This is a genomic window from Desulforhabdus amnigena (assembly GCF_027925305.1).
GTDB classification, from domain to species: domain Bacteria; phylum Desulfobacterota; class Syntrophobacteria; order Syntrophobacterales; family Syntrophobacteraceae; genus Desulforhabdus; species Desulforhabdus amnigena.
This window is the reverse complement of the sequence record NZ_BSDR01000001.1, coordinates 4,071,541-4,128,602: the sequence shown is the minus strand read 5'-3', so window position 1 is coordinate 4,128,602 and position 57,062 is coordinate 4,071,541. Positions and strand designations below refer to the sequence as shown.

54 protein-coding genes, 3 tRNA genes and 3 pseudogenes (1 of these 60 running past the window's edge) are annotated in these 57,062 nt (G+C 50.9%); 42 read left to right on the top strand and 18 right to left on the bottom strand.

The genetic code is table 11. The features are described from left to right. Nucleotides 1-16 precede the first annotated feature (16 nt). The 3 genes from QMG16_RS17695 to QMG16_RS17685 all read left to right on the top strand — a co-directional run bounded on the left by QMG16_RS17695 (nt 17) and on the right by QMG16_RS17685 (nt 2,202). Nucleotides 17-604: a uracil-DNA glycosylase gene (locus tag QMG16_RS17695; protein WP_281796353.1), complete on the top strand. Its 588-nt coding sequence runs from the start codon at nt 17-19 to the stop codon at nt 602-604. A gap of 113 nt (nt 605-717) precedes the next feature. Continuing rightward, nucleotides 718-1,677 (top strand): protein kinase family protein, encoded by a 960-nt coding sequence (locus QMG16_RS17690; RefSeq protein WP_281796351.1) that lies wholly within the window; start codon nt 718-720, stop codon nt 1,675-1,677. Nucleotides 1,678-1,749: 72 nt separating this feature from the next. Then, nucleotides 1,750-2,202 (top strand): universal stress protein, encoded by a 453-nt coding sequence (locus tag QMG16_RS17685; protein ID WP_281796349.1) that lies wholly within the window; start codon nt 1,750-1,752, stop codon nt 2,200-2,202. A 270-nt stretch (nt 2,203-2,472) separates the two neighbouring features. On the opposite strand, the gene QMG16_RS17680 is transcribed toward QMG16_RS17685, so the two are convergent. Next, entirely contained in the window at nt 2,473-2,658 is a 186-nt protein-coding gene (locus QMG16_RS17680) for a hypothetical protein (protein WP_281796348.1), read from the bottom strand. 65 nt (nt 2,659-2,723) lie between these two features. Next, on the bottom strand, nt 2,724-3,794 hold the full coding sequence (locus QMG16_RS17675) for a lytic transglycosylase domain-containing protein (RefSeq protein ID WP_281796347.1): 1,071 nt from the start codon (nt 3,792-3,794) through the stop codon (nt 2,724-2,726). Nucleotides 3,795-4,591: 797 nt separating this feature from the next. Here QMG16_RS17675 and fusA point away from each other — a divergent pair. Continuing rightward, nucleotides 4,592-6,634, top strand: coding sequence for an elongation factor G (gene fusA / locus QMG16_RS17670; RefSeq protein WP_281796346.1), 2,043 nt, complete (start codon nt 4,592-4,594; stop codon nt 6,632-6,634). A gap of 656 nt (nt 6,635-7,290) precedes the next feature. Here the strand turns inward: fusA and QMG16_RS17665 are convergent. The 4 genes from QMG16_RS17665 to QMG16_RS17650 form a co-directional block, all read right to left on the bottom strand. Continuing rightward, nucleotides 7,291-8,439 carry an acyl-CoA dehydrogenase family protein gene (locus QMG16_RS17665; RefSeq protein WP_281796344.1) on the bottom strand — a complete coding sequence of 383 codons (1,149 nt, stop codon included), beginning with the start codon at nt 8,437-8,439 and terminating at the stop codon, nt 7,291-7,293. Nucleotides 8,440-8,557: 118 nt separating this feature from the next. After that, nucleotides 8,558-9,349, bottom strand: a complete 792-nt coding sequence (locus QMG16_RS17660; protein ID WP_281796342.1) for an enoyl-CoA hydratase-related protein — start codon at nt 9,347-9,349, stop codon at nt 8,558-8,560. A gap of 38 nt (nt 9,350-9,387) precedes the next feature. After that, complete coding sequence (locus tag QMG16_RS17655) at nt 9,388-10,569, bottom strand: acetyl-CoA C-acetyltransferase (protein WP_281796340.1); 1,182 nt, start codon at nt 10,567-10,569, stop codon at nt 9,388-9,390. Nucleotides 10,570-10,755: 186 nt separating this feature from the next. Next, on the bottom strand, nt 10,756-11,769 hold the full coding sequence (locus tag QMG16_RS17650; protein WP_281796338.1) for a potassium channel family protein: 1,014 nt from the start codon (nt 11,767-11,769) through the stop codon (nt 10,756-10,758). Nucleotides 11,770-11,797: 28 nt separating this feature from the next. On the opposite strand from QMG16_RS17650, the gene QMG16_RS17645 reads away from it, so the two are divergent. The 10 genes from QMG16_RS17645 (at nt 11,798) to QMG16_RS17600 (ending at nt 23,711) form a co-directional block, all read left to right on the top strand. Then, on the top strand, nt 11,798-11,989 hold the full coding sequence (locus QMG16_RS17645) for a hypothetical protein (protein ID WP_281796336.1): 192 nt from the start codon (nt 11,798-11,800) through the stop codon (nt 11,987-11,989). A 448-nt stretch (nt 11,990-12,437) separates the two neighbouring features. Next, nucleotides 12,438-13,631: a sulfate adenylyltransferase gene (gene sat / locus QMG16_RS17640; protein ID WP_281796334.1), complete on the top strand. Its 1,194-nt coding sequence runs from the start codon at nt 12,438-12,440 to the stop codon at nt 13,629-13,631. Between the two features lie 639 nt (nt 13,632-14,270). Beyond that, nucleotides 14,271-14,711, top strand: coding sequence for an adenylyl-sulfate reductase subunit beta (gene aprB, locus QMG16_RS17635; protein WP_281796333.1), 441 nt, complete (start codon nt 14,271-14,273; stop codon nt 14,709-14,711). A 26-nt stretch (nt 14,712-14,737) separates the two neighbouring features. Continuing rightward, a complete protein-coding gene (aprA, locus tag QMG16_RS17630) occupies nt 14,738-16,642 on the top strand; it encodes an adenylyl-sulfate reductase subunit alpha (RefSeq protein ID WP_281796331.1) in 1,905 nt (634 codons plus the stop codon). 276 nt (nt 16,643-16,918) lie between these two features. Further along, a complete protein-coding gene (locus QMG16_RS17625) occupies nt 16,919-18,187 on the top strand; it encodes a CoB--CoM heterodisulfide reductase iron-sulfur subunit A family protein (RefSeq protein ID WP_281796329.1) in 1,269 nt (422 codons plus the stop codon). Nucleotides 18,188-18,191: 4 nt separating this feature from the next. Beyond that, nucleotides 18,192-20,411, top strand: coding sequence for a hydrogenase iron-sulfur subunit (locus tag QMG16_RS17620; protein ID WP_281796327.1), 2,220 nt, complete (start codon nt 18,192-18,194; stop codon nt 20,409-20,411). 181 nt (nt 20,412-20,592) lie between these two features. Beyond that, nucleotides 20,593-21,756 (top strand): (Fe-S)-binding protein, encoded by a 1,164-nt coding sequence (locus QMG16_RS17615; protein ID WP_281796325.1) that lies wholly within the window; start codon nt 20,593-20,595, stop codon nt 21,754-21,756. A gap of 121 nt (nt 21,757-21,877) precedes the next feature. Then, the gene (locus QMG16_RS17610; protein ID WP_281796324.1) at nt 21,878-22,138 is read left to right on the top strand and encodes a hypothetical protein; all 261 of its coding nucleotides are present in this window, start codon (nt 21,878-21,880) and stop codon (nt 22,136-22,138) included. Between the two features lie 14 nt (nt 22,139-22,152). Then, the gene (locus QMG16_RS17605; RefSeq protein WP_281796322.1) at nt 22,153-22,875 is read left to right on the top strand and encodes a YkgJ family cysteine cluster protein; all 723 of its coding nucleotides are present in this window, start codon (nt 22,153-22,155) and stop codon (nt 22,873-22,875) included. Between the two features lie 44 nt (nt 22,876-22,919). Further along, the gene (locus QMG16_RS17600; RefSeq protein ID WP_281796320.1) at nt 22,920-23,711 is read left to right on the top strand and encodes a YkgJ family cysteine cluster protein; all 792 of its coding nucleotides are present in this window, start codon (nt 22,920-22,922) and stop codon (nt 23,709-23,711) included. 194 nt (nt 23,712-23,905) lie between these two features. Here QMG16_RS17600 and QMG16_RS17595 read toward each other — a convergent pair whose 3' ends face one another. From QMG16_RS17595 to QMG16_RS17585, 3 genes are all read right to left on the bottom strand, one after another. Next, nucleotides 23,906-24,172, bottom strand: a complete 267-nt coding sequence (locus QMG16_RS17595; RefSeq protein ID WP_281797113.1) for an ogr/Delta-like zinc finger family protein — start codon at nt 24,170-24,172, stop codon at nt 23,906-23,908. Nucleotides 24,173-24,358: 186 nt separating this feature from the next. Then, nucleotides 24,359-24,775, bottom strand: a complete 417-nt coding sequence (locus QMG16_RS17590; RefSeq protein ID WP_281796319.1) for a DUF5663 domain-containing protein — start codon at nt 24,773-24,775, stop codon at nt 24,359-24,361. 200 nt (nt 24,776-24,975) lie between these two features. Continuing rightward, a complete protein-coding gene (locus QMG16_RS17585) occupies nt 24,976-25,764 on the bottom strand; it encodes a carbon-nitrogen family hydrolase (protein WP_281796317.1) in 789 nt (262 codons plus the stop codon). Nucleotides 25,765-25,980: 216 nt separating this feature from the next. On the opposite strand from QMG16_RS17585, the gene QMG16_RS17580 reads away from it, so the two are divergent. The 5 genes from QMG16_RS17580 (at nt 25,981) to QMG16_RS17560 (ending at nt 30,816) form a co-directional block, all read left to right on the top strand. Further along, the gene (locus tag QMG16_RS17580; RefSeq protein WP_281796316.1) at nt 25,981-27,087 is read left to right on the top strand and encodes a 4Fe-4S binding protein; all 1,107 of its coding nucleotides are present in this window, start codon (nt 25,981-25,983) and stop codon (nt 27,085-27,087) included. A gap of 50 nt (nt 27,088-27,137) precedes the next feature. Beyond that, nucleotides 27,138-27,596 (top strand): acyl-CoA thioesterase, encoded by a 459-nt coding sequence (locus QMG16_RS17575; protein WP_281796315.1) that lies wholly within the window; start codon nt 27,138-27,140, stop codon nt 27,594-27,596. A 155-nt stretch (nt 27,597-27,751) separates the two neighbouring features. Then, nucleotides 27,752-28,960, top strand: coding sequence for a homocysteine biosynthesis protein (locus QMG16_RS17570; RefSeq protein ID WP_281796313.1), 1,209 nt, complete (start codon nt 27,752-27,754; stop codon nt 28,958-28,960). 14 nt (nt 28,961-28,974) lie between these two features. Further along, entirely contained in the window at nt 28,975-29,805 is an 831-nt protein-coding gene (larE, locus tag QMG16_RS17565; protein ID WP_281796311.1) for an ATP-dependent sacrificial sulfur transferase LarE, read from the top strand. Between the two features lie 18 nt (nt 29,806-29,823). Then, the gene (locus tag QMG16_RS17560; RefSeq protein WP_281796310.1) at nt 29,824-30,816 is read left to right on the top strand and encodes a tRNA 4-thiouridine(8) synthase ThiI; all 993 of its coding nucleotides are present in this window, start codon (nt 29,824-29,826) and stop codon (nt 30,814-30,816) included. Here the strand turns inward: QMG16_RS17560 and nth are convergent. Beyond that, on the bottom strand, nt 30,797-31,507 hold the full coding sequence (gene nth / locus QMG16_RS17555; RefSeq protein WP_281796309.1) for an endonuclease III: 711 nt from the start codon (nt 31,505-31,507) through the stop codon (nt 30,797-30,799). The genes QMG16_RS17560 and nth overlap by 20 nt on opposite strands. 428 nt (nt 31,508-31,935) lie before the next feature. On the opposite strand from nth, the gene QMG16_RS17550 reads away from it, so the two are divergent. Both QMG16_RS17550 and pyrR read left to right on the top strand, forming a co-directional pair. After that, nucleotides 31,936-32,277 carry a hypothetical protein gene (locus QMG16_RS17550; RefSeq protein WP_281796307.1) on the top strand — a complete coding sequence of 114 codons (342 nt, stop codon included), beginning with the start codon at nt 31,936-31,938 and terminating at the stop codon, nt 32,275-32,277. Between the two features lie 227 nt (nt 32,278-32,504). Further along, nucleotides 32,505-33,059, top strand: a complete 555-nt coding sequence (pyrR, locus tag QMG16_RS17545) for a bifunctional pyr operon transcriptional regulator/uracil phosphoribosyltransferase PyrR (protein ID WP_281796304.1) — start codon at nt 32,505-32,507, stop codon at nt 33,057-33,059. A gap of 43 nt (nt 33,060-33,102) precedes the next feature. Here the strand turns inward: pyrR and QMG16_RS17540 are convergent, their stop codons facing one another. Then, nucleotides 33,103-34,083, bottom strand: a complete 981-nt coding sequence (locus tag QMG16_RS17540; protein ID WP_281796302.1) for a threonine ammonia-lyase — start codon at nt 34,081-34,083, stop codon at nt 33,103-33,105. Between the two features lie 273 nt (nt 34,084-34,356). Between QMG16_RS17540 and QMG16_RS17535 the strand changes: the two genes are divergently transcribed. Both QMG16_RS17535 and QMG16_RS17530 read left to right on the top strand, forming a co-directional pair. After that, nucleotides 34,357-34,433: transfer RNA gene (locus tag QMG16_RS17535), tRNA-Gly, on the top strand. 256 nt (nt 34,434-34,689) lie between these two features. After that, nucleotides 34,690-35,055 (top strand): hypothetical protein, encoded by a 366-nt coding sequence (locus QMG16_RS17530; RefSeq protein WP_281796301.1) that lies wholly within the window; start codon nt 34,690-34,692, stop codon nt 35,053-35,055. A 71-nt stretch (nt 35,056-35,126) separates the two neighbouring features. Here the strand turns inward: QMG16_RS17530 and QMG16_RS17525 are convergent. Then, nucleotides 35,127-36,196: pseudogene (locus QMG16_RS17525) on the bottom strand (IS110 family RNA-guided transposase); the annotation flags it as partial. A gap of 122 nt (nt 36,197-36,318) precedes the next feature. Here QMG16_RS17525 and QMG16_RS17520 point away from each other — a divergent pair. Next, nucleotides 36,319-37,775 (top strand): annotated as a pseudogene (locus QMG16_RS17520) (IS3 family transposase). 24 nt (nt 37,776-37,799) lie between these two features. Here QMG16_RS17520 and QMG16_RS17515 read toward each other — a convergent pair. After that, complete coding sequence (locus tag QMG16_RS17515) at nt 37,800-37,955, bottom strand: hypothetical protein (protein WP_281796299.1); 156 nt, start codon at nt 37,953-37,955, stop codon at nt 37,800-37,802. A 461-nt stretch (nt 37,956-38,416) separates the two neighbouring features. Here QMG16_RS17515 and QMG16_RS19715 point away from each other — a divergent pair. The 5 genes and pseudogenes from QMG16_RS19715 to QMG16_RS17490 all read left to right on the top strand — a co-directional run bounded on the left by QMG16_RS19715 (nt 38,417) and on the right by QMG16_RS17490 (nt 41,283). Next, a pseudogene (locus QMG16_RS19715) lies at nt 38,417-39,330 on the top strand (ATP-binding protein). A 30-nt stretch (nt 39,331-39,360) separates the two neighbouring features. Next, a complete protein-coding gene (locus QMG16_RS17500; RefSeq protein WP_281796292.1) occupies nt 39,361-39,660 on the top strand; it encodes a hypothetical protein in 300 nt (99 codons plus the stop codon). A 165-nt stretch (nt 39,661-39,825) separates the two neighbouring features. Then, nucleotides 39,826-40,116 carry a DUF6915 family protein gene (locus QMG16_RS19710; RefSeq protein WP_373878689.1) on the top strand — a complete coding sequence of 97 codons (291 nt, stop codon included), beginning with the start codon at nt 39,826-39,828 and terminating at the stop codon, nt 40,114-40,116. Between the two features lie 142 nt (nt 40,117-40,258). Beyond that, nucleotides 40,259-40,885, top strand: coding sequence for a transposase family protein (locus QMG16_RS17495; RefSeq protein ID WP_281796291.1), 627 nt, complete (start codon nt 40,259-40,261; stop codon nt 40,883-40,885). Then, on the top strand, nt 40,801-41,283 hold the full coding sequence (locus QMG16_RS17490) for a transposase family protein (RefSeq protein WP_281797111.1): 483 nt from the start codon (nt 40,801-40,803) through the stop codon (nt 41,281-41,283). Before QMG16_RS17495 ends, QMG16_RS17490 begins: the two co-directional genes overlap by 85 nt. A 118-nt stretch (nt 41,284-41,401) precedes the next feature. Here QMG16_RS17490 and QMG16_RS17485 read toward each other — a convergent pair whose 3' ends face one another. The 3 genes from QMG16_RS17485 to QMG16_RS17475 all read right to left on the bottom strand — a co-directional run bounded on the left by QMG16_RS17485 (nt 41,402) and on the right by QMG16_RS17475 (nt 42,813). Continuing rightward, a complete protein-coding gene (locus QMG16_RS17485; RefSeq protein ID WP_281796289.1) occupies nt 41,402-41,944 on the bottom strand; it encodes an HPP family protein in 543 nt (180 codons plus the stop codon). Further along, nucleotides 41,917-42,558, bottom strand: a complete 642-nt coding sequence (locus QMG16_RS17480) for a CBS domain-containing protein (protein ID WP_281796286.1) — start codon at nt 42,556-42,558, stop codon at nt 41,917-41,919. The genes QMG16_RS17485 and QMG16_RS17480 overlap by 28 nt, the downstream gene beginning before the upstream one ends. Nucleotides 42,559-42,648: 90 nt before the next feature. Then, nucleotides 42,649-42,813 (bottom strand): rubredoxin, encoded by a 165-nt coding sequence (locus tag QMG16_RS17475; protein ID WP_281796284.1) that lies wholly within the window; start codon nt 42,811-42,813, stop codon nt 42,649-42,651. Nucleotides 42,814-43,379: 566 nt separating this feature from the next. On the opposite strand from QMG16_RS17475, the gene QMG16_RS17470 reads away from it, so the two are divergent. Then, nucleotides 43,380-44,909, top strand: coding sequence for a M3 family metallopeptidase (locus tag QMG16_RS17470; protein WP_281796282.1), 1,530 nt, complete (start codon nt 43,380-43,382; stop codon nt 44,907-44,909). Here the strand turns inward: QMG16_RS17470 and QMG16_RS17465 are convergent. Then, on the bottom strand, nt 44,854-45,774 hold the full coding sequence (locus tag QMG16_RS17465) for an SDR family oxidoreductase (protein WP_281796281.1): 921 nt from the start codon (nt 45,772-45,774) through the stop codon (nt 44,854-44,856). The genes QMG16_RS17470 and QMG16_RS17465 overlap by 56 nt on opposite strands. Before the next feature lie 189 nt (nt 45,775-45,963). Next, on the bottom strand, nt 45,964-46,686 hold the full coding sequence (locus tag QMG16_RS17460; RefSeq protein ID WP_281796280.1) for a transglutaminase-like domain-containing protein: 723 nt from the start codon (nt 46,684-46,686) through the stop codon (nt 45,964-45,966). Between the two features lie 457 nt (nt 46,687-47,143). Between QMG16_RS17460 and QMG16_RS17455 the strand changes: the two genes are divergently transcribed. The 12 genes from QMG16_RS17455 to rpoC all read left to right on the top strand — a co-directional run. Beyond that, nucleotides 47,144-47,228 (top strand) — tRNA-Tyr (locus tag QMG16_RS17455). Nucleotides 47,229-47,415: 187 nt separating this feature from the next. After that, nucleotides 47,416-47,492 (top strand) — tRNA-Thr (locus tag QMG16_RS17450). A 159-nt stretch (nt 47,493-47,651) separates the two neighbouring features. Then, nucleotides 47,652-48,845 carry an elongation factor Tu gene (tuf, locus tag QMG16_RS17445; protein WP_281796264.1) on the top strand — a complete coding sequence of 398 codons (1,194 nt, stop codon included), beginning with the start codon at nt 47,652-47,654 and terminating at the stop codon, nt 48,843-48,845. A gap of 24 nt (nt 48,846-48,869) precedes the next feature. Further along, nucleotides 48,870-49,019, top strand: coding sequence for a 50S ribosomal protein L33 (rpmG, locus tag QMG16_RS17440; protein WP_281796279.1), 150 nt, complete (start codon nt 48,870-48,872; stop codon nt 49,017-49,019). 187 nt (nt 49,020-49,206) lie between these two features. Next, a complete protein-coding gene (secE, locus tag QMG16_RS17435) occupies nt 49,207-49,560 on the top strand; it encodes a preprotein translocase subunit SecE (RefSeq protein ID WP_281796278.1) in 354 nt (117 codons plus the stop codon). 55 nt (nt 49,561-49,615) lie between these two features. Further along, nucleotides 49,616-50,146, top strand: a complete 531-nt coding sequence (gene nusG, locus QMG16_RS17430; protein ID WP_281796276.1) for a transcription termination/antitermination protein NusG — start codon at nt 49,616-49,618, stop codon at nt 50,144-50,146. A 41-nt stretch (nt 50,147-50,187) separates the two neighbouring features. After that, a complete protein-coding gene (rplK, locus tag QMG16_RS17425) occupies nt 50,188-50,610 on the top strand; it encodes a 50S ribosomal protein L11 (protein ID WP_281796275.1) in 423 nt (140 codons plus the stop codon). Nucleotides 50,611-50,659: 49 nt separating this feature from the next. Beyond that, entirely contained in the window at nt 50,660-51,364 is a 705-nt protein-coding gene (rplA, locus tag QMG16_RS17420) for a 50S ribosomal protein L1 (protein WP_281796274.1), read from the top strand. Nucleotides 51,365-51,640: 276 nt separating this feature from the next. After that, complete coding sequence (gene rplJ, locus QMG16_RS17415; RefSeq protein ID WP_281796273.1) at nt 51,641-52,162, top strand: 50S ribosomal protein L10; 522 nt, start codon at nt 51,641-51,643, stop codon at nt 52,160-52,162. 25 nt (nt 52,163-52,187) lie between these two features. Next, nucleotides 52,188-52,574 carry a 50S ribosomal protein L7/L12 gene (rplL, locus tag QMG16_RS17410; RefSeq protein ID WP_281796271.1) on the top strand — a complete coding sequence of 129 codons (387 nt, stop codon included), beginning with the start codon at nt 52,188-52,190 and terminating at the stop codon, nt 52,572-52,574. 187 nt (nt 52,575-52,761) lie between these two features. Beyond that, nucleotides 52,762-56,874, top strand: coding sequence for a DNA-directed RNA polymerase subunit beta (rpoB, locus tag QMG16_RS17405; RefSeq protein ID WP_281796270.1), 4,113 nt, complete (start codon nt 52,762-52,764; stop codon nt 56,872-56,874). A gap of 144 nt (nt 56,875-57,018) precedes the next feature. Beyond that, nucleotides 57,019-57,062, top strand: the beginning of a protein-coding gene (gene rpoC / locus QMG16_RS17400; RefSeq protein ID WP_281796269.1) for a DNA-directed RNA polymerase subunit beta'. The gene runs 4,012 nt beyond the window's last position; 44 of the gene's 4,056 nt are visible here — the first part of the coding sequence; the start codon lies at nt 57,019-57,021; its stop codon lies off the right edge, out of view.

The following is a 57,062-nucleotide window of genomic DNA, read 5'->3' as shown; positions in this document are numbered from 1 at the left end:
GGGGAGTGAATTCTGAATGACTGCAGCAGAGCAAAAGGCTCTGAAGTTGATGGATCTCTATGCTAGGATTATTCAGGATCCACAATACAGAAGTCGGAGTATGGGAGATATCTTTGTACCCGGAGTGGGTCTTTTTGAAGAAAATACCATCGTCTTTATAGGGGAAGCTCCTGGAAGGGAAGAAGAAAAAGAACGCCTGCCCTTTGTGGGGCCTGCAGGAAAAAATCTCGACATACTATTGGAAGAAATCGGATTATCGAGAAAAAGAGTCTTCATCACCAATTTGGTGAAATACAGACCTTTTACTCCAAAGGGGGAAAACAGAAGACCCACAGCCAGGGAAAGTCGCTATGCACTGCCTTATCTTCTTCAGGAACTGGAAATATTGGCACCTCCTTTGGTTGTATGTCTTGGACTTTCTGCTGCCAAAACACTTCTGATGGACGAGAACTTGAAGATGGAGAAAGCTAACGGCAATTTTTATACAATCCAGGCATTGAGGATTTTGGTCACATATCATCCCTCCCCTTTCAATTACAGGAATCCTCAAAAAAGAGACGCCCTGCACATGGCTTTCAGCAAAATCGTCCCTGCGGGCTTTTAACCAAGATCCGCCTCTTTTTTTGTGTTCTCCGCTCTCCCTGCGGTAAACGGTTGCAATCTATATCATAAAAAAACAGACAGCCTTTTTTCTCTCTCACCAAGCAGGTAAAAGAGATGAACGAATCCCAAATAAAAGAGAAAATTGAACACTACCTTCACCGCCCCATCCGCCAGAAACTCAACATCTTTCAAGATACTACGGAATACATGAAAATAGGGTCCGGGGACGTTCTGGAACTTGGAGGCAAATTTTATTTTGTCCGTGGAGAAGAAGTGGAAGGCAGATTCGGAATGGACGGAGACCCCAAGTATTGGGTCAAGAAGGTGATCGACCTGGATGATGGCAGCTCCAAGATCGTGAAACTCGTCTTCTTCGAATCCTTTTTTCTACAGTTGGGTACGGAGAGCATAAAATGCTTCCGCAGTCCTCAAAAAGAGGCTAGGATTCTCGAAAAAATACGCAATGATCCCTACTTCATGCAAGGATTCAACGTACAGGACAAAGCGGGGAATTCCGTAAGAATCATTGACAGAATCCAGGGAAAGAGATTTTTTGACTATATTCTGGATCTGGCAATGGACCATGAAGCCTATTTTTACAATAAATTCCCTGAAATTTTCGATAACATCCTCCTTTGCATCGAGGCCATTCGGCGGCTCCATTCCTACAAGGAGCTGCACGGAGACATCCGCAACGACCACATATTCATCGATAAAGAAACCGGAATCTACAAATGGATCGATTTTGACTATACGTACGACTGGGCAGAAAATCCTTTTGGGGTTGACCTGTTTGGCCTGGGAAATGTCCTGCTGTTAACGATAGGGGGAGGATTCCATACAGTGCAGGATTTGAGCGCATGCGGTCCGGAGGGGATGCAGTTGAAAACCTGTTTGACGGAAGACGACATGTCCCTCTTTTTCAAGCACCGGGTGATGAACCTCAAGAAACTTTTTCCATACATTCCTGATGAGATGAACCACATCCTGCTTCATTTCAGCCATGGCGCAGAAGTTTTCTATGAATCCACCGAAGAACTTTTGCATGATTTGAAAGCTTGTCGAAAGATATAGGCCACTGATCCGAGGGCCTCTACAGAGTATCGGCACCTTTAAATATAGATAAAAGGGGAGACGGGGTGAATCATGGAAAATAGCATATTGGTCGCAATTGATATGTCGGAGAATTCACTCAAAGCCGTAGATTATGTCGGGCGCCTGATGTCCTGCCAACCCACCGCCCAGATAACACTCTTGAACGTAATCCGTGAACCTTCACCCGACATCATGCCCGACGAAAATGAACGGAAAAACCACGTAGAACAACTGAAATCCCAAACCCTGAAACTCATGGAAGAAGCGGGCAAAAGACTCTCTGCCCAGGGCATCCCCCAGGACAACATCCACATCAAGATCCAGGTCTGCGGTCAATTCGTCACTGTATCCGAACTCATACTGCAGGAACAGCAAAAGGGAAATTACGGGACCATCGTCATTGGGAGGCGAGGGGTGAGTAAGAGACAGGAATTTCTATTTGGCAGCGTATCCAAGAAGGTCGTCACTGAAGCAAAGAATTGCGCTGTCTGGGTGGTTGAATAAAAAGGTTCGGCACGGAGGGAAGATTGGAGGATCTCAGAGCGGCTGGAATGCCCCCTTCCCCGGAATGAAGGAAGAGGGCAAACGCATTGAACTTGATGAAGTACCTATACCCTAATTTTTCCTTAACCTGATAAACTGCTTACTACAATCCTGATGAGATGCTGTTTGACTCAATGTTGAGGCCGCTTCTTCCGGCACCCTCGCGTTGTAATCTGAAAGGGCACGAACTCCCGCCGGCTGCCTCTGAGCTTTTTCATGCAAGAAATGTCTTTAGCCTTCTTTGGCGCCATCCAACATTTTTTTCAGACGTTTTTGTTCAGCTCTCTCTCTATTGAGCTCTCTTTCCACTTCGTCCCTTCCCGGTGTTCCGGGAGCCATGTTTTCAAGCTTTTTCTCCAACTCCTTGACGCGTTTCATTACACTGTAAAGCTCAACGGCCAGCATTCTAATACTCATGGTCAAACTCTTCTTTCAGCACTCAATAACTCTTCCAGTCTCGATCCGTAGGACTATGTGATTGTTTAATTTCTCCCGGAAGTGTAACGCGCGTAAGCTACATCGAACTTATCTCTAGCTCCGGAAGGCAAGTTTAGCTTCACCCCACCATTAGGGGGTAAGCGGTCGTGACGCAGAGATGGGTTCAAGTCCCTCAAATCACTCGTGGGTACATTGATCCATTTCGCCACTTGCTCAAGTTGCAAAGGCGATTTAATGGAAACGGACTCATAGTCGTAAATGGGAAACTGTTGTGGACTTTCGAACCCATGAGCATCTAAATTTCGCATGATCCGAATGGCCGCAAGAACCTTCGGAACATAAGCCCGCGTTATCCGAGGCAGGCTGCCACGCTTGGAAATTTCCCAAAAATCATTCACTCCATGTTTTTTGATGGCGCTCATCACAGGGGCATCTCCGGAATTGTACGCAGCGATGGCCAATGTCCAGCAACCAAACTGATCATAAAGCGAACGTAAATATTTTGCAGCAGCTTGAGTGGATTTTACTGGATCATATCGCTCATCCACCCAACGATCGACTCTCAGTCCCATCGATCGTGCCGTCGACGCAAGCAACTGCCAATAGCCTACCGCTCCTTTATGGGATGCCCTTCCCTTGAAGCAGCTTTCTACCATCACTACCGCTATCAATTCGGGGGGCACTCCCTCAGAATCTAAAATTTGGGCCATAACGGTGGAATAGGACCAGGAACGCTCCAGCGCTCCAGAAAAATCCGATCGTCCCTTTCCTTCGTAGAAGCGGATTTGTCTTTGAATCGCAGGTTGATTAGGGATGGGTATCTGACTTCTGTTACTCCATCGTTCGCCAGCAGGGGAAGAATTGAAAAACTTTGATGAGGGGGACAAGGAATTCAGCGCCCCCGGGTTTTTCATGGATGACCTTTCGTGAGTATGGAACGAAGCCGAAATCTCACTCCAGGAGTCCCGGATCGGTTCAGTCCTTGCCTCAATTTGAGTGGCAAAAAACGTAAGACCAAGACAAAACGGAAGGGTAGCCTTCAACAGCAAATGCCGTTGATGACTTGTTTGAGCTTCCCCCAGCTGGTGCCTACAGAGTGAGGAATCAGGCGCCATACTGGTTTCTCCTTATCTTTTCAAAGAAAATCAACATCGCCCTCGCGGTGGACCGTAAGAGTTTAGGATTGCCCCTTACTTAGCAGCATAGTCTCGCCAGTGACAACCCCCATAAATCGGGATTTTCAAGGATTAGGATGAATTTTTCTGAAAATGTGCGGGCTGAGGATCTTATTGATGAAGTATCCGGCCTTATGTAGACTTATTTAGAGTTATTGAACGCATTCTAACGGACTGGTGGGCTAAAGCCCCTTATTGCACCGGGTTTTTCAACATGAGAAACACCAGAATTTTTATGGAAGAATAGTTTTTGAACGTGGGGAATTTGGTCAGTGGGTTCGTTGTTTCATGTGGGAAAACGGCCGATCGCACGCATTTTGATTTGTTTTCCGGATTTTCCGCGGAAAAATGCAATGACCGTTCACCACCCTTTGCATATCCGCAGATTACGCAGAAAAGAAAAAAACAGCCGGCTTTGAACTTTCCTTATTCTCTGAGCTTTTCAATCCCTCTGCGGTGAACGGCTGCAAAACGGAAAGCATAAGAGGAATACATTTTGCCATTTTTTCCATTACCTTGACACTTTATGCAATTTTCTTTACATTACTTTTTTCTATTTTCAGAAAAAACAGGGTAATGGATTTGGGTGCGGCCAAAATGACATGTAGTTTTCAATCTTTGGAATCTGGAGCAGGAAGGGGGCACGAAACCCGAAGTTCTCAACAAAGAGACACCGGCATTTTGCGTTACCAATGGGAAAAGATATTCTTTGACCTCCCAATCGGGGAAAAGTAAATATGGCTGAAGCACGTCGCCTCAATACATTTCGCAACTTCGGCATCATAGCTCATATCGATGCTGGAAAGACCACAGTCACTGAAAGGATCCTCTATTACACGGGTCGATCTCACAAAATGGGGGAGGTTCACGACGGCACCGCTGTGATGGACTGGATGGAACAGGAACAGGAGCGAGGAATAACCATAACCTCGGCCGTGACCACCTGTCTTTGGCGCAATCATGAATTCCACCTGATCGATACGCCGGGACATGTGGACTTTACCATCGAAGTGGAACGCTCTCTGCGTGTCCTCGACGGGGCCATTGCCGTCTTCTGCGGTGTTGGAGGTGTGGAACCGCAATCGGAAACAGTTTGGCACCAGGCGGACCGATATCACGTTCCAAAAATCGCTTTTGTCAACAAAATGGATCGCCTCGGCGCCGACTTCAAAAATGTCGTTCAACAGATTGAAGAAAAATTCAAAGCCAATCCCCTTATTTTGCAGCTTCCCCTTGGACAGGAAGCTAACTTCCGTGGAGTGATCGATCTGCTGCGCATGAAACAGATTACCTGGCTCGACGAAACCCTTGGAGCTGAATATCAATATCAGGATATCGAACCGGATCTTCTGAAGGAAGCCATTGAAGCCCGCGATAATCTGGTGGCAAAAGTGGCTGAATGGGATGACAACCTCATGGATCTTTATCTGGAGGGAAAAGAGATCTCCGCCGAGGAATTGATCCCCGTCATCCGCAAGATCACCCTACAGCTCAAAGCCGTTCCCGTATTGTGCGGCTCTGCATTGAAAAACAAGGGGATACAGCCTCTTCTCGACGCTATTGTGGATTTTCTTCCTTCCCCGCTCGATGTTCCCCCTATCAAAGGAGAAAATCCTCAAACAAAAGAGATCGAAGAGCGTCCGAGCAGTGAACAAGCGCCTTTAGCAGCTCTGGCATTCAAGATTCAGATGGACCAAGGACGCAAACTGACCTATGCCCGCATTTATTCCGGAAAGCTACAGGTCGGCAGTGATATCTTCAATGTCACCAAAGGCACCAAAGAAAAGATCTCGCGTATTTTCCAGATGCACGCCAACAAACGCGATCGACTCGAGCAAACGGGGGCAGGAAACATTGTGGCCCTCATGGGGCTCAAATCCGCCACAACCGGCGATTCTTTATGCGCTCCGGGGCATCCCATCCTCCTTGAACCCGTTGATATCTACGAACCCGTCATCTCCATCGCGGTTGAGGCAAACACGAGGGCCGATCAGGAAAAACTGCTGGACAGCCTGGCCAAATTGTCTGAGGAAGATCCGACTTTCAGATTCACCGAAAATCCCGATACCGGCCAGACGATCATCAGCGGAATGGGTGAATTGCACCTGGAAATCGTCTTGAACCGCCTGGAGCGAGATTTTCATGTAATCGCCAATGCAGGAAAACCACAAGTCGTCTACAGGGAAACCATTCGCGAGGCGGCCCAGGCTCAAGCCGTTTTCGACCGTGAGATCGGAGGGACCAGGCACTATGCCATGGTGGAACTCCGTGTCTCTCCACGCCAAAGGGGAGAAGGCAATTTCATTGAAAACAGGATCAGAGACGCTTCCATCCCCGAAATTTACTTCTCCGCACTTGAACAGGGGATCCAGGATGCCTTCAACAGTGGCCCCCTTCTCGGCTATCCGGTCGTAGATGTGGAAGCAGTGATCTTCGGAGGGAGCTTTCAGGAAGGCGTATCCAGCGAATTGGCTTACAAGGTCGCTGCGACTATGGCGTTCAGACAGGCGTGCGAGCAGGCTGCCCCCATACTGCTTGAACCCTTCATGGCAGTGGAAATCCTCGTTCCCGAGGAATTTCTCGGGGAAGTGCTGGGGGACATCAGTCTGCGCAAAGGGAGAGTAGAAAGCATTTCAGCGCGTAAGGCCATTCAGGTCGTCAAGGCCGTCGCTCCTCTCTCAAAGATGTTCGGCTATTCGACCGTACTTCGGTCTTCGACCCAGGGAAGAGGAACCTTCACCATGCATTTCTCACATTACGATCTCGCTTCACAGGGATGAGCATATTTTTAAAATGTGCTGGGGATCAATTATATTTTCTTGATATCTTTAGAAAGTTGATTTATTTTCTTTTGGTTGTGGGGTTTTTGCAGGCAACCAACGAAAGACCCATGGGGCGCTGAGACTGCTCTGACTGGCGGGAAAGAGCAACTCGCGCTTTTTTGAAAAAAGAAGCATGTTGAGACCGTCGAAGTTTTTTGCGGAAAGGTAGGTGAATATTTAATGTCGGAGTCCGAAACAAGAGAAAATATTGAAAAGAAAATACGTAAGCTCCGCAAAGACTTTCAAAAGAACGTCCAACCTGTCTTGCGTCGCCACAACTATTATCTTTCTAAAGGAGAACGCCGTCGCATCAAGAAGAAAAAAGCGATCAAGCGAATCCAGAGGCGGGAACGCCGAATGATGAGATCCTAGGCAAGGGATTTTCTCCTTGGAACCCCGGGGGCGTCAGGTCGTACGGATGAACTGAGGAAGACAAAAAATGAACAACGGAAAAAGACTTACTCGGGTATAACGTTGGTTGCCTGCGCCACTCCGCCTCCCGAGGCACCCTCAAAGTATCAAGTCAGTTGCTGACAAAAAGAAACCCCCGAAAGACTGCGGTCTTTCGGGGGTTTGGCTTTCTTAGACTTTCAAGGCTTTCGCGACACGGAATTTTACCGCTGTTTCAAGAGGTTACGAGCAATCACCAGCCGCATAATTTCGTTGGTTCCTTCGTAAATCTGAGTGATCTTGGCATCCCGCATGTGCCGTTCCATGGGATAGTCTTTACAGAACCCGTATCCACCCAGAACTTGCACCCCTTCCACAGCGGCCCACATGGCGACATCGGAAGCGAGCAGCTTGCCCATGGCGGCTTCTTTTTCATAGGGCCGGTGATTCTGTTCCAGCCAGGCGGCCCGAAGGGTCAAAAGCAGCGCAGCATCCAGCTGTGTGGCCATATCCGCCAGCTTCCACTGGATGGCCTGGAAAGAAGAAATGGGACGGTCGAATTGTTCCCGCGTCTTACTGTATTCAATGGCCTCTTCCAAAGTGGCATACCCGATGCCCAGCGCCTGCGAGGCGATACCGATACGGCCGCCATCCAGCGTGGTGAGCATTTGCTTGAAACCTTCCCCGGGCTTTCCGAGGAGATTCTCCTTGGGGATACGGGCATCTTCGAAAACCAGTTCAGCCGTTCCCGAAGCATTGATTCCCAACTTGTCTTCTACAGTTCCCACCCTGAAACCTGGGGTATTTTCAAAGTCGATGATGAAGGAACTGATCCCTTTGTAGCCTGCACTTTTGTCCGTAACGGCTGCCAATACACAGTATTTTGCAACGTTGCCGTTGGTGATGAACTTTTTCACCCCGTTGATGACCCATTCATTCCCGTCCAGCACGGCCGTAGTACGCATCTTGGCCGGGTCGGAACCTGCACCCGCCTCCGTAAGACCATAGCAGCCCAAGGCTTGACCACTGGCGACGGGTGTTAAATATTTTTTCTTCTGCTCTTCTGTCCCATAAGCATTCACGGGGAAATTGTAGAGGCTGTTGCAGACGCTCATGATGACACCGCAGGAGGCACACGCTTTGGAGATCTCGATCATGGAGAGTACGTAACAGATATAATCCATTCCGGCTCCCCCATATTCTTCGGGGATGGTCACCCCCATCAGTCCGAGTTCGCCCATCTTTGCGACCAGATCAGCGGGATGTTTGTGCGTACGGTCCAATTCCGCGGCCACGGGTTTGATTTCACGTTCAGCAAACTTTCGAGCCATATCCTGGATCATTTGTTGTTCTTCGGTCAGTTCAAAGTTCATGGTCTCTCCTCCATGTGAAAATGCTGCCTCACCAAATTTCCTCTACAACAAACCTCAGTGCACGGCGGCAGAAATCGTCATTCCGCCCCTGGCATTTTTCGAAGTCTCCGTACCCATCTCAGCTTTCCAGGCTTCCTTTGAATTGGGGTTTGCGCTTTTCAAGAAAAGCGGAGACCCCCTCTTTTGCATCCTGACTGGCAAAACAGACGCCAAATGCCTCTGCTTCCAGCGCACATCCCGTTTTGAGGTCTACATCCATGCCGCGATCCACGACTTGTTTGATGCTGCGTAGAACCCCCTGCCCTCTTGTAGACAGCAGTTTCGCCACCTTCATGGTTTCTTCCATGAGTTGGTCCGCAGGAAAGACCTTTGCGACCAGACCAAGGTCTTTGGCCTGTTGCGCATCGATCATTTCTCCCGTCATACAAAGCTCTTTGGCCTTGGCCCGGCCTATCAGACGAGCCAGTCTCTGGGTACCACCAAATCCGGGGATAACACCGAGATTGACCTCCGGTTGCCCGAATTTGGCTTTATCGCTTGCATAAATGAAATCGCAGCTCATGGCGATTTCGCACCCTCCACCCAGTGCGAACCCGTTGACACAGGCCAGCACCGGTTTGGGCAATTGTTCCAACTTAAAAAAGACCTCTTGCCCTTTCTCGGCAAACATTCTGGCTTGAAGGGGATTCATTTTGGGAAACTCAGAAATATCGGCTCCAGCAACGAAGGCCTTGTCCCCCGCGCCGGTGAGCACCAATACTCGAATGTTTTCGTCTTTTCGAGTCGCGTCGATGACCGATTCCACTTCTTCCAAGGTCTTCGGGTTCAGAGCATTCAAGGCTTTCGGCCTGTTGAAAGTAAGAACACCGACTCCATCTTTCACTTCGAAAAGGATATTTTCATATGCCATAACGTGAATTCCCTCTCTCCCAAAAAGTCATTGGCAACCTATGGACGTTCCACGACAATGGCCGATCCCTGCCCTCCGCCGATGCAAAGGGTCGCCAACCCCTTCTTGGCATCGCGTTTCTGCATCTCGTGCAGAAGCGTCGTCAGAATGCGGGCGCCGGAAGCACCAATGGGATGCCCTAAGGCAATGGCCCCACCATTGACATTCACTTTCGAAAGATCCCATCCCAGTTCACGGTTCACAACGATGGCCTGAGCGGCAAAAGCCTCATTGGCTTCGACCAGATCCAAATCCTGAGGAGACCATCCCGCCCGAGCCAATGCTTTCTGGCTCGCTCGCACCGGGCCAATCCCCATGATCGAAGGATCTACACCGCTGGATGCATAGCTTCTGATCGCCGCCAGCGGCTTCAGCCCCAGAGATGCCGCCTTCTTTTCCGACATGACGATGATGATACAGGCTGCGTCATTGATCCCCGAAGCATTGCCCGCAGTCACCGTCCCATCGGGCTTGAAGGCAGGTGGAAGCTTGTTCAAGGCCTCGAGAGTAGTTCCAAAACGGGGATGTTCGTCCGTATCAAAAATGACGGGCTTTCCTTTTCTTTGGGGGATTTCGACGGGCACGATTTCGTCTTTGAATCTTCCACTCTTTATCGCGGCTTCGGCTTTTTGCTGGCTCGCCAGAGCAAACTCGTCCTGTTCCTGACGGCTCACTCCAAACTTGGCGGATACATTCTCGGCGGTAATGCCCATATGGTATCCATTAAAGGCATCCCATAGACCATCGAGAATCATCAAGTCGATCAACTTGCCGTCTCCCATGCGCTGTCCCCAGCGGCAACCGTTCAGGACATAAGGAGCCCGGGACATGTTTTCGATTCCCCCGGCAACGACAACATCCGCATCTCCAAGCATGACCGCCTGTGCTGCCAGAAAAACGGATTTCAGACCGGAGGCGCAGACCTTGTTTATGGTAAAAGCAGGAATTTCTTTTGGAAGGCCGGCGTGTATGGCTACTTGCCGTGCCGGATTCTGCCCTAAACCTCCCTGAAGCACATTGCCCAGAATGACCTCATCGATTTGCTCGGCTTCCAATGGAATACGCCGCAGAGATTCCTTGAGAGCCGTTACTCCAAGCTCTACAGCAGGAACGGAGTTTAAAGACTTTCCAAAACTGCCCACGGGAGTCCTTAGAGCGCTGACAATGACCGCCTGTTGCATTTGTCCCTCCATAAGATGAAGCTGAAAAAGTGAATGCCCCGCTTTACGGGGGTAGATCGAGGGCCTAAAATTGAATCAGGTCTCTTTTCCTACAAAATTTGTTTGTTTATAGGAAATCAATTTGTTCTTGTCAAATCTTTTGAAGTGCTTGAATCTTCCGTAAATCAAGGGAGGATGGCTGCATTATCAAAGTTCGCTGGAAAAACGACGCAGGTTTTCCCTCGGACCGATCATCACAAGGATATCGCCGGCTTCAAGCGTCTGTCGAGGCGAGGGATTATAAATCATTTTGCCATCGTGATGCTTGATGGCGACAACGATCAGATTATATTGGCTTCGAATTCCCGAATCGATGAGCTTTTTTCCGATCAGGGTGGACTGATCGGAGAGGAAAAATTCTTCCATGCTCAATTCCATCCCTTCCTCCGAGAGGGCCAGTTCCAGAAAGTCGGTCACGGTGGGACGCAGGATATTTTGGGCGATGCGGGTAGCACCGATGGCAAATGGGGAGACCACCCGGTTGGCTCCGGCTTTACACAGTCTTTTCTCACTGCCCTGGGTGCCGGCACGACTGAAGATATACAAATCCTTTTTGAGGTCTCGGGCAGTAAGGACAATGAAAACATTGTCCGTATCCTTGCTCACAACAGATACCAGTCCCTTGGCTTTCATGATGCCGGCGGCAAGGAGATTTTCTTCCTCCGTAGCATCCCCTGCCAAATAAAGTATCCCCTTCTCCTTTATTTTAAGGAGGAGTGAATCGTCATTTTCTATGACCACAGCGGGCACGTTATAGCGTTGCAGTTCCCGCACGATGATCTGCCCCATCTGGCCATAACCACAAATGATATAATGGTTTTTGAGTTGTTCGAGCGTTTTTTCCAACTTACGCCTCCGGTAAATCTCAAGCCAATCGCCATCGAGAAAAAGTTGGCTGAAATAAGCCAGATTGTATGCCACAAAACCGGCTCCCAAGAAAATGAGCAAAATCGTGAAAATCCGCCCATTCTGATCCAGCGGCTTTACCTCTCCGAAGCCAACCGTCGTGAGAGTGATGATCGTCATATATAGGGCATCTACAAAGGGATACCCTTCAATGATGATGTATCCCATGGTTCCAAAACCAATGAGAAGCACCGAAAGCAAAATGAGTACAATCACATGCCTGCCGGTTGTCGCCATCCAGTACTTTTCCGCCATTCAACTCAACCTGATGTAATGGGGTAACATGAACCTGCAAGGTGGACACATCACCGGGAAAGCCTCACCCCTGCGCAGGCAGATCCAATCCCCCGATCTTCGAAATCAAACGAGTGGGGCACTCATACCTCATCCAGATCTGCCCGGTACGTTTATCATGAAATACATGCGTGCGCTTCCCAAATCTCTTTTTGTGGGTGTCACATCTCTCTTTCTCTGAAATCTTTCAGTTATTGAGATGGAATTCGCTATAAATGCCCCATCTCTTCCCGTAAAATCCATTAAAAAGATCACAGCCAAAGAACATAAATAAGAAATTCGAATGGGTTCTCGGTTCGTGTTTGTGAAAAACATAACAGTTTCAGCTTGACATCAATGGAAAATTTGATAACAGTTAGCACGATTGAAGTGCGGAAGAAAAGCGGACTTTCAGGTATTCTCATCCAGCGGGTATGATGAGCGTTTCAGGTACGAGGGAACGCCCGTCTCCAGCTTGAATGTTGGCTGTCTGGAAGGGATGCTATCAAAGGCGGCGGGCCTACTGCAGGTCGTTCAGAAGGGTTGTCAAGTGCCTCAAGGCGCACGCTGCATGTCTGGCATGAGTGTTTTGTTTCACGTGTTAGCGGAGAAATTCATCAATCAGGAATCAGGTTAGAGAGGAAAGAATTATGATTAAGCCACATGGATCGAAAACGTTGAACCCGCTTTACGTTATGGACCCGAAGATACGCGCGGAATTGGCCAAGGAAGCGATTGAGTTGCCTTCAATCGTCGTGTCTTCTGCAGCAGCCGGAAACGCCGTCATGCTGGGTGGCGGATATTTCAACCCGCTGACCGGCTTCATGAATGTCGCGGATGCCATGAGCTGTGCAGAAAAGATGATGACGACAAAGGGGATCTTTTTCCCTGTTCCCATTTTGAACATGGTGAAAAAAGAGGCTGCTCGCATCAAAGGTGCCAAAAGAATCGCTCTGCGTGATCCCAACGTCGCCGGCCAGCCTGTTCTGGCGATCATGGATGTGGAAGATATCGAAGAAGTCACCGCCGACCAGATGAAGTTCATGACAGAGAAAGTCTACCGCACGACCGATATGGAACACCCGGGAGTGAAGGCTTTCAATACAGTGGGCAATTTCGCCATTTCCGGCCCCATCAAAGTGCTCAACTTTTCCTATTTTGAGCTGGATTTCCCTGAAACCTTCCGCACCGCCTACCAGATCCGTGAAGAGATGCAGAAGCTCGGATGGGAAAAAGTGGTTGCCTTCCAGACACGTAACCCCATGCACCGCGCCCACGAAGAACTCTGCCGCATGGCTTACAACGATGTCAAGGCCGATGGTATTCTCATCCACATGCTGCTTGGCCGCCTGAAACCAGGGGATATCCCTGCAGATGTTCGTGATGCATGCATCCGGAAGATGGTGGAACTCTATTTTGAACCCAATACGGTTCTGATCACGGGTTACGGCTTCGACATGCTCTACGCCGGTCCCCGCGAAGCCGTGTTGCATGCTCTCTTCCGTCAGAATTGCGGCTGTACCCATTTCATCGTCGGCCGTGACCATGCCGGCGTCGGCGACTACTATGGCCCGTTTGACGCTCAAACCATTTTCACCGAAGAGGTACCCAAGGGTGCACTCGAAATCGAAATCTATATGGCAGACCACACCGCATGGTCCAAGAAGCTCGGACGCGTTGTCATGATGCGCGACGTTCCCGACCATACAAAAGATGATTTCATTCTGCTCTCCGGAACCAAAGTACGCGCCATGCTTTCTGAGGGTCAGGCTCCTCCACCGGAATTCTCCCGTCCGGAAGTGGCAAAGATTCTCATGGCCTATTACCAGTCTACCGTAAAATAAGTTCGCCATTGCCTGCATCACTGGTGGCTTTGTTTTAACGATACCCGCTTTCCATTCCCTGGAAAGCGGGTATCGTTCGTTTTTTCTCATGAGAAGCGACAACCAAAACAGCTCCTGCGCCTGTAGATTCAAGCACAAAAGGCACCTGATCTCATTTTCTCCGGCCTTGCATTTTTGATTCATCCGTGCTAATTATCCGCCCGCATGATTTATAAAGACATGTGCGTTTGGTGGCCGTCATACGGCCGAAATCGTCTCTTTCCTCCCTTTCGGCATGTCAGTTTTTGCACTTGTGAAAATTTGCATATTTTTCCCTTGACAATGGGAAGACCGTCCCTATAATGAGCTTGCAATATAATGCACAAGCAAGCGGTCCTTTTTTTCGGAAAGAATTACCGGCATGAAGGGTAGGCTCGGGGTACAGCATTAAGACTGGCGATCAAACTTCACGTTGGAATCGCTTGGGACGTGAAGAAGAGATAAGTAAAACACAGCAGTGATCATTTCTACCAAACAGCTTGCTCTCGGCAAGAGGGTGAGTGCGGATTCAAGAAGGGAGGTGTAGGGCACAGATAGGGCTTCCAGACAATTGTGAACGATAGGCTTAAGGATAAAGTATAAACTCTTAGGAGGATAGTTATGCCAAGTTATGTAATCCTTGAAAAGTGCGATGGCTGCAAAGGCCAAGACAAGACAGCATGCATGTACATCTGCCCCCAGGACCTGATGGTTCTCGACAAAGAGAAAATGAAAGGTTACAACCGCGCTCCCGAAATGTGCTGGGAATGCTACAATTGCGTTAAGATCTGTCCCCAGCAGGCCATTGACGTACGCGCCTACGCCGACTTCGTTCCTATGGGAGCTTCAGTGGTGCCCCTCCGTGGTTCCGAAGACATTATGTGGACCGTTAAGTTCCGTAACGGCCAGGTAAAACGCTTCAAGTTCCCCATCCGGACCACCCCGGAAGGCAAGGCGAATCCTTTGGCAGGGTATGCAACGGGTACGGATGACATCAAGAGCCCCATCCTCTGTACCGAACCTGCTTCTACTGGCCAGGATACCCTTCCCACCCTGAAGTAACAACAACCCCATAAGGAGGTAACGATATGCCTAATTTTGAAACCGTAGTCGTCGATACCGATCTTCTGATCATTGGCGGTGGTATGTCCGCCTGTGGCGCTACCTTCGAAGCTGCTTACTGGGCAAAAAAACATGGTCTGAAGGTAACCGTGGTTGATAAGGCAGCTATGGACCGTTCCGGCGCTGTTGCTATGGGTCTTTCCGCCATCAACCAGTACATTGGCTACGCCAAGGGCAAGAACACCCTTGAAGATTACGTAAAATACGTACGTCAGGACCTCATGGGCATCTCCCGTGAAGACCTGGTATATGATATCGCACGCCACGTTGACTCTTCCGTTCATCTTTTTGAAAAATGGGGTCTTCCCATCTGGAAAGATGAAAAGGGCGAGTATGTTCATGAAGGCCGCTGGCAGATCATGATCAACGGTGAATCCTACAAGGTCATCGTTGCGGAAGCCGCCAAGAACGCCATGAACGAAGCCGGCTTCAAGGATTGGCTGTACGAACGTGTTTTCATTGTTGAGCCCCTCATGGACGGTGACAAGTGCATCGGTGGTGTAGGCTTCAGCGTACGTGAAGACAAGTTCTACGTTTTCAAGGCAAAAGCAACCATCGCTATGATGGGTGGCGCGGTGCACGTTTTCCGTCCCCGTTCAGTAGGTGAAGGTTTGGGTCGTGCATGGTATCCCCCCTGGAACTCCGGTTCTACCGCATATTTCACCATCAAGGCCGGTGCAGAAATGACCTGCCAGGAAGTACGCTTCATCCCCGTACGTTTCAAAGATGGTTACGGCCCTGTAGGCGCCTGGTTCCTCCTGTTCAAATCCCGTGCAACCAACGCTCTGGGTGAGGAATACATGGTAACCCGCGCCAACGAGCTTCCCAATTGGGCTCCCTACGGCTTGGCCAAGCCCATCCCCGCCAACCTTCGTAACTGGCTGGGTATGGAAGACATCATGGCAGGTAAAGGCCCCATCTACATGAGAACGGAAGAGGCCATCGCCAACCTGGCAGCCAAGTACAAAGACGATCCCAAGGCCTTCAAGAAAAAGATGAAGGAACTGGAAGCAGAAGCATGGGAAGACTTCCTGGATATGACCATCAGCCAGGCTCTCCTCTGGGCGGGCAGCAACATCCAGCCCGAAGAGAAATCTTCTGAAATCGCTCCTGCAGAGCCTTACTTCATCGGTTCTCACTCCGGCGCTTCCGGTGCCTGGGTGTGCGGTCCCGAAGATGTTATGCCTGCAGAATACAAGAAGCAGTGGGAACCCATTGGCGTATACAACCACATGACCACCGTCAAGGGTCTCTTCACCGCTGGTGACGGCGCCGGTGCATCCAGCCACAAGTTCTCCTCCGGCTCGCACGCAGAAGGCCGTATCGCAGCCAAGGGCGCTATCGCATACATCCTGGACAACAACGTTGCTCCTCAGGTTGACGATGCGACCATCGCTGCATGGAAAGAGAAAATCCTTGCACCTTTGGCTCTCTTCGAGAAATTTGGCGCACTCTCCAGCGATCCCGACATCAACCCCAACTTCATCAAACCCAAGATGTTCATGTTCCGCCTCCAGAAGATCATGGATGAATATGTCGCCGGCGTTAGCGCACAGTTCACCACCAACAAGGCTCTCCTGGAAAAAGGTCTTGAACTCCTTGGCATGCTGAAGGAAGACTCCGAGAAGCTGGCTGCATCCAGCCTGCACGAACTGCTTCGTTGCTGGGAAAATACCCACCGTATGTGGATTGCAGAAAGCCATCTGCGTCACGTGCTCTTCCGTGAGGAAAGCCGTTGGCCCGGTTACTATTTCCGCGCTGACTATCCCAATATGGATGAAGCGAACTGGAAGGTATTCGTCAACTCAGTGTACAATCCCAAGACCGGTGAGTGGACGATGAAGAAGGTTCCTGTTGTAAACATCGTGTAATAGCGAACCTTGGATAATTGGCCTCCGGGTGTGTTCTACACTCGGAGGTTTTTTTTTGCTCTTTCCGTATTGTGCTTCGTTCCCTTGCTGCCCCTCTTCCTCCTTGCTCGTCTCATGTGAACCCGGCTGGAATTTTTGTATTGAAAATGTCTTCACAAGTGAGTTAGTCTTTCTTGTTTGTTGTTCTTTCGGGAACTGCAGCACCAAAAGAGGCATCCCTGCCCATTTCCATGAATCCATGCAACCTGGATAAAACACAGACCACGGAGGAATTATATGGCCGATTCGTTGAGCGGAAACCGGAGCATTCTAGTGGTGGGAGGCGGCATGAGTGGCTTGAGCGCCGCTTTGGAGGCCGCTGAAGCTGGTTGCCAGGTCTATCTGGTAGAAAAACAGCCCTATCTGGGCGGACGTGTTACACGGATGAACAAGTATTTTCCCAAATTATGTCCTCCCAACTGTGGATTGGAAATCAACTTTCGCCGCATCAAAAGCAACCCCCTTATACGATTTTTCACTATGGCGGAAGTTCAAAAGATCGAAGGTCAAGCGGGAGACTTTGACGTGACCATTAAAACCAGTCCTCGCTTCGTAAATGAAAAATGCACCGGATGCGGCCTTTGCGCTGCGGCGGCGGAAACAGAAATCCCAAACGACTTCAATTACGGGATGGATAAAGTAAAGGCTGCGTATTTGCCCCACGAATTTGCATTTCCCATGCGGTACGTTTTGGCTCCGGAAGTCATTGGAACGCCTGAAGCGGAAAAAATCAAAGCATCCTGTCCCTATGACGCCATTGATCTCACCATGCAACCGGAGCAATTCGACCTGAAGGTCGGAGCCATCGTTTGGGCAACGGGCTGGGAGCCATACGCGGCGGAAAAAATCATCTACTACGGCGCAGGCAAACACCGAAATGTCATCACCAATGTCATGATGGAGCGCCTCGCTTCCTACAACGGGCCGACCAACGGCAAAATCACCCGCATCTCGGACGGCACGCAAGTCAACAAAATCGCTTTCATCCAGTGCGCCGGGTCCCGCGATGAAAACCACCTGCCCTATTGTTCGGGCGTCTGCTGCCTGGCTTCTCTCAAGCAGGCGACCTATCTTTTGGAACAAAACCCACAGGCACAGGCCGCCATTTACTATATCGACATCCGCGCTCTTGGAAAGTACGAAGACTTTTTCAATAAAGTTCAATCCGACGACCGGGTTACCCTCATCAAGGGAAAGGCTGGAGAAATCACCGAAGATCCTGCCACCGGCCTGGTCACCGTGCAGGTGGAAGACCAGGCTACCGGCAAAATTCTCAAGGAACAGTACGACCTCGTGGTGCTCGCCACCGGAATGGTGCCCAGCTCCGCCACCACTAAAATCCCGGCGGATGCCGCATACGATGACAATGGATTTATCCTCAAAGCGCAGCCCACTGCCGGAATCATTGGCGCAGGATGTGTAAAAAGCCCGGTGGACGTTGCATCCAGTGTTCAGGATGCAACCGCAGCAGCTCTCAAAGCCATTCAGGCAACGTGCAGGAGGTAGCTCAATGGAAAAGAAAATGGGGGTCTATATTTGCTCAGGCTGCGGGCTGGGTGATGCACTCGACATGGAAGCCCTAGCCGGGGTGGCCACATCCGAATACAATGTTCCCGTCTGCAAGCAGCATCCGTTTCTCTGCAGTCCTGAAGGAGTCGCCCTTATCAAGTCCGATCTCGAATCCGGCGAAATCGACACCGCCGTCATAGCGGCCTGTTCGCCCAGGGTCATGACCGATGTCTTTGCTTTTTCCCCGGATAAGGTCGTCGAAAGGGTCAATCTCCGGGAGCAGGTGGTTTGGTCTCATCCCGCCAATGATGAAGATACTCAGATGATGGCCCAGGATTTTCTCCGCATGGGAATCACCAAAGCCATGGAATCCGAATCCCCGGTACCCTTCGAGGCGGAAAATCTGAGCAAGCGCATTCTCGTTGTGGGTGGAGGACTGGCTGGAATCACTGCAGCCAATGAAGCGGCCAAGGCGGGTTACGAAACGATTCTTGTCGAAAAAACGGATCAACTGGGTGGGTATCTGAAGGATGTGTATAAATTGCCTCCTTCTCAGCCCCCCTATGAAGAGCTTCAGGAACTCGACCTGCAGGGCCTCATTCAGGAGGTGACCGAGCGACCCAAGGTCACGGTCTATACCGGTGCGCAGGTGGCGCAGGTTTCAGGCGCTCCCTGCATGTTCGATGTTCAGATCGCTCAAAACGGCAACCAGGTCCAGGAACGGGTGGGATCGATCGTTTTGACCACAGGGGCCGTCGAGTACGATCCCCAGAAACTGGGACATCTCGGGTACGGGCAGTTTCCCGATGTCATCACCGCCTCTCAACTGGAACCTCTGTTCAAATCGGGTGATGTCAAGCGGCCGTCCAATGGTCAACCTGTAAATGCCGTCGCTTTCATTTTATGCGCCGGTTCGCGCGATCCTGAACACCTGCCCTACTGCTCTGCCGCCTGCTGTGTGGAATCCCTCAAGCAAGCCAAATACTTCAAAGAGGCCAATCCCGAATCGGCAGTTTATATTTTTTACAAAGATATCCGTGCCAACGGAAATTACGAACTCCTTTACAAGCAATTGCAGAAAGATGGAGTCATCTTTGTTCGGGGTACGGTGAGCGGTATTGAAGATGACGGTTCGGGAAGTCTCATCATCCTCGCTGAAGACATTCTCACGCGTTCTCCCATCATGTCCGAATCCCTGGATTTGGTCGTGCTTGCCAACGGCATGGTTCCTTCCACGGCGTTCGGGGAACCCTACAAAGCACAGGCTCAAAAGGAAGGGGAAGAAGCCCAGGAAGTTCCCGCCGATACCATCCTCGCATCCAATATCTTGAACCTCCAGTATCGCCAGGGACCGGAGCTGCCGGCTCTCAAGTATGGCTTTCCCGACTCCCATTTTGTCTGCTTTCCCTACGAATCGAGGAGAACCGGCATCTATCCCGCAGGGACCGTTCGAGCTCCCATGGATTACGCAAGGGCAATCGACGATGCCACTGGAGCCGCGCTGAAAGCCATCCAATGTGTGGAAATGGTCGCAGAGGGAAAGGCGGTTCATCCGCGTGCCGGCGATCTCAGTTACCCCGAATTCTTCATGCAGCGTTGCACTCAGTGCAAACGTTGTACGGAAGAATGCCCCTTTGGCGCCATCAATGAAGACGAAAAGGGCAATCCCCTGCCGAACCCCACCCGATGCCGCCGTTGCGGTGTTTGCATGGGAGCATGCCCGGAACGTATCATCTCGTTCAAGAATTATTCCGTAGGTATGGTCGGCAATATGATCAAGAGCATCCAGGTGCCTGACGAATACGAAGAAAAACCTCGCATCCTGGTGCTGGCTTGCGAAAACGATGCCTATCCCGCCTTGGATATGGTCGGCATTCGGCGCATGGGCTATAATCCATGGGTGCGCATTTTGCCCGTCCGCTGCCTGGGTTCCATGAATCTGGTATGGATCGCAGACGCACTTTCCAAAGGAATAGACGGCATACTTCTGCTCGGCTGCAAACACGGAGACGATTACCAGTGTCATTTCGTCAAGGGCAGCGAACTGGCCAACATCCGCATGAGCAAAATCCAGGAAACGTTGAACCGTCTTGTTCTGGAATCCGACAGGGTTCGACTGGAGCAGATTTCCATCATGGATTATCATCGATTGCCTCAAATTCTGGATGATTTTTCATCCAAATTGGAAGAGGTCGGACCCAATCCCTACAAAGGTTTTTAATCTTCGTATGCGTTCACCACAGAGCACAAGGAAGTTCAAAAAATTTGATACTCACTTTCTGTGCCATCTGCGGACAGGGAAAGTTGGTGAACGGATACCGACCTTCTGCATGAAAACTGGTTTGGAAGGAGCTGTTTCTTTGAATTGCCGACTCTCCACAGATTTGAAGGAGCGATGACATATGGAACCCAAAGTTGTTTCATTGGAAATGAGGGATTACCTTGCCGAAATGGGCGCGCAAACCCTCAACTGGTGCATGCAATGCGGCCTTTGTACCAATCTTTGCCCCTGGCGGCTTGTTCCGGGCAAGACCAGCGAGACGTTCAACATTCGACACATGCAGCGTCTGGGCCAAATGGGGATGGAAGGTTTTGAAGACGAAGAGGTGCTTTTCGCCTGTTCCACCTGCAGTATGTGTCAAACCAATTGCCCACGCGGCGTAAAGATCGTGGACAATGTTCGCGGCATGAGGGCGAGCCTTGTAGGGGCGGGCATGGCTCCTGCCAATCTCAGACCTATCCTTGGCAGTGCGCATGCCAACGGGAACCCATGGTCCGGCCCACGTGAAAAACGAACGGACTGGCAAAAGGGCCTCGATGTGCCGCAATTCGGCCCCGATACAGAATATTTTCTTTTCGTCTGCTGCCACTCCTGTTACGATCCTCGCAGCACCAAGATCGCCAGGAGCATCACTCAGCTCTTGAAGGCTGCCGGGGTGAGTTTTGGAGTGATCGGTGCGGAAGAGAGCTGCTGCGGGGAAAGCGTTCGAAAAGTGGGAGATGAAGAGCTCTTCATGAAACTGGCTCAGTCCAATATCGAACTTTTCAACGGCAAAGGGGTCAAGAAAATCATCACCACTTCTCCCCATTGCCTCTGGACGTTCAAGAATGAATATCCCGAACTGGGCGGGGAATGGGAAGTGATCCATTACACGGAACTCCTGGAAAAACTTCTCGCGGAAGGCAAGCTTTCCTTCCCCAAGAGCCTTGAAAAGAAAGTCGCCTACCACGACCCGTGTTACCTTGGGCGCCACAGCGGCATTTACGACACCCCCAGGAACCTTTTGAACAGCATTCCCGGAGTGGAAGCACGGGAACTGGACCGCCGCCGCGAAATGAGCCTCTGCTGCGCCGGCGGTGGAGGACGCATCTGGGCCGAAGCTCCCATGGGAGAACGTTTCGGAGAGCTGCGCATAAAAGACGCTGTAGAGCACGGAGCCGAGATTCTCACCACATCCTGCCCCTACTGTGTAAATATGTTGACGGATGCCTGCAAGAGCCTGGAAAAACAGGATGATCTTGAAATCACGGAACTCTCTGAGCTTCTGGCTGCCGCACTGCCCTGATCGCCGGAAGACAGAATAGAACCACGATGAGCAATGAGGGATGAAGCGAGGGAAATCCAATGTGTTTCCCGCCGCTCACCCTTCATTGCTCATCTCTTTTGAAAAAAGGAGAACTTCACCGATGACTGTAACATTGGATATGTTGAAAGCCCACCAGCAGGACTACCTCATCGCGAAGTGGGAAAATGGTCAGTTGGTCATGGAACCCACCTGCTACTGTGGAACCCCCCTCGACGAAGACTATTTTTGCCAGGAATGCCAGCGCAAATGCGATTGCAATTTCATTGCCTGCTGTGATCCGCAAGCTTTTGCCGTTGTGGAAAAGCTGTTGCAAGGCAATCCGAACTTCAAAAATTATCAGGCATCTCTGCTGGACAAATAAAGATCGAGGAACACATGCACCCTAATTCGTCACCCAAGGAAGCCCCCATCCTGACTTCAGAGAGCACATTCCGTTTCGCCTGTCGAGACACCCTTCCGTGTTTCACTCAATGCTGCAGGGACGTGAACATCTATCTCACGCCCTATGATGTGCTGCGTCTTCGCCGCTCCCTCAAAATCGGGTCGGGAGAGTTTCTCGCAAAATACACGCGCCATTTTCTGGCGCGCGTCACCCATATTCCCGTGGTCCAGTTCGATATGGACCCGGAAACCCTCTATTGTAAGCTCGTCACCAAAGACGGTTGCAGCGTTTACGACAATCGCCCATGGGCGTGCCGCATGTTTCCCCTCGACCTGGCCTCCAGGGAAGGGGAATACCAGATGATCGTTGGCAGCGACCGATGTATGGGCTTGAAGGAATCGACGGCCATGACTGTGCAGGAATGGTTGGACACCCAGGGAGTAGCTCCTTATGTGGAAATGGAGCGCGCTTTTCATTCCGTTCTCCCTCCTTCCTTCAAGCCCGGAGCCCCCATGGACGCAGGTCTCGGGAAGCTGCTTTTCCTCGCTTACGATTTGGATCGATTTGCCGAGATGCTCAACGACAAGCGATTTCAAACCTTCTATGAGGTGGACGATGAACTGCTCCGCCAGGTACGTGAAGACGATGAGGCGCTCCTGAGGCTGGCGTTCCGCTATATTCGCAGTCAGATGGATGAGCTCTATCAAGTGATCTGAGAGGCGGTTGTTGATCGCCGCCGAAAAAGCCGTAAGGAATAACCATGTCCCTCGAGAAGACAGCCCCAGAAGCAATTCAGGAAATGCTACAGCCTCTGGAAGGTGGGCAATTCAAATTTGCCTGCCACCCCCATGTCCCCTGTTTCACCGAATGTTGTCGTGAGCTGAAACTGCTCCTGACTCCATATGACATTTTGCGCCTCAAGAACCATTTGGGATTGGATGCAGGCACTTTTCTGAATCAATATACCCAAACGGAGCTTGACACACGGCGCAATCTACCCATGATTTACCTTCAGATGCAGGAAGACCCGCGCAGGACCTGCCCCTTTGTGACTCCCAAAGGCTGCCGGGTTTATGAGGACCGTCCCGCTGCCTGCAGGATTTATCCCGTGGCCAGAGCATCACGGATGCATCGCCGCCACGGCACGGTCCAGGAAGACTTTTTCGTGCTTCACGAACCTCACTGCCTCGGATTCGAAGAATCCAGGACATGGTCTATCCAGGAATGGACGCAGGATCAAGGTCTTGAAAAATATAACGAATTCAATAATCTCTGGATGGAAATCATCACCCACCCCAAAGTGATGCAGGGTTCCGGCCTTTCTGAAAAACAGCAACAGATGTTTTTCCTGGCCAGTTACAACCTGGATAAATTCAGGGATTTTGTTCTGGGAAGCCGATTTTTGCAACTCTTCGATCTCCCCGAAGGCGAAAGCGAAGCTGTACGGGAAAGCGATGAAGCGCTTTTGAGGCTCGCTTTCCTCTGGCTCAAGTTTTCCCTTTGCAACGAGCCGGTGCTGAGGATGCGGGGAGTGGGAAACCACGCTTCATGAGCGGGAAAATAAGGAACGTCTTTGTTTAGACAACGAATGTCTCCCCCTCACCAGTTTTTCCTTGAGGCATTGGTAGGCTCATATTCATTCTCAATCCAAGAAGTCTTTCAGGCATAAAAAAATGGGGAAAGGCGGTGTCCGTTCCCCATTTTTTCTTTCGTGATATAATTTTTTTTAAAATTGGATGCTATCGATCACTCTTCGATAATGTCCATCTTACCAGCATCGTCGGAGCAAACAGGTAGCGGCCCGGTCGTTCCAGCCACAGGGTCGTATCTGTGGCGGTAGGAACATTTGTGCTGCATACTGCCTTCCATGTGCTTCCAACCTCTGACATAATAGGGGCACTCGTCATTAAAGCAGACGTAAAGAAACTCTGAACTCCAGGTTGAAAAAGGGGGAGTCCGCCACTTGCTCATTTTCTTACCACAATGAGGACATATTGTCTTATCTTCCTGCATTCTCTTTTTCCTCTCTTCCCTGATACCGATCTTTAAAATTAACCACGAGTCTGCCATCCACCCGCCAACCGGAAACAGCTGAGCGAAACCCAACATGAAGGATTGTTCTCGACACCCCCCTTTTATTCCCCCTCAAGGGGGGAATGAGGGGGTGTTCCGATGAGACTGCGAGTTTTTGGATAGGTTCTAAGACTCAGAGAGAACTTCAATGGGAACAGGATAGTCCGCCACATTAAAATCTTTGTTTTTCATAAAAATTTCAGCAAACTGCCTCATGGTATTCTTCATGATCTCTTCATAGTTGGGAAGGTTCCGATCAAAAATCTCCCCGATCTTTTCATAGGAGAGTTTGCTCAGATCTTCGGTGATCTTTAGATATTCTTGACGATGATTTTCAGGCAGGGCTTCGACCATGTTCTGGCCCAGCATGCATTCAAAAAGGCGGTACATGTCGTTCAGAAGTTTCTTCAACGGTTCACCTTCAATCTTTTCGCCTTTTTTTTCCACTAATACTTTGCAGAAATTAATAATGTACGGATTTCTAACGGGTGCGGCAGAACCCACATTTCTGGGCTCCATCGCTTCAGTTTCTTTTTGGGACATCCCTTTCATCCTCTCTTAAAAAGCATTTTCAATAAAACGGGTCAACGTTCAAGCCATTATCCCCGGATCAACGGACTGTAAAAACCGCTTTTCCCAGCCAATTTTTGTGATTTTTTTAACTTAACATTTAAATATAGCATCGCAACTCTTTCCGAACCATTTTTTTTTGATCCCCTTACGACACTGATCCTCGCAAAACATCATATGATATTATAGGCACCCGGCAGACGGTCTTCAAAACAGGGAATCTGCCGGCGAAAGGCCGTCATGAGATCCTGATCCAAAGTGGTTATCACCTGTTCTTCCCCATCTTTGCCTTCAGCCAGCAGCTCCCCTGTTGGAGATACAATGGCGGAGGCGCCGCCGTAACGCAGATTTTGTTCCTTTCCACATCCATTGCATCCCATTACAAACATTTGATTTTCAAGAGCCCTGCTTCGAAGCAGGAGGGACCAGTGATTGATACGCGTAGTGGGCCAAAGGGCGGATATGCAAAGGATTTCAGCGCCATCCAGAGCCAGGCGGCGCGCCAGCTCGGGAAAACGCAAATCATAACATATCATGATTCCCAGACGGCCCACAGAAGTAGAACAGACAACGGACTTTTCGCCCCTGCCGAAATACTCATGCTCACGATTGTAAGAAAACAAATGGATTTTACGGTATTTCCCAACAATTTCTCCAGTGCGGTCTATGACATACGAACTATTGAAAACGGCATCTCCATCCCTCTCCGGCAGACTCCCAACCAAAACCATTTCATTGCGGCGCCCCCATTCCTGAAATCTTTCCAAAACGTGAGGGGTTGTCTCCGCCATTTCCCTGAGCCTCGAATAAACGAAGCTGCAAGACCACATTTCAGGAAAAATAAGCAGCCGGCATCCCTTTTCTGCATTTTCAGAAACCAGGCGTTCGGCCTTTTCCACATTCTTCCAGATATTTCCGGGAAGAACATCCAATTGAGAACATCCCACGACAAGTTCTTTCATAGTCAAAGCCTTTGAATCCTGCACATTCATTTACGCATATGCACTTCAGAAAAGCCCTTCTTTTTCCATATGCTACAAATTACCCGACTAAACGCCGACCGCTTTCTATTCAAACAATTTGATTTTGATATTTCAAACAGATTAAATTCCTTGACGACTTTGTGTAAAAGAACCGTCCGACCACGACGAACAGCGGCTCGCCTTAAAGGAGAAATAATGGAATCAAATCAAAAGGTATATGAAACACTCGCGACCCACCTGGACCGCCTGCCTGCAGGCTTTCCTCGAACTCCATCGGGCGTTGAAATCCGCATCCTTCAGAGGCTTTTCACTCCTGAGGAAGCGGCCCTCGCCCAGCTTCTCACCCTCAGGCCGGAAACACCTGAACAAATTGCAAAACGTGCAGGCGAAACAGTGGACACCCTGGCCCCCAGACTCGAAGCCATGTCCAGAAAAGGGCTTATCTTCAGGATTCGCAAAAAAGACACATCTCTTTATATGGCAGCTCAATTCGTCATCGGCATTTGGGAATATCATGTAAATGACCTCAGTGCGGACCTGATCCGAGACATGAACGAATACCTGCCCTATTTCTTCGGAAAGACAAACCGGCTGAAAACGCCTCAACTGCGCACAATCCCCATTTCCAGGGCCATCCCCTCAGGACAGGCTGTGATGCCTTATGAAGAGGCCCGCAATATCATCCAGGAACAGCAAAAGATCGTTGTGGCTCCCTGCATCTGCAGGAAGGAGCACCGAATCACCGGAGAGGGCTGTGAAAAACCCCTGGAATCCTGCCTGGTCTTCGGGACCGGGGCCCAATTTTATGAAGAAAACGGCCTCGGCCGTCCCATCACCCGGGAAGATGCACTAAAAATACTTGAAAGCGCAGAGAAAAGCGGCCTGGTGCTTCAACCCTCCAATGCTCAAAAAGTAGTCAATATTTGTACCTGTTGCGGATGCTGCTGCCAGATTCTTAAAAACCTCAAGAGGCTTCCCGATCCAGCCAACTATGTCGCTTCAAACTATTTTGCAGTCCTTGATCAGGAGACCTGTACCGCCTGCGGAACCTGTGTCGAAAGATGCCAGATGGATGCGGTTCAAATGGACGGGGCATCGGCTGTCATCATTCAAAACCGGTGCATTGGCTGCGGCCTGTGCGTGCCCACCTGCCCTGAAGAGGCCATCCGGCTCCAAAGGAAACCGGAAGCAGACCGCGCCACTCCACCCGCCCACTTCATGGAGACATACAAAAGAATCGCCAAAGAGCGTATAGCACGTCTGCGGCAAGCAGCCAAACAGGACAATGAGCGTCTTGAATGAGACGCAACAGGACATGAAAATGCCACCTGCCCAAAGGAGAGGAGCACACAATGACAAATCCTATTGCACCACCTCCTGGGAAATCTGTTGAAATCCCCATTACGGTCCGTTTCGGCGATACGGATCCTTATGGTGTGGTTTACTTTGCATCTTACTTCAGGTACTGTCACCAGGGAATCGAGGAATTTTTCCGCCATCTCGGTTTAGCCCCGCAAGAGATATTCCGAAACACGGAGGAAGGTTTCGGCCTTCCCATCGTGGAGGCGTCTTGCAGCTTCCATAAACCGGTACGGTATGGGGAAAGCCTGCGGCTCGCAGTGTACATCATGCAGGCAAGAAGCAAGGTTCTGACCTTTGGGTTTTATTTCTACCCATCTGAAGGGGATGCTCTGATCGCTCACGGTGAAGCCACTCTTGTTGCCATCGATAGATCCTGGCAATCCCGAAGTCTGCCCGATGAGCTGCGTCAGGTTCTTCAGCCTTATGTGCCTCCTCTGCAGCATTCGTGAAAAGGCGGTTTGCCGCAAGAAAAGGTCGGCGCTATTGACTCTGGAACAAAATGAGTAAAGATAAGGCGAAAAATTTTTCATATGTATGGATTTATCCCTGAAAATCACTCGCGAGAATTGCATAGATTCGACAAATGAAGAAGGTAAAATGAGCCATGGGAGTAGTGCAGAAGACTTATCAAGAGATCAACGAAAAAATCAGAAAAGGACAGGCTGTCGTACTTACAGCGGAAGAAATGGTCGGAGTGGTCAAGAAGAAAGGTCCTGTTCAAGCAGCCCGAGAGGTGGATGTAGTAACGACCGGAACTTTTGCTCCCATGTGTTCTTCAGGCGCATTCATCAACTTTGGCCACACACAGCCCCCCATCAAGGCGAGCAAGGTATGGCTCAACGATGTTCCAGCCTACGGAGGCGTGGCAGCTGTCGATATTTTTATCGGGGCTACGGAACCGGCATTTGACGATCCTCTCAACAAGATTCGCCCGGGATCTTTCGACTATGGCGGCGGCCATGTTCTCCACGATCTGGTGAGCGGAAAGCCCGTCCGCCTGCGTGCAGAGGGATACGGCACCGATTGCTATCCCAACCGCCAGGCCGACATGACCGTGACCCTGGCGGACCTACCCTACGCAGTGCTCTGCAATCCCCGCAATGCTTACCAAAACTACAATTGCGCCGTCAATCTGTCTCAGAAAACCATCTTCACGTACATGGGAACACTCAAACCCCGTTTGGGCAATGCGAACTATTCTACCTCCGGCCAGCTCAGCCCTCTTCTCAACGACCCATATTACAAGACATTGGGCCTTGGAACCCGCATCTTCCTGGGGGGGGCGCAGGGATACATCACCTGGCACGGGTCACAGCACAATCCCAACGCACCGCGGCTTCCCAACGGTGTTCCCAGGAGCCCGGCGGGAACGCTCATGGTCATGGGAGATCTCAAACAGATGAAGCCTCGCTGGCTCATGGGTGTCAGCATGCAGGGATACGGCTGTTCTCTCTCCCTCGGAGTCGGAATTCCCATTCCGATTCTCAACGAAGAGATGGCCTTTTATACCGGGGTATCCGACGAAGATATCGTCACACAGGTCAAGGATTACAGCTTTACCCAATCCGAGCCCTTGTGTGAAGTGACGTACGCGCAGTTGAGGTCCGGCAGCATCATGGTGGAAGGCAAGGAGGTGCCCACAGTGCCCCTGTCGAGTTATGTTCGCGCCAAGGAAATTGCCGGGATTTTGAAAGAATGGATAGGAAACGGAAGTTTTCTTCTGGGTGAACCCCAACACCTTCTTCCGACCGCTTCGGACGAACAGCAGGAAATCACCGAATCGATCATCCAGGGTCTCGAAAAAAAGTTTTAGACGGTTTTAGCATTATGACTTACCCCTTCATCATTCCTTTGGACCTTGAACTAAAATTCAAGACCCTGGAAGCACTGCTGTCACCTTATCCTTCCTTTGCTGTGGCTTATTCAGGTGGAGTGGACAGCACCTTTCTGGCCTGGTATGTTCAAAAAGTCCTGGGCAAAAGGCTGCATGCTTTTCTTGTGCAGTCGCCCTTTCTCGGAAGGCGGGAAAGGGAAAGGGCACAATCCCTGGCTCGCGAAATCGGCTTCTCTCTCGAGACCCTTTTTGGTGACCCCATTGCAGTGCCCTCCATCCGTGAAAATTCCTCCCTACGCTGTTATTTTTGCAAGAAGGAAAGCATGACGGCTATCAAAGAACGTGCCCACACTCTGGGGTATGCTGCAGTCCTGGAGGGGTCGCACGCGGGAGATTCCCGGAGCTACCGGCCTGGCCGCAGGGCCCTGAAGGAATTGCATATATTGAGTCCACTGGCAACGGCGGGATTTGAAAAGAGTGAAATCCGGGAAGTGAGTCGCCTCGCGGGCCTCTCCAACTGGGATCTGCCTTCCCAATCCTGCCTCGCCACTCGCATCCCGTACGGGACCGCCATCACTTCAGACCTCTTATCCAGGATAGAGGAAGCCGAGTCATACCTGTGGGAGGTTGGATGCAGGCAGGTACGGGTCCGTATCCATGAGAACCTGGCCCGAATCGAAGTCACGCCGGAAGACTTCCCGCTCTTTATGGAGAAAAACACCCGGGAAAAGCTCCTGAGAAGATTCAAGGAACTGAATTTCGCTTTCGTCAGCCTGGATCTGGCAGGATATCGAAGCGGCAGTGGGGACAAAATCAACCCTTAATCAAAGAGTAATTGGTTCATGATCAAAAAGAAGGCAAAAGGAATCGGGCTCCTCTCGGGGGGATTGGACAGTATTTTAGCCGTCAAAATCCTGCAGGATCAGGGTCTGGAACTCTTGGGCATCACCTTCACTACACCCTTTTTTGAAGCCCAGCCAGGTATCGATGCGGGCCGCAAAGCGGGCATTGAGGTCCAGGCAATCGACCTCACAGAAAAGTATTTGGAAATGCTGAAAAAACCCGTCTACGGCTTTGGCAGTCAAATGAATCCCTGTATCGACTGCCACGCTCTCATGCTTCGGGAGGCGGGACACTTCATGGAGCAGATCCAGGGCGATTTTCTCTTTACCGGGGAAGTCCTGGGGCAACGCCCCATGAGCCAGAGGCGGGATTCTTTGAGAAGCGTGGAAAAACTCTCCGGCTATCTCGGTCGCATCCTGAGGCCTCTCAGCGCCAAGCTGCTGCCTCCCACCATCGTCGAGAATGAAGGGCTGGTGGACCGGGAAAAGCTCCTGGATATCAGCGGCCGCGGCCGCAAAAGGCAGATGGAACTTGCCAGGCACTACGGAATCACGGACTACCCACAGCCCGGCGGCGGGTGCATGCTCACCAAGGAAGGATTCGCCAATAAGCTCAAGCAGCTGCTGATCCTGCAGCCGAAGGCGGGTGGCAGGGAAATCGAATTGCTCAAATGGGGCCGACATTTTCTATTGCCGGAAGGAACGCTTTTGGCGGTAGGGCGCCAGAGAATGGACAATGAAAAACTGGCATCCCTTGCCAGCCATGACGAGACCGTGCTTCGGGTCATGGATTATCCGAGTCCTTTGGGCGTATTGTTACACTCTCCGCGGGCAGAAGGCATCCTTTCCCTTGCCGCCATGGTGCTGATCTCCTACAGCGACGCGCCGGAGGCGGGCGCCGTGCGCGTGGAATGGAAACACGCCGGAAATTCAGGAATTCTCACCGAAGAGAATCGTATCCGCCGGGAAGAGATCAAACCGTATCTGCTGTAATCTCCCGCGCTTCTTCATCGGAATGCTCTGCTGCATATTCGCAGTAGGGACTCAGCGGACAGATAGAGGTTTTAGGCTTTCTGGCCAGACAGATTTTTCTTCCATGCTGAATCAGTTGATGGCAAAAGAGAATCCAACGTTCCCGGGGAATGAGAGCCATCAAGTCCTGTTCTATCTTCAAGGGATCCTTGTGGGCCGTGAGTCCCAGCCGTTGTGACACGCGCCCGACATGGGTATCCACGACGATACCGGGAATCTGAAAAACATTCCCCAGGACCACGTTGGCCGTTTTACGTCCAATTCCCGGCAAAGTGACCAGGATCTCCAGATCCGGCGGCACCTCTCCTCCAAAGCGTTCGTCCAAAATATGGCAGCAGGCCTGAATATTTTTCGCTTTATTCCTGTAAAACCCTGTGGACTTGATGTCATTTTCCAGCTCTTCCAGAGGCGCCTGCGCGAAGTCTCTTGCAGAAGCATACTTCTTAAACAAAGCCGGTGTTACCTGGTTGACGCGTTCATCGGTGCACTGGGCCGAAAGGATAGTGGAAATCAGGAGCTGTAATGGGTTTTCGTAATTGAGAGTACATCCTGCATCCGGATAAAGCCGGTCCAGGAGATCGAGAATCGGACCGATCCTCTTTTCCAAAGGAGGTAAAGAAAGGTGGGATTTGCTTGTCTTCTTTTTGGGCATTTATTATATTTCTAGTATTTATGATAAGTTAGTAAGTAAACGCTTATTATTGTCCAACACATTTGCTGTTTTTATATGTCAAAGTTATCATTGGATTTCAAGGAAAAACATTTTATATTTGATAAACATCATAATGAGACAATGTCGAGCTAAGAGACTGTCTGAAAGTTCTTCTGCTTGGGAGCCGTTTCTGTTTCGATTCCCCGTGAGGGGGAATTTTAAGACAGATTCTAAACCCTGAGAGGAAAATTCATATAAAAGCGGTTTAAATAAGGCATTGAAGAGACAGGGATCTTGAAAACATGATAGATGGAAACATGAGACGTTCGGTCGGCAGCTATACCTCGATGAATCTTTTAGGGAATGAGGAAAAGATGAGGCGAATCTTCAAAACAAACAGCAACAGGTTCCTGGGTGGAAAACGGCCAATGAATACTCATATCATCATTTGCCCTTTTTGTGAAAATGGGCATCCTGTTCCGAACGATTTTGATTCCATACATCGATGCACGTGTGGCGCATGCTACAAGGTCTGTGGAAATCATGCCTTGGAAACAGGGGTCGGCGACATTGCAGGAGAACTTTGGAACGAAGAAGAGCTGGATTTCGTTCGCTCCATTCCTGTAGATTTCTGCAACATAGTCATTGAAAAAGACTTCGACCGGCTTCTGGATCTCAAACAGACAGCGGAGATGAACATAATGGAGCGCTTTTGCAAATACGACATCAATACTCACCTGAGTCTGGTGTGGGTGAAAAGGCTTTTCTGAGGTACGGATGATTTTTTGACTCCTCGCTGAAGAATCATCTCAATCAGACTGACCTCCCGTGGCAAAGCTTGCATTAAAATACAACCAGGGTAGAAGGTTGCCAGGGACCTTCTGCCCTGATCTTTTTGATGGAAACCCAATGAAGTCCTCCGGCGCTATCGGAGATATTACCCCTTCTTTCTCCATGGCCACCGACACTGAATACTCAAATGACAGGATAAAAGATCATGAAGGAACTTGGCGGTCGCTGTGTAATGGAAGCCGTTGAAATTGAAAAGGCTTTGGAAAGACTTGCCAGTGAAATCGTTCAACAACCCGTGGACCCCCACCTGCTGGCGCTCGTGGGAATCCATACGGGCGGAGTCTATCTGGCGAAAAGACTGGAGCGGATCATATCAGATAAATTTCACCTCTCCATTCCTGTTGGAACACTGGATATCAACCTTTACCGGGATGATTGGACACGGCTACACACTCAACCGATTGTACGTGCCACAGAATTTCCTTTCCCCATCGATGACCGTGAGGTGGTGTTGGTTGATGATGTGCTCTTCACAGGCCGCACGATTAGAGCGGCACTCAATGCGATCATGGATTATGGACGTCCCAAACACATCCAGGTTGCGGTACTCGTGGACCGTGGGCACCGGGAGCTGCCCATCTGTGGTCAATTCATCGGCCTAGAAATCAAAACCGGGCCGGAAGAACAGGTCAATGTTCTCTTGAAAGAAAAGGACGGTGTGGACCGCGTCATCATTGAGAGCCCTCTGTCTGCGCCATAAAAGCGACACGATTTTTCCCGGATGAAAGACCTCTCGGTGCAACTCAGCAAAAAGCCTGTGTCAGGTGATGAAGGTTCAGATTTCCCCCTGTCATTATAGTCACGACCTTCTTACCGGCCAAACGCTCCTTGATTTTGAAAGCGGCAGCCAAAGATGCTGCCCCGGCTACTTCTGCAAGGTTCTGAGTGAAGCGCACTGCCAGGCGGACGCCTTCCAGAAGTTCATCTTCCGTCAGAAGGACAACGTCGGTGATTCTCTCTTTCAAGATCATATAGGGAATGTCGAAAACCGATCGCGCAGCCAGCCCTTCAGCAATCGTGGATGCTCCTGGAACGATCACTTTTTTTCCCTGGCGCCAGGATTCGTAAAATGAGGGCATGCGTTCCGCCTGAACGCCTATCAATTCCACGCCGGGATTGATGCCTTCAATGACTTTTGCCAGTGCCGCGCAACCGGTACCTCCTCCGATGGGCATGATGACAACGTCCACTTCGGGAAGCTCTTCGAATATTTCGAGCCCCATCGTGGCAATGCCGGTAACGAGATGTGGTTCATTTCCCTGCCGCAGGTAGTACAGTCCAGTATTTTCAGCCAGTTCCTCGCAATAATCCTGGGTTTCAAAAAAATCCCTCCCCTGCTCGATCAACTGCGCTCCGTAAGAAAGGATCGTTGCATTGATTTCGGGATTATTGTCTTCGGGAACCACCACGTTGCAGAAGACCCCCCGCTCCTGCGCTGCCCAGGCAACCGCCAATCCATGATTGCCTCGAGTGGCGACGATGACCCCACGCTTCTGAATATCGTCGGAAATGCGCGCCATGAAATTCACCGCTCCGCGAACTTTGAAGGAGTTGGTGGGAAGATGATTTTCATGTTTGACATACATAGAAGCGCCCAACTCGTCGGAAAGCCTTTTATAGTAAGTCAAATGAGTGCGTTTGAGTGTGTTTTCCACAATGCGTCGCGCCTTGAAGACCTCCAGCATGTTGACCTGAGAAAGCAAATCGAGATAGTGCTGGTTCATATTCCCTCCTTTTTCATCCGACCTTTTGAAGAAAATGCTTCTTCCCGGTCACGGGAGTTCCTTATCAATCCACTCTGCCCTTTTTTATGAGAATCCACACGCGATCCACTGGTCCAGATCATTGGCATGATCATATACTAGAAATCGTTTTTGAGCCAGGAGATGTCGCAGCAAACGGCAACGGGAAAGGAAAGAAGGAGGCTATAAAAACGGGACTGTTCATTTTTCGTTTGAAAAGCTTGGGAAGTCGTGCTAAACACATTAGCACTTTGAGCGGGAGTAGCTCAGCTGGCTAGAGCATCAGCCTTCCAAGCTGAGGGTCGCGGGTTCGAAGCCCGTCTCCCGCTCCAGTAATTTCAAGGGATCAGCCCTTAGGCTGATCCCTTTTTGCTTTTGTAGGTAACACATAGGTAACTTTTCGCAAAGAAATCCACACTTCAGGACAAAAAAATAGCGAAGGCTAGGTTCTGTTGACATTTCACGTCCGAGCATCGTCGTGAAAGCTTGCTGGTGAAAGATTTTGGCGGATAGTCCATCAAAGATAAACACTCTGCTATCCAATTGAAAACACAGTCAATCCGTCAAATGTCAACAGAACCTAGACCAATGGTGCTAGTTTTAAAGGCTGAACTCCACAATAGAAAGAGGAATGAATCCATTTTCATCGGGTTCAAGCCCATCCCATTGAACAAGAACATCGAACAGAGCCATGGTGAAGGCAAGTCTTGCCCGGAAATAATCCCATACCCGGTGGCCAACTTTCTTGAAATGGGAGATTACAGTGAGCATCGAAAGTACGGTTTCGAGAACCATCCGTACATTCCATGTTCCCCTCTGACAGGGTTTCATATTTGCAGGGTCACCTTCTTTGGAATGAAAAGCCGTGTCGGTAAGGATGACCATTTTTTCATCAAACTGCTCAATAAGAGGATGAAAGACAGCATCATAGACATTACCGTGAAAGTACTATGAGCTCTCGGGAACAGTTCACCATCTCCGCTTTTGGGCGGATTGAAAAAAACCTGAGTTGTGGTAGGGTTTGTTCAGATCGCAGTGGGCAGCATGTGGTACTGGCGCAAAGCAGCGATCCATCGAGGAGCATTGCGCTGAACCATCAGCTCTTTGTAATCCACCTGTGAATCTCGATAAGGAGCCTTGCGACTGAGCAGAATGAAAACGATTTTCAGAATCTTATGAGCCAAAGCAATAATGGCGCGCTTGTGTCCCCGGCGTATGACAAGCCCCGAATACTTGCTTTGGAACATGCTTTTGGTACGACGTACGGCATTAGCCATTTCGCACAACAGTCGTCGTACATATGGATTGCCCTTGCGAATGCGACCGCTTTTTCGCTTTCCGGCGGATTCGTTATTGCCAGGGCAGACCCCGGCCCACGAGGCCAGACGCTGTGGGGAGCCGAAGGCCTCCATGTCCAGTCCGATCTCGACGATCAACATAGCCGCACCCACGGCATCGATTCCAGGTATGGTCTGGAGAAGGTCCAGAGCCCAGCGGTGAGACTCCAGTTCAGCCAGCAATTGGGTGTCGAATCGAGCGATACAGGCCTCGAGCTCACGGATGTGCTGGAGGATTTCGCGCAGGACGAATCGATGGGCGGGAGTCAAATCACCATCGAGTGCGTCGAGCAACTCCTCGGGAGTGGCTTTGAGCCTGGAGTTGGCAAACTCCAGCGCCTGCAGGGGTGTTCCGCCCTCGATCAAACGATCATATGCCGGGCGGCTTGACCGTGAATATCACTGACCACCACGGAAAGACGTATTCCGCCATCCGTAAGGACTTTATGGAGCCTGTTCTTTTCACTGGCAAGCATCCCAACCAGCTTCTGTCTCTCACGGGAAATCAGACGGAGGTTTCCCAATTCTTCTGGAGGAATGAAGCTCCCGCAAAGCAGGCCGCAACGGGCCAGCCAGCGACTGTCGGCCACATCCGTTTTGCGACCGGGAACCTGCTTGACGTGTCGAGCATTGACAACGGCGGCAACAATTCCCTCGCGTTCCAAGGCCGAGTAGATGCTCTTCCAGTAGATGCCCGTGCTCTCTACGACCACAATTTCGGGGTTGGCGTCTCCGGCCCACCTGGCCAAAGCTCGCCGACCCTCTGTGCCAATATGCTTGAGACATCCTCCCCCAAATAAATTAAAGTAGAGGGTGGAGGAAGAGACTAATCATGGAAAAAGGTTCAAATATGGAAAAGCGGTTGGTCAAGGTGAGTGCCCTGGAGGCGGAATCGGGGGAGCAGAGCGAGCCCGATGGAGCTGTAAGGGCACTCGGGCGGCCGGATCCCGAAGTGTTGGAGAATCCGACACGCCGTAAGTTCACGGCCGAATACAAACTGAATATCCTTGGTCTAGCCGACGCTTGTAAGACCCCCGGTAGTCTTGGCGCCTTGCTGCGCCGCGAAGGATTGTATCACTCAAACCTCGCCACCTGGCGACGGCAACGGAATGCGGGCACCCTGGAGGCTTTGGAGCCAAGAAAACGGGGACCAAAAGCCAAAGAACCCGATCCTCTGGTGATCGAGATGGGCAGACTGCGCCAGGAAAACGAACGGCTTCAAAAACGCCTCAAGCAGGCGGAGCTCATCATCGATGCTCAAAAAAAAATCTCTCAGATATTGGGCATAACACTCGAAACCCAGGTGCAGAGCGGGAAAGACTGATGGATGCCACAGAAGCGCTCGCCCTTGAAATAGGCACCCGCCGTGCCTGTGAAGCCCTCGTGGTTCCGAGGGCCAGCCTGTATCGGCGGAGAGCCGGGAGCAAAATGAAGGCTGCGGAGTGCGGCGGGAAATCTCCTTCGCCGCGTGCTCTGCAACCAGAAGAAAAGCAGACGGTGCTCGATATCCTGCACTCGGAGCGCTTTGTCGACAAGGCTCCTCATGAAGTCTATGCGACCTTGCTCGATGAGGGAAAATACCACTGCTCCATCCGCACCATGTACCGGATCCTTGAAGATCAAAAGGAGGTGAAAGAACGCAGAAACCAGTTGCGCCATCCTGTTTATGAAAAACCCGAGCTTCTGGCAACGGGACCCAACCAGGTCTGATCCTGGGACATCACGAAGCTTCTTGGTCCCGACAAATGGACCTACTTCTATCTCTATGTGATTATTGACATCTTCAGCCGATACGTCGTCGGATGGATGGTGGCAACCCATGAATCGGCGCAGCTCGCAAAACGCTTCATTCAGGAAACCTGTTCCAAACAGGGGATAGTTCCGGGACAGTTGACGATTCATGCGGATAGAGGATCTTCAATGAAATCGAAACCCGTGGCCTTTCTGCTCGCAGACCTTGGGATCACCAAGACTCACAGCAGACCCTATACCAGTGATGATAACCCTTACTCCGAATCCCAGTTCAAAACGCTCAAGTACAGACCTGATTTTCCCGAACGCTTTGGAGCCATCCAGGATGCACGCAGTTTCTGCCAGGATTTCTTTCCCTGGTACAACCAGGAGCACCGTCACACGGGGATCAGCCTGCTCACCCCCGAGATGGTTCACTTTGGAAATGCCCCTGAAGTCTTACAAGCCAGAGAACGGGTCTTGATCCGCGCATACCAGGATCACCCAGAAAGATTCGTCAACAAGGTGCCGACTCCAAAGCCTTTACCGACAGCGGCTTGGATCAATCCCCCCAAGCTTGTAACGACTGATGGAGAGTTACAATAAATTGTGCTCAAGGGTGTCTCAAAGTTATTGACACATTCCGCGATCCCGCTTAAACGTACCGAAAGTCAGTGTTTCCGTGTGGATCGATCCGTCTTCCTGTTCCGCAATCAGACAGGCCGTCACATGCTTTTGATGAACATCAAGGCCTATAGCACTCTTGTGGATCGGCTCCAGTTCCATGTCCTCGACTCCTCCTGTAAAATGTATGTTGAGATGGCGAGGACATGTTTCGAATCAACCTGCGGGTGCCCGGCACCCGTGGCCCTATTACCGTGCGCTCTCTATAGAAGCAATCCGGGGTGCGATGCAAAACAATGGGTCTCGTTAGCTGACTGGGTCCAAGCCACGTATTCACTTGCGCGACCTCGCCCTCGCCAGCTCCCTTTATACCACCTTTCATCATCAGGGGTGCCGCGAACATCTCGGCATGAACGTTAGATGCATCAAATTCCTCCGATACACAGTGCAACAGGAGAAAAATACCCTGAATCTGTTGAAAAGCGTGCAGTCGTCTCTAAAATGAAGGTTCAACATAGTATACACTTATTTTTACGACCGAAATTCATACTGTGCCGGGAGAGAGACCGTCTTTTCGGACTTTCCTCTCCGACAGGCTGCTAGGCAGGACGGTCATCGAGGAGATGGCCTCCAGGCACGATGCCGGCGCGGGAGCTATCGACCTGGCCGTAAAAAAAGCGATGGAGGCGAACCTGAAATCCGCAAGGGATTTTCGAAGCATAGTGGAGATGCTCCTGGAGGCCCACCAGACTCTTTTGAATGCGGGTGAAAATCGCATCGACAAGAACGGCATCGAGAAGAGCTACTCCGTCAAGGGATTGAACATCGAAGGGGACCTCCACTCCATGATCGGTGGGCTCGAACGTTTGGATCAGCACCTTCGCCAGGGAAAGCAGAAGGGCGTCATGAACATGAACCTCCTCTTTTACGGTCCTCCCGGCAGCGGGAAGAGCGAGCTCGCCCGGTTCCTGGCCAAGCACCTGGACCGTGAAGTTCTGTGGCGGCGGGTGAGCGACCTGCAAAGCCACTATGTCGGATATCGGAAAAGATCAAGGAAGCTTTTTCCGCGGCCGAAGCCGGCGAGGCCATCCTGATCATCGATGAAGCGGACTCCCTGCTGTTCAGCCGCGATCGCGTCCGCCATTCGTGGGAAATCAGCTTCACCAATGAATTCTTGACACAGATGGAGAAATTCTGCGGGATTCTCATCTGCACTACCAACCGCCTTTCGGACCTGGACGAGGCTTCTCTGCGCCGATTCAGCCACAAGATCGGTTTCCTGGCGCTGGAACCCGAAGGCAATATCCTGTTTTATGAGAGGCTGCTCGGCCCGCTCGCTTCCGGTCCACTGCCCGAGGACGCAGCAAGAACCCTTCGCGGCCTCACGAATCTCTGCCCGAGTGATTTCAAGGCGGTGCGCGACCGGTTCGCCTTTCACCCACGGCATGAGCTCAACCACGAAATGCTCTTGGAAGCCCTGGTTCATGAGGCTCGGCTGAAGTATCTCCATACCGGCAGGAAGGCTGTGGGCTTCTGACAAGGGAGAAAAGGGATAAGGAGGAAAGAGATGAAGATGAACATGAAGACGACCCTGACGGTCGTCGGGGTCGCAGGCGTGCTCCTCCTGTTGCAGACGCCGCCGTCCTACGGCAAACAGATCATCGAGTGCAGGGATGCGAAGGGTTTCAAAACCGGTTCGGCGACGGTCGAGGACGACGGCTCCGTCATCTATCGTGATGAGAAAGGCTTCAAGAAGGGGGCGACCAGAATAAGAAACGGAAAGACCATCTTTTACGACAAAAATGGCAGGAAGACCGGGGAGTGCGACGGCTACCTCCCCTTGTTGCCCGGTTGCAAGCACAAATAATTGTCACCAGGGGTGTTGGCAGTCAAATGTATGGATGCAGGTCGGGAATTATTTACGACACAAGGGATGTCGGCCTGTGCGCCCGACGTGCATCTGTCGTGGACCATATGCCATGAAGCGGACACGCAATGAGAAGCATGAATTTCCGCGGAAAGAATCACGGTAATGCCGAGCATCGAAAAACATTGTGAGGAATCGGAGAGACTCTTTGGAGCCCGTTTCAAAGAGGTCCATTTATGGCTCGACGCTTTCGCCGGTTCGAAGGAGTACGGGATGCGCCACCGACGAAGACGTCATCACGAAGAAGGCATTCAAGAAGTTATTATACTCTTCGGGGATCTGGCCGGCAAAGCTGCCAGACAGCATATAATCTCTGACTTAAAGGAGGAAGGATGGACCGATCAAGATCGATTTCCCAGGGATGAGGAAGATTATGTCAGGATGGGTCTTTTTTGAGGCTCTCCAGAATAAAGGTAAAATCCGAGATGATGGAAATGTAAGCAAGAAGGAAGCAAGAAAGTAAAGTTCATTCCGATTTACGATCTCATGTGATAAGCTATACTTTCTAAACATCATAGAGAGGGAGTAGCAACGAACAATGAGAGGTTTACGTTTCACAGACATCGAATCCAAACCCTTTGTGGTTCTTGATATGACGAGCCTGGTAGTGGAAGAGTTTCGGGCGTTGGTTGAGCCCTTCGAGGAGGAGTTCCAGGCCCATATGACGAAATGGCGGCTGGACAGATTGCCACGAACCAAGCGAGGTTACTCCACCTACAAGAACTGCCCGCTGCCCACCCCGGAGGATCGGTTGCTCTTCATCCTGGCTTATCTGAAGAACAATCCCTTGCAGACCCTGCACGGGTGCACCTTCGGACTGCCCCAGTGCAAAGCTAACGTCTGGATACATGTGCTCCTGCCGGTGCTTCAAAATACATTCCGTCATCTTGAGCATGCTCTATGTCGCTCCCTGGGTGAACTCGCTCAGAAACTGAATGTGCCTTTGGATCAAGCTGCTCAGGTGCTTGAGGACTCTGCCCATTCGGTTGAGCCGCAACAGGAGGACCAAAAAACCAGTAAAACAAGCACATCACCGTCAGAAGGTGGCCCCCTTTTTGTCACGATGGCACCGAGCGAGCCATCCCGCGCCCCCAAGACCCGGATGATCAGAAGCTCTATTACAGCGGTAAGAAAAAGAAACACACCATCAAAAACGTGCTCCTGATCGATACCATGCTCACCATCCTCTTTCTGAGCGACACGGTTGAGGGAAAAAGGCATGATAAGAAAATCGCCGACAGTACTCCCTATTCTCTGCCGGCCGGCAGTCAACTATTGCAGAATCTGGGCTTCCAGGCTTTCACCCTCAAAGGAGTAGAAACCATCATGCCCACGAAAAAGCCTCGATCTGGTGAACTCACGGCCGAGCAGAAAGCAGAAAATCGCCTGATCTCTCAACGTCGAGTCCGAATCGAGCATGTCAACAGCAGCGTCAAGCGTTGTCGCATGGCCAAAGAAGTCATTCGCCTCACAAAAAAGGGAGTACGTGACCTCGTGATGGAAGTGTGCTGTGCCCTGCATAACTTCCGCGTCTGTTGGTCTGCTTGGCAACCAATGACTTAAATCGGAATGAACACTATTGAAAACAGAACATATTTCTCTCCTTTCTTCTGTTTATTTTTTTGGGGAAGAGTGTATCGTTACTCCAATTATTTGCCTTTCAACAATGGCTTGCCGGCAGTTAAAGCCAGAACTCGGGATATCTTCTGGTCTTTGGAATATTGTTCACCAGTAATGCTACAGCCAGCATGATCGCAGCTCCAGCCCCTACGGGCACAAAGGCATAGAGGTACCCCAGGCTATGAATTTTTGCTCCGCCTATGACCGCAATAAGAGCTGTAGCCCCTCCCGGCGGGTGAAGCGTTTTCGTTGCATGCATAAGGGCTATGGCGGTTGCCACCGCAAGGGCGGCTGCAAGCCAGATGGTTGTCGGGAAGAGATTGTAGGCGGAAACACCTACCAGTGCAGAAAGAACATGTCCACCAAGGAGATTCCTCGGCTGGGCAAGCGGGCTTTTTATGGCCCCGAAGATGAGAACAGCCGAAGCTCCGAATGAACCGATGATGAGGACAAGCTCTGTGCCCGTGCAATAATGGCAATCGAGAAACCCCACCGCTGCAATTCCCAGAAAACTCCCCACCCATGACCAGAGGATCTCAGGGAAGTTCACCCGAGGTGGGCTCTGAGTGGTTCCTTTCATCTTTGAGAGATAATCGCTTCGCATGTTGCGTTCCTTGAAGAAGCCCTGATGAGGTCGTTTCGTGTAATGATGCCCATAAGGCGGCTTTCTGTGTCGATAACCGGCACTCTGTTGATACCCCTTCTTGCCATGATGTCAGCCACTTCGAAATAAGAGGAGCTCTCATGAACCGTCACTGCCGGTGAGCTCATGATGTCCCCGGCTTTCTTCGCTCGAATGGGAAGAGCGATGCAGCCTTTGGCCTTCAGGCAGTTGGCAATAACGGTCATGAAGTTCTTGGGGCCTGCCTCACCCATCCTGAAAAGAAAGTCCTTTTCCGAGATGACTCCTAAAACCCTTCCCGTATCATCCGTTACGGGAAGGCCTGAAATACCCCGGTCGCCCATGAGGCTGGCCACCTCGTCAAGCGGCGTATCACGCGAGACGAAGACCACCTCTTTTGTCATCATATCCCGAGCGAGCACGGACCTTGAAATCCGTTCCACCGCCTGCCGGTAGGCATGGCAGTAGAGTTCCTTGAAGTCCCTAGGGGTGATGTCGAGGTAGCCAGGAATGGACTTCATGGCTTCATAGACATCCTGATCGGTTAGCCCCACATCGCCAGCAGGCAGAGTGGAAGCCTTTTCCTTTTCGACCATTTTTGCATCCTCAACGAGAAGATCTCTTGTCCGCTAAAAAGATGGGTAACGGCCGGGATCTTCCTCTTCGGTCTGGAGTGTTTTGTCCAATCACCCATTCTCTTTCTCGAAATCGCTCTTTGGGGCGCCACAGGGAGGGCAGACCCAATCATCAAGCAGATCTTCAAACTTGGTCCCGAAAGTTATTCCGTTCTCAGGGTCTCCTTCAGCGGGGTCGTACACCCGGTCACAGATGGTGCAGGCATCTTCTTCCATTTCATGTCCTTTCCTTCAGGAGTTATTCGGTTTCCGTCTCTTTCGTGGGCACCATGAATACTACAGGCAGCCCCAAAGGTCTTTGACTTAGGTCAATCGTACACTCACGATGAGACACAGCTCTTCGGAACCGGGAGCGGTCTTTCAGTCTCCAGAAAATTCCTGGGTATCCACCGTCCGTCACTCAGCATGAAGATTCGACCCATACGGTCAAATACTCTAATTTACTTGGGAGAGAATGTCTCAAGCATATTGGCACGGAAGGGAGAGAGCCTAACGGAAGCTCAAAACATCAAACATTGATGAGGAACGTACTCAAGGAAGTGGAACACATCTTCTCTTTTTGGCATACTTTCCGGGAAGGCTACATCAGCCGAGATGAACTCCTCGGCGCCACCGCTTTCATGAGGACATGCATGAAGCGCTACTGCATCAAGTACCAGCATAACTCTGATAAAGAGGGTAACCGTTCACAGCAGAGCAAAGAGCGCAGATTCATAGCCGCCCTTGCTGGCTCCTTGCAATTCTTAAGAATCCGGGTATGTTCCCGCAGAAAGATCTTTTCAATGAAAATGACATCCACAAATGAAATCAACCAAGTGAAAAGGATCGAAGGAGATCTCCTGACCCTCAACTATCGATTGGCTCTCAGGGGAGCCAATGCATGGAGGGGGATCACATCTCATGCCACCGAGCACAGCCTCTACGACGGCTTCCAGGAGATTCTGAATGCCGATACGATCCAAAAGACACGCGACCTCAACTTGCCCCGGCAGGTAAAACACAGGATATTCCATTCTCTCCTGGGCCATTATCTTCAGTATCGCAGCCTGCCTTTCGAAAATGAATTGTCCATGTGGATGCGAGGTGCTTCGGCCGATGTTGAAGGGGAAAAGATTTATTTCAAAGACATCATCGCATGGTGTCAGAAGCGGAGTGATTTGGCGAAACGCCGCATCATGGAAAAGGAGACGATCAGCCTTTCCAGGTTTTTAAAACCATTCGCCCTCAGTCCCTGGGAGTTCGTTCTCGAACTTCTGAGGGAAGAATTCGGTTACAAAGATTACGTCACATTTTGCTCGAACAAGAAAGAAATCGATTATTCGGCCTATACCACAAAACTGGAAAGGCTGCTGACCCAGACGGAGGAGCTGTATTTCGCTTCCATGGAAGACTGGACCCGAGCGGATCTGGGGACATCACTCTCCGAATTGAACCGTTTTGATGGGATCTACCTGTTGGGACTGGGAAAACTGAACGGGCTCTTTCCCTCTCATATACCTCTTTCCAAACATTTGCGTTTTTTCGATCATTGGCAGATGCCCCCAGACAAGCTGCCGGGGCTTCACCTGGATATGGAATATTCTCCCAGGAAGGGCTCACAAGCGATGAGCTTCGCTGCGAGAATCCCCGACGAAGTTTACCTCGTCATGAATCCACAGGGGGGGTGGATCGATCTGGAAACGCTTTTCCATGAAATGGGCCACGCCCTGAGCAATATTTTCACATCCCGGGAGCTTTCTCCGGTGGAGAAGGATTTTCATCCTTCGAACACGCTCTCGGAAACCTATGCTTTTCTCCTGCAAAACATGATTTTCACCCCTCTTTTCCTCGAACGCGAACTGAAGCTCAAGCCCAAAGATATCGATAAAATGATCTATTATAAAACTCTAAAGGACATGTCCTTCTTCAGAAGATATGCCGCAAAATTCCTTGCCGAGCATGAAATGTTCAAAACGGGATCACTTTCGGACGGAGAGATCTATGCGACTCTTTTAAAGAAATACACCGGGTTTTCCTACCGTTCTGAAAGTCATCTCTTCGATCTGGTTCCAGAGTTCTATGCCCTGGATTATGTCATTTCGTGGATGGCCGAAGCGGTGCTGGAGAAAAACCTCGTAGAGACGCTTGGAGCAAACTGGATGTACAGGCATGAAGCGGGTGACACATTGAGGAACTGGTGGTTGCCGGGAAACAGGTTTGAACTGGAAGAGTTTTTCAAGACATACGGGCTTGGAACGATCGACCCCGGCGAAATCCTCAAAAGATGGCAGTCTCGGCTGTCGCTGAAGGGAGCCGGTTCTCAAACGATGTGAAATCCTTCAAGGCTTCGGGTAGGGAAACGGGATGAAACCCCAGGGTCTGGGCCTTTGTGATATCAAAAGAGACATCCGCAGCTCTCGGCGCCGGCATATGAACATCCCTTTGCCGGCAGGAAATCAGAGCGGCCTTTTTTTCAGTGAATCCCAAGATATCTCTTAACAAAACACCGATTTCGTAGCGCGAGATCCGCTCCCTTCCTCCCAGATGCAAAATCCCTTTTGCCTTCTTTAGAGCCAAAAAAATACCTGCTGCGGCATCTCTCCCACTCAAGGGAGTCCTGAACTCATCCACGAAGAGTTTTAAAGGCCTCGCCTCCCGCATCGCCGCAATCATGGGCTGAACGAAGCTGCTCGCTACGGGGCCGGGATCTCCAAACATCAAAGACATGCGGCAAATGATCACATCCGGATAGCGCTTCAGCATCCCTTCCTCTGCCAGTATTTTTTGTTCGCCATAGACATTGACCGGAGAAACGGGATCTTCTTCGCAATAGGGGGCACACTGCCCGTCGAACACGAGATCCGACGAAGTGAATACGCATGCGATGGATCGATCCGCACACAAACCGGCAATATCCATAGAAACATCGACATTGATTTGATGAGACTCTTTCGGATGGGTCTGACAAAAATTGATATTTGCGGCGGCAGCAGTGTGCACAACAGCATCGGGCCGAACCACATCGAAAATCTTCTTCACTTCCCTGAAATCTCTGAGATCGACCTGAACGATTTTCACACCGGGAATTTGGATCGGGTGAGAGAATACGGTTCCGTATATTTCCCAGCCTTTGCCGGCCCACCGGCAAATATTCCAGCCCAGAAACCCGCTCGCCCCCGTGAGAAGCATTTTTTTCATGGCTCATGACTTTCCTGTGGCGGAAAATCCACACAATAAAGGATGCAGCCGCAACATCGTTTTCCTTTCATGGGAATCCCCTTCGCACGGAGTCCGACTTTCGGCCTTTGAACGATGGGGATTTTCCGGAACCCGGAAAGAAAGAAGACCCAGCCGGTCATGCATTCTCCTTTGGAACGTTAACTGAAATCAAGGCCCATATCGCAGGATGCTTTCCTCGTAAAAATCCTGATAAAAATCGGAGTCCTTTTCTTCGTACATTTTGATCCATTGTTGAACGCGCTCTTTTCCATAAGTGCTTTCCCATGCCGATAGGATTTCCTGCAGGGGAACGTCAGCATAGCTTCCGATAACTTCCACATATTCCATGTACTTCTGATTTTCAAGGTTATAAGGCTGAAAAAGCGAATCCTCACGGCCATTGAATTCGAGGGGGGGCACTTTATGGAGTTCGCACAGTTCACGATTGAAAGCGGGAGTCGCTTTGACCCACTTGCCCTCCAGATAAAATTCCACAAAGGCATGATAAACAAAGAGATCGCTTCCCAGGAAATCCAGCAACTGAGGCGTTGCCAAGTGATTTTTCACACTGGCAAATCCAAGCCTGCAGGGAATATGGCAAGCTCTCGACAAAGCGCACAGGAGCGAAGCCTTGGGGATACAGAATCCACGTTTTCGTTTTAGAATGGAACTGGCCCTGTAATGAACGGGACGATGGAATGGAGTATAGGGATCATACCGAATCTCATCCCGAACGGCGAGATAAAGCCTTACGGCCTGCTCGACGGGATCTTCCGTCCTCTGAACCACCCGTTGAGCGTAGGCTCTGATTTCAGGATGGTCCTTATCGATCATCGCAGTGGCCGCCAAAAATGAAAGATGTTCCGGATTTGTTTCTTTCTTATTATCCATGAGCAGAATCTCCATAAGGATCACTTTCAAAGCAAAGGGGAAAACACGCCCCACCCGTTCCTGCAAATTTCACAATATATGCCTCAAACGGCTGAGACCCAGACCCTCTGCAGGAATGTTTATCTTTTCGTTTTTGAATGTTCAAAGCTCAGCCGTTTATACTATATAAACCCTTCGGTACTGTTTTTGATGCTTTTTATTTCAATCATTGCCGTGTCGAAGCTTGACAGCAAGAAAACGAATGTGTTAAAGAGCAACCCCATCGGGTTGGAGGAAGGATCGCTCCGCGGGTTTCCCTGGCGATGGAGGCTTTCCCTGCCTGACCGGAGTTGAGGTGCAGGATAAAAAAAGCGAAGTGGCAAAAAAGTCATTGCCTTCTCTTTTTTTGTGTGCTACATAAAGAAGCTCTTTTGGTTCAGGATTCTCAGTAAGAATGAACAGAACCAGGTAGCAATGTGGAGAGGTTCCCGAGTGGCCAAAGGGAGCAGACTGTAAATCTGCCGGCGAAGCCTTCGGAGGTTCGAACCCTCCCCTCTCCACCATATTTTAATATCCATGTAGGAGATAGTGGCGGCTTAAGCGCAGATCATTGTCGTTGGAACTACATGAGATGGAAACCTTGCAGCCATACGGAGCTTTTTCCCCTTGTTGCGGATGTACTTTCGCCGGGGTTTCAATTCTCAATGCGGTGCATCTTTCCAGTCATGCATTCAGCCTGTTCTCTTGCAGGCCCACGTAGCTCAGTAGGTAGAGCACTTCCTTGGTAAGGAAGAGGTTCACCGGTTCGATCCCGGTCGTGGGCTCCATTTTTTCTCTCGAAACGAGATTCCAGGCCAGCCACAATGTCGTTTTTCAGATTCTCCCGCCAAGTATCTACTACCATCATCCAGATCATTCCGACTTTCGAGTGATACGTATAAATGCGCTAGACTGGAAATAGAATCATATCATTAGGAGGAAGTACGATGGCGAAGAAGAAGTTTGAGCGGACCAAGCCGCACGTGAATGTGGGGACGATTGGACACATCGACCATGGCAAAACGACCTTGACGGCTGCGATCACCAAGCAGTTGGCCAAGCGCGGCAAGGCGGATTTCGTTCCGTTCGATCAGATCGACAAGGCGCCCGAGGAACGTGAACGCGGTATCACCATCGCTACCGCGCACGTGGAATATGAAACGGACAAACGGCACTACGCCCATGTGGACTGCCCGGGCCACGCGGACTATATCAAGAACATGATCACCGGAGCCGCTCAAATGGACGGCGCCATTCTCGTCGTGGCGGCAGATGACGGTCCCATGCCTCAGACACGGGAGCACATCTTGCTTTCCCGTCAGGTCGGCGTTCCCTACATCGTCGTCTTCCTGAACAAGGTGGATATGGTGGACGATCCCGAACTGATCGAACTCGTGGAACTCGAGCTCCGTGAACTCCTGAGCAAGTACGGGTTCCCGGGCGACGATATTCCCATCATCCCGGGTTCGGCCCTGAAGGCCCTGGAAGCCGAAAGCCCAGACGATCCCAATGCAAAGTGCATCTTCGACCTCATGGATGCCATCGACGCCTACATCCCCGACCCGGTGCGCGACGTGGACAAGCCTTTCCTCATGCCCATCGAAGACGTCTTCTCCATCAGCGGCCGCGGCACCGTTGTGACCGGCCGTGTGGAACGCGGGGTCATCAAGGTGGGTGAGGAAGTGGAAATCGTAGGATTCAAACCCACTTTCAAAACGGTGTGCACCGGCGTGGAAATGTTCCGCAAGACCCTCGACATGGGTCAGGCGGGTGACAATATCGGTGTGCTCATGCGCGGCACCAAGCGCGACGAAGTGGAGCGCGGCCAGGTAGTGGCCAAGCCCGGCAGCATCACGCCACACACCAAATTCAAAGCCGAGGTCTACGTACTCAAAAAGGAAGAAGGTGGGCGCCATACCCCCTTCTTCCCAGGCTACCGGCCTCAGTTCTATTTTCGCACCACTGACGTGACCGGCATCATGACCCTTCCCGAAGGCGTTGAAATGGTTATGCCCGGTGACAACATCAGCACGGAAGTCGCACTGATCACTCCCGTTGCCCTCGAAAAGGAACTCCGTTTCGCCATTCGCGAAGGCGGACGTACTGTGGGCGCTGGCGTCATCACTGAAATCATCGAGTAATCCAGACAGATAAGGTAAACGACTATGCGAGTCATTGTGACCTTGGCTTGTTCCGAATGCAAACGCCGCAACTACACAACGACAAAGAACAAGCGTACGACACCTGAAAAGTTGAGCTTCAATAAATATTGCAAGTTTTGCAATGCGCATCGTGAGCATAAAGAGACAAAGTAGGATTTTGTTCGGGCTGGAGAACGTTTCAACCCGAGACAGGATCTCTTGTGGTATCGCGGAGGCCAATGGGCAGAAGTTCAGAGCTAAAGCAAAACGGCCATCGTTTTGTTTTAGCCCCTCGATCGCCTGCCCTTTTCGGCTCACAGGCTAAACGCTACAATTTGATGTTGACACAAATGAGATCTAAATGAATCTGCCAAAGCAACTCCCTAAAAAGAATGAAACAGACGAAGAACGGTCCGGTAAGGCACAAAAGGCGGAGTTATCGAAGAAAAACAGTCAGAAGCCTCTCAAGGTGAAGAAGACGGAGGCTTCAAAAAAGACCGCCAAAAAGTCCGAAGAGACCGGTTTGGGCTGGTGGGAACACTTCCGCCAGTATCTCAGAGAGGTATCGCATGAATTGCGCAAGGTCGTCTGGCCTTCACGCAAAGAAACCGTTGGGTCGACGTCGGTTGTCTTGATCATCGTGATCCTCTCCGGGATATTTCTGGGGATCGTGGATTTGATTTTGAGTCGTCTTGTGCGATTGATCATCGAATGAAAGGATTTCCCTGAACCGGGAACGAGTCGAATACAGGCACAAGCGGGGTGGGTTCGTGGCGAAATATTGGTATATCGTGCACACATATTCCGGTTTTGAGCATAAGGTCAAGTCAGCCCTTGAGGAACGCATCAAAGCCGATCATAAAGAATCCCTATTTGGCCAGATTCTGGTGCCGACGGAAAAAGTCATCGAACTGGTAAAGGGGCAGAGGAAGGCTTCATCTCGCAAGTTCTATCCGGGATACATTCTGGTGCAGATGGAGCTCAATGACGACACCTGGCACCTGGTGCGACATACGCCCAAAGTCACGGGGTTCATTGGCAGTCAGGAACGCCCCATTCCCCTATCGGACGAAGAAGCTGAAGCCATTATCCAGCAGATGCAGGAAGGGGCGGAAAAACCACGTCCCAGATATCGGTTCGAAAAAGGCGACGAAGTCCGCGTTGTGGATGGTCCTTTCGCCAACTTCAACGGAGTCATCGACGAAGTGATGGCCGACAAAGGCAAAGTCCGCGTACTCGTCAGTATATTTGGTCGATCGACACCGGTCGAACTTGATTTTGTTCAAGTCAACCGTATCTAATTTTACTGGCAACGGGTCAGGATTGAGGAGTTTAACCAAGGATGGCAAAAAAGGTTGTAACAAATATAAAATTACAGGTCCCTGCCGGACAAGCGAATCCATCGCCTCCCATAGGCCCTGCTTTGGGGCAGCACGGCGTGAATATCATGGAATTCTGCAAGGCCTTCAACGCGAAAACGCAGGGCCAGGACGGGATGATCATTCCGGTTGTCATCACTGTCTATGCTGACAGATCGTTCACCTTCATTACGAAGACCCCACCGGCCTCCGTGCTTCTCAAGAAGACGGCGCAAATTGCGAAAGGTTCCAGCGAACCCAACCGGGTTAAAGTCGCAAAGGTGACCAAGCAGCAAGTCGAGGAAATCGCAAAGCTCAAAATGCCGGACTTGAATGCTCGGGATTTGGAGGCTGCCGTTCTTATCATTGAAGGAACCGCCCGCAGCATGGGGATTGAGGTTGAATAAGAATCGGCCATCGTGGATGAATGCTTAGTCAGTTTCTGGAGAGTTTAAGATGGCAACACATGGGAAAAAATATCGCGCGGCGCGCGAAAAAATAGATCCAGCCAAGCGCTACACCTTTCAAGAAGCTTTGCAGCTGGCCAAAGAATGTGCATTTTCAAAGTTCGATGAAACGCTTGATATCGCGGTTCGATTGGGTGTCGATCCCCGCCATGCGGACCAGATGGTCCGTGGCACAGTGGTGCTCCCCAATGGGCTCGGCAAGCCTGTTCGTGTGCTGGTTTTCGCCAAGGGAGAAAAGGTAAAGGAAGCTCTGGATGCAGGGGCCGACTATGCAGGCGGCGACGAACTGGTCGATCAGATCAAGGATGGGTGGCTTGAATTCGATAAGACGGTTGCCACCCCCGACATGATGGGTGCTGTAGGTAGGATCGGAAAGGTGCTCGGCCCTAGAGGCCTCATGCCCAATGCAAAGCTTGGCACGGTCACTTTCGATATTCAGAAGGTGGTCAAGGAAATCAAAGCGGGTAAGGTGGATTTTCGTGTAGAAAAGACGGGAATCGTTCACGCTCCCATGGGCAAGATCTCTTTTGGCGAAGAGAAGCTCATCGAGAACATTTCTGCCTTTATGGATACGATCGTCCGCCTCAAACCCACGGCTGCCAAAGGCACGTATCTGAAGGGTATTGCCATATCCACCACGATGGGTCCCGGTATTCAGGTCGATCCCCTGGCGGTCAAGAGTGTTATGGGATAATTCGATGGCTCAGCTTGCTCTCTAAGCCATCGGAACAATCATTCCATTATGGAATGGACTAACTGCCGTTTGGTGTTTTCCAGTCGTCTGAGACCGTAGGGACATCCAAGAGGTGTTTAAACCCCGGTGTTCGGGGAACCTGCCGAGATGTACAAAGGAACCAATCCGGCTCACTGACTTACGATATGAGTCCTCCATGCCCGCTTCTTTCGGAGAGGGATTGACGGGATATACAGTCGAAAGCACACCGGCAGAGGAAAGGAGGGTTGATATACTTTGGAGCGAGCCCAAAAGGAGCAAATTGTTGCGGATTTGCACGACAAGTTCCAGCGTGCCAGTGCAACTATCTTGACAGATTTCAGGGGACTTTCCGTCGCGGAAATGACTGCGTTGCGCGATGCCCTGGCTGCAGAAAACGTAGACTATCAGGTCGTGAAAAACACCCTGATGCGTCTTGCCAGCCATGACACCAACGCGACGGTGCTGGAACCACACATTAAAGGGACCTGTGCTGTTGCCATCGGCTACGGAGACCCGGCAGTTCCGGCCAAAATCATCAAGAAGTTCAGCAAGGCCAATGAAAAGCTGCAAATCAAAGCTGCATCGCTGGGACAGCGCATTCTCAATGCAGAACAAGTCGCTGCTCTGGCGGAGTTGCCACCGCGGGAAGAACTTTTGGCCAAGCTATTGGGAACTCTCAACGCAGTGCCGACCAGCCTGGTCACTGTCTTGAGCGGAGTTCCGAGAGCCTTTGTAGGTGTGCTGGCGGCCATTCAACGTCAAAGAGAAGAAGCTTAATATACCCTGAGGGAGGAATCAAAAAATGTCTGATATCAGCAAAGAAGATGTCGTCAAATTTATTGAGAATATGACCGTTCTTGAACTGAGCGAACTCGTCAAGGAACTGGAAGAACGTTTCGGTGTCAGTGCTGCCGCTCCCGTAGCTGTTGCCGCAATGCCCGGTGTAGCCGGCGGCGAAGCTGCTCCTGCTGAAGAAAAAACGGAATTCACCGTTGTCATCACAAGCCCTGGTGACAAGAAGATCCAGGTCATCAAGGAAGTACGCGCCATCACGAACCTCGGCTTGAAGGAAGCCAAAGAGCTGGTAGAAAGTTCTCCCGGCGTTGTAAAGGAAGGCATCCCCAAAGAGGAAGCGGAAGCAATTGCAAAACAACTGACAGAAGCGGGCGCCACAGTTGAAATAAAGTAAGATCTTTTTTTTGATCAGGACATCGGAAGCTGGCTGCCGGTATTGCGTGCGGCTTGCTTCCGATTTTCGATTTTATAGCACCTTAATATGGGAGTCATGTGTATCCCGGGAAATACGCTTTGAAGTGCAAGCGTATAACCTTGTCGGTTTCGGGAGCACAAGGCTCTTTTAAGTTGCAGGAGAGAGCATGGCGACGGCTTTGACCCATGAATATCGGGTGCGGAAGAATTTTGGAAAAATCCAAAAGATTATTGACATTCCCAATCTCATCCAAATGCAGAAGGAAAGCTACGAACAATTTCTGCAGCGGGATGTCCCCCCTGAAGCCAGGAGCGAAAAAGGACTGCAGGAAGTTTTCAAAAGCGTTTTTCCCATCGAAGATTTCAGTGGAACGGCTTCGTTGGAATTTGTGCAGTACAGTTTTGGGGAAGTGAAATATGAAGTGGAAGAATGCCTCGCACGGGGAATGACCTACGAAGCTCCTCTGAAAATCGTGGTACGCCTCGTGGTCTACGATGTGGACAAGGAGGCGGACATCCGGTCTATCCGCGACATCAAAGAACAGGAAATCTATTTTGGCACATTGCCACTCATGACCGAAAACGGAACGTTTATCGTCAACGGTACGGAGCGTGTTATCGTCAGCCAGTTGCATCGTTCTCCCGGAATTTTCTTTGACCATGACAGAGGCAAGACACATTCGAGCGGAAAAATCCTCTATTCTTCGCGCATCATCCCGTTGCGCGGCTCGTGGCTTGACCTTGAATTCGACCCTAAAGACATTTTGTACATCCGCATCGACCGGCGCAGGAAGTTTCCAGTAACGGTGCTTTTGAAGGCTCTCGGATATTCCACGGAGGAGCTTCTCAACTATTTTTATCCCAGTGAAACCATCCATCTGGGAGACGAAATGCAGTCGGAAAAAGAGCTCAATGTGGACATTCTTTTGGGAAGCCGCGCCCCCGAAGACATTCTTCACCCGGAATCCGGCGAGGTTCTCATCAAGAAAAACAGGAAGCTTGGCAAACAAACCCTCAAACGCCTTCAGGAACTGGGCATAAAGCGTTTACCCGTAAAAACCACAGACCTTCTCGGTCAGGTGCTCGCTCAAGATGTCATAGACTACAGCACCGGTGAAATCATTGCCGAGTGTAACGACAGCATCACCGAAAACATGCTCTCCGATTTCATCGAACGTGGAGTCCAAAAGTTCGAACTGCTTCACCTGGAAGGTGTGGACGTCAGCCCATCTTTTAGAAATACGCTTTTGATGGATAAGGTCAACAATCCGGAAGACGCTCTCATCGAGATCTACCGGCGTTTGCGGCCGAGCAATCCTCCCACTCTTGAAGTGGCGACGGAATTTTTCAACAATCTCTTTTTCAATGCCGACCATTACGACCTTTCCGAAGTGGGGCGTTTGAAACTCAATCTCCAGTTGGGGCTCGATATTCCATTGGATTATAGAACCCTGCGGAAAGAAGACATTCTCATGGCGGTAAGACAGCTCATCCGCCTGAAGGATTCTCAAGGTCCCGTAGACGACATCGACAACCTCGGGAATCGACGCGTCCGTGCTGTTGGCGAACTGCTCGAGAACCAATACCGTATCGGCCTGGTACGGATGGAAAGAGCCATCAAAGAGCGTATGACGCTGCAGGAAGTGGAGGCTCTCATGCCCCACGACTTGATCAACGCCAAGCCCGTTTCAGCGGTAGTCAAGGAGTTTTTTGGCACAAGCCAGCTTTCACAGTTCATGGATCAGACCAATCCGCTTTCGGAAATCACTCATAAACGCCGTTTGAGCGCTCTGGGTCCCGGCGGTCTCACCCGTGAGCGCGCGGGCTTTGAAGTTCGTGACGTGCATCCGACACACTACGGCCGCATCTGTCCCATCGAGACTCCTGAAGGTCCCAACATCGGGCTGATTGTCTCTCTTTCGACCTATGCTCGAGTCAATTCCTACGGGTTTATCGAGACTCCCTATCGAAAAGCCCTCGACGGTACGGTGGAAAAACAGGTCAGCTACCTCACCGCCATGGACGAAAAAGATTATCCCATTGCGCAGGCCAATGCTCCCCTCGATGAAAATGGGCATTTCCTCCGGGAACAGGTATCGGCTCGTAAGGCCGGTGAATTCGTGATGGTCCCCCCCGAAGAGATTCGGTACATGGACGTTTCCCCAAATCAGCTGGTGAGTGTTTCAGCGTCCCTGATTCCATTTCTCGAACACGACGACGCCAACCGCGCCCTCATGGGGTCCAACATGCAGCGGCAGGCCGTTCCACTCATCCAGACACGCGCGCCGCTGGTGGGAACCGGCATTGAACGCATCGTGGCCAAAGACAGCGGAGTGACGATTGTTGCCAAACGGTCGGGGATCGTCGAATACGTGGACGCCACCCGTATTGTGGTCCGTTCCACCGAAGACGACGTGAATCAGGGAACTGGAGTTCACATCTACAAGCTGATCAAATTCCAGAGGTCCAACCAAAATACGTGCATCAATCAAAAGCCTCTCGTGAACCAGGGGGACTATGTCCGCAGGGGCCAGATCATCGCCGACGGCCCATCGACGGATCATGGCGAATTGGCTCTGGGCCGGAACGTTATGGTCGCATTCATGAGCTGGGGTGGATACAACTTTGAAGACTCCATACTTGTGAGCGAGCGCATCGGGAAAGAGGATGTGTTCACTTCCATCCACATTGAAGAGTTTGAAGTGGTCGCCCGCGACACCAAACTGGGAAAAGAAGACATCACGCGCGACATTCCCAACGTCGGCGATGAAGCTCTGAAAAATCTGGATGAAAGCGGAATCATCCGGGTGGGCGCATACATCAAACCCAACGATATTCTGGTGGGCAAAGTGACCCCCAAGGGTGAATCGCAACTGACGCCGGAAGAAAAATTGCTGCGCGCCATTTTCGGGGAAAAGGCGAGCGATGTGAAGGACACTTCCCTGCGTGTTCCTCCGGGCGTCGAAGGCATCGTCATTGACGCCAAGGTTTTCTCCCGCAAGGGTGTTGAAAAAGACGAACGCACCATCACGATCGAAGAAATGGAAATCTCGCGCCTCATGAAGGACCAGCGGGACGAACTCGAGATCATTCGCAAGACCACCGCCAAGCGTCTCGTTCAGCTCCTGCAGGGAAAAGTGAGCGACAGCACGATCAAGGACGGCAAGAAGGTCTATATCAAGAAGGGTGATGAAATCACCGAAGAGTTCCTCTTGAACCTGCCGAGCGGCTTGTGGGATCAGCTGAGCGTTGCGAAGGACCCGGCGGTTTCCATGGAAATCGAGACCATCTCCGAAGGCTACAGGGAACAGGTTCAGCTGGTGAGAGCCCTTTTTGAGGAAAAGATCAACAAGGTGCGGCGGGGCGATGAACTTCCTCCCGGAGTGATCAAGATGGTCAAGATTTATGTGGCCGTCAAACGCAAACTGCAGGTGGGGGACAAAATGGCCGGGCGCCACGGGAACAAAGGCGTCGTTTCTCGAATTCTTCCCATCGAGGACATGCCCTATTTCCCCGACGGGACTCCCGTTGACATCGTTTTGAACCCTTTGGGTGTTCCTTCCCGTATGAACGTCGGGCAGGTGCTCGAAATCCACCTGGGATGGGCCGCAAAAGCCCTTGGGCAACAGCTTGCCGCGATGATTGAAAAGCACAAGGAAAAAGAGACGATCAAGGAGAAACTCAAACGCATCTATAACCAGCTGGAATTCAGCGAATACTTTGAAGACGCCGATGACAGGCATCTCAAGGCCCTGCTGAAGGATTTTCAGGAAGGCGTTCATGTGGCGACCCCTGTCTTTGATGGAGCCGAGGAGGCTGAAATCCAGGAATTCCTCGAGGAGGGTGGAGCTTCGGCAACCGGGCAGACAACGCTTTATGATGGACGCACCGGCGAACGTTTTGACCAGCCGGTGACGGTCGGCATGATGTACATGCTCAAATTACACCACCTAGTCGACGACAAAATTCATGCGCGCTCCATCGGGCCTTATTCTCTCGTGACACAGCAGCCCCTCGGCGGCAAGGCCCAGTTCGGCGGGCAGCGTCTCGGAGAAATGGAAGTCTGGACCATGGAAGCCTATGGAGCCGCCCATGCGCTTCAGGAATTCCTCACGGTCAAATCCGACGATGTTGCAGGCCGTACGCGAATGTATGAAAAGATTGTCAAGGGAGACAACACCCTGGAAGCCGGGTTGCCGGAATCTTTTAACGTTCTCGTGAAAGAGCTTCAGGCGCTGGCCCTGGATGTCAGATTGCTGGAAGAAGAAGAAGGGAATTAACAGTGGTCAGTTTTCAGTGTTCAGTGGTCGGTACTTTAAGGGGCCGCGTCAACAGTGACCAGTGGTCCTCAACAACTGAGTGCTGGCGCTATCATATCATTGGCCCTTTTACCGTTGGCCCTGCCCACTGACAAGGAGTATCCTTTGAAAGAGCTTTACAGTCTTTTTATGAAGCCCAAGGATCCGGT

Bases quoted from the DNA above. Each gene is read 5' to 3' on its own strand.
- QMG16_RS17695 (WP_281796353.1), top strand. From the start codon at position 17: ATGACTGCAGCAGAGCAAAAGGCTCTGAAGTTGATGGATCTCTATGCT.
- QMG16_RS17690 (WP_281796351.1), top strand. From the start codon at position 718: ATGAACGAATCCCAAATAAAAGAGAAAATTGAACACTACCTTCACCGC.
- QMG16_RS17685 (WP_281796349.1), top strand. From the start codon at position 1,750: ATGGAAAATAGCATATTGGTCGCAATTGATATGTCGGAGAATTCACTC.
- QMG16_RS17680 (WP_281796348.1), bottom strand. From the start codon at position 2,658: ATGAGTATTAGAATGCTGGCCGTTGAGCTTTACAGTGTAATGAAACGC.
- QMG16_RS17675 (WP_281796347.1), bottom strand. From the start codon at position 3,794: ATGGCGCCTGATTCCTCACTCTGTAGGCACCAGCTGGGGGAAGCTCAA.
- fusA (WP_281796346.1), top strand. From the start codon at position 4,592: ATGGCTGAAGCACGTCGCCTCAATACATTTCGCAACTTCGGCATCATA.
- QMG16_RS17665 (WP_281796344.1), bottom strand. From the start codon at position 8,439: ATGAACTTTGAACTGACCGAAGAACAACAAATGATCCAGGATATGGCT.
- QMG16_RS17660 (WP_281796342.1), bottom strand. From the start codon at position 9,349: ATGGCATATGAAAATATCCTTTTCGAAGTGAAAGATGGAGTCGGTGTT.
- QMG16_RS17655 (WP_281796340.1), bottom strand. From the start codon at position 10,569: ATGCAACAGGCGGTCATTGTCAGCGCTCTAAGGACTCCCGTGGGCAGT.
- QMG16_RS17650 (WP_281796338.1), bottom strand. From the start codon at position 11,769: ATGGCGGAAAAGTACTGGATGGCGACAACCGGCAGGCATGTGATTGTA.
- QMG16_RS17645 (WP_281796336.1), top strand. From the start codon at position 11,798: ATGAACCTGCAAGGTGGACACATCACCGGGAAAGCCTCACCCCTGCGC.
- sat (WP_281796334.1), top strand. From the start codon at position 12,438: ATGATTAAGCCACATGGATCGAAAACGTTGAACCCGCTTTACGTTATG.
- aprB (WP_281796333.1), top strand. From the start codon at position 14,271: ATGCCAAGTTATGTAATCCTTGAAAAGTGCGATGGCTGCAAAGGCCAA.
- aprA (WP_281796331.1), top strand. From the start codon at position 14,738: ATGCCTAATTTTGAAACCGTAGTCGTCGATACCGATCTTCTGATCATT.
- QMG16_RS17625 (WP_281796329.1), top strand. From the start codon at position 16,919: ATGGCCGATTCGTTGAGCGGAAACCGGAGCATTCTAGTGGTGGGAGGC.
- QMG16_RS17620 (WP_281796327.1), top strand. From the start codon at position 18,192: ATGGAAAAGAAAATGGGGGTCTATATTTGCTCAGGCTGCGGGCTGGGT.
- QMG16_RS17615 (WP_281796325.1), top strand. From the start codon at position 20,593: ATGGAACCCAAAGTTGTTTCATTGGAAATGAGGGATTACCTTGCCGAA.
- QMG16_RS17610 (WP_281796324.1), top strand. From the start codon at position 21,878: ATGACTGTAACATTGGATATGTTGAAAGCCCACCAGCAGGACTACCTC.
- QMG16_RS17605 (WP_281796322.1), top strand. From the start codon at position 22,153: ATGCACCCTAATTCGTCACCCAAGGAAGCCCCCATCCTGACTTCAGAG.
- QMG16_RS17600 (WP_281796320.1), top strand. From the start codon at position 22,920: ATGTCCCTCGAGAAGACAGCCCCAGAAGCAATTCAGGAAATGCTACAG.
- QMG16_RS17595 (WP_281797113.1), bottom strand. From the start codon at position 24,172: ATGCAGGAAGATAAGACAATATGTCCTCATTGTGGTAAGAAAATGAGC.
- QMG16_RS17590 (WP_281796319.1), bottom strand. From the start codon at position 24,775: ATGTCCCAAAAAGAAACTGAAGCGATGGAGCCCAGAAATGTGGGTTCT.
- QMG16_RS17585 (WP_281796317.1), bottom strand. From the start codon at position 25,764: ATGAAAGAACTTGTCGTGGGATGTTCTCAATTGGATGTTCTTCCCGGA.
- QMG16_RS17580 (WP_281796316.1), top strand. From the start codon at position 25,981: ATGGAATCAAATCAAAAGGTATATGAAACACTCGCGACCCACCTGGAC.
- QMG16_RS17575 (WP_281796315.1), top strand. From the start codon at position 27,138: ATGACAAATCCTATTGCACCACCTCCTGGGAAATCTGTTGAAATCCCC.
- QMG16_RS17570 (WP_281796313.1), top strand. From the start codon at position 27,752: ATGGGAGTAGTGCAGAAGACTTATCAAGAGATCAACGAAAAAATCAGA.
- larE (WP_281796311.1), top strand. From the start codon at position 28,975: ATGACTTACCCCTTCATCATTCCTTTGGACCTTGAACTAAAATTCAAG.
- QMG16_RS17560 (WP_281796310.1), top strand. From the start codon at position 29,824: ATGATCAAAAAGAAGGCAAAAGGAATCGGGCTCCTCTCGGGGGGATTG.
- nth (WP_281796309.1), bottom strand. From the start codon at position 31,507: ATGCCCAAAAAGAAGACAAGCAAATCCCACCTTTCTTTACCTCCTTTG.
- QMG16_RS17550 (WP_281796307.1), top strand. From the start codon at position 31,936: ATGAATACTCATATCATCATTTGCCCTTTTTGTGAAAATGGGCATCCT.
- pyrR (WP_281796304.1), top strand. From the start codon at position 32,505: ATGAAGGAACTTGGCGGTCGCTGTGTAATGGAAGCCGTTGAAATTGAA.
- QMG16_RS17540 (WP_281796302.1), bottom strand. From the start codon at position 34,083: ATGAACCAGCACTATCTCGATTTGCTTTCTCAGGTCAACATGCTGGAG.
- QMG16_RS17530 (WP_281796301.1), top strand. From the start codon at position 34,690: ATGGTGCTAGTTTTAAAGGCTGAACTCCACAATAGAAAGAGGAATGAA.
- QMG16_RS17515 (WP_281796299.1), bottom strand. From the start codon at position 37,955: ATGGAACTGGAGCCGATCCACAAGAGTGCTATAGGCCTTGATGTTCAT.
- QMG16_RS17500 (WP_281796292.1), top strand. From the start codon at position 39,361: ATGAAGATGAACATGAAGACGACCCTGACGGTCGTCGGGGTCGCAGGC.
- QMG16_RS19710 (WP_373878689.1), top strand. From the start codon at position 39,826: ATGCCGAGCATCGAAAAACATTGTGAGGAATCGGAGAGACTCTTTGGA.
- QMG16_RS17495 (WP_281796291.1), top strand. From the start codon at position 40,259: ATGAGAGGTTTACGTTTCACAGACATCGAATCCAAACCCTTTGTGGTT.
- QMG16_RS17485 (WP_281796289.1), bottom strand. From the start codon at position 41,944: ATGCGAAGCGATTATCTCTCAAAGATGAAAGGAACCACTCAGAGCCCA.
- QMG16_RS17480 (WP_281796286.1), bottom strand. From the start codon at position 42,558: ATGGTCGAAAAGGAAAAGGCTTCCACTCTGCCTGCTGGCGATGTGGGG.
- QMG16_RS17475 (WP_281796284.1), bottom strand. From the start codon at position 42,813: ATGGAAGAAGATGCCTGCACCATCTGTGACCGGGTGTACGACCCCGCT.
- QMG16_RS17470 (WP_281796282.1), top strand. From the start codon at position 43,380: ATGAAAATGACATCCACAAATGAAATCAACCAAGTGAAAAGGATCGAA.
- QMG16_RS17465 (WP_281796281.1), bottom strand. From the start codon at position 45,774: ATGAAAAAAATGCTTCTCACGGGGGCGAGCGGGTTTCTGGGCTGGAAT.
- QMG16_RS17460 (WP_281796280.1), bottom strand. From the start codon at position 46,686: ATGGATAATAAGAAAGAAACAAATCCGGAACATCTTTCATTTTTGGCG.
- tuf (WP_281796264.1), top strand. From the start codon at position 47,652: ATGGCGAAGAAGAAGTTTGAGCGGACCAAGCCGCACGTGAATGTGGGG.
- rpmG (WP_281796279.1), top strand. From the start codon at position 48,870: ATGCGAGTCATTGTGACCTTGGCTTGTTCCGAATGCAAACGCCGCAAC.
- secE (WP_281796278.1), top strand. From the start codon at position 49,207: ATGAATCTGCCAAAGCAACTCCCTAAAAAGAATGAAACAGACGAAGAA.
- rplK (WP_281796275.1), top strand. From the start codon at position 50,188: ATGGCAAAAAAGGTTGTAACAAATATAAAATTACAGGTCCCTGCCGGA.
- rplA (WP_281796274.1), top strand. From the start codon at position 50,660: ATGGCAACACATGGGAAAAAATATCGCGCGGCGCGCGAAAAAATAGAT.
- rplL (WP_281796271.1), top strand. From the start codon at position 52,188: ATGTCTGATATCAGCAAAGAAGATGTCGTCAAATTTATTGAGAATATG.
- rpoB (WP_281796270.1), top strand. From the start codon at position 52,762: ATGGCGACGGCTTTGACCCATGAATATCGGGTGCGGAAGAATTTTGGA.